The organism is Chelativorans sp. J32 (genome assembly GCF_000518985.1).
Classification (GTDB): Bacteria; Pseudomonadota; Alphaproteobacteria; order Rhizobiales; family Rhizobiaceae; genus Chelativorans.
Map to the genome: position 1 here is coordinate 1 of NZ_JAEQ01000011.1, position 53,223 is coordinate 53,223.

62 protein-coding genes and 1 pseudogene (1 of these 63 only partly in view) are annotated in these 53,223 nt (G+C 60.3%); 31 read left to right on the forward strand and 32 right to left on the reverse strand.

What is annotated here, in order from left to right; genetic code table 11:
- The first annotated feature begins 41 nt into the window (after window positions 1-41).
- Window positions 42-959 (forward strand): annotated as a pseudogene (locus CHEJ32_RS26795) (IS630 family transposase).
- Window positions 960-994: 35 nt separating this feature from the next.
- On the opposite strand, the gene CHEJ32_RS0114545 reads toward CHEJ32_RS26795, so the two are convergent.
- The 5 genes from CHEJ32_RS0114545 to mnmE all read right to left on the reverse strand — a co-directional run bounded on the left by CHEJ32_RS0114545 (window position 995) and on the right by mnmE (window position 6,680).
- Window positions 995-1,861, reverse strand: coding sequence for a ParB/RepB/Spo0J family partition protein (locus CHEJ32_RS0114545; protein WP_028034438.1), 867 nt, complete (start codon window positions 1,859-1,861; stop codon window positions 995-997).
- Between the two features lie 28 nt (window positions 1,862-1,889).
- Window positions 1,890-2,684 (reverse strand): ParA family protein, encoded by a 795-nt coding sequence (locus tag CHEJ32_RS0114550; RefSeq protein WP_028034439.1) that lies wholly within the window; start codon window positions 2,682-2,684, stop codon window positions 1,890-1,892.
- A gap of 40 nt (window positions 2,685-2,724) precedes the next feature.
- Window positions 2,725-3,357 carry a 16S rRNA (guanine(527)-N(7))-methyltransferase RsmG gene (gene rsmG / locus CHEJ32_RS0114555; protein ID WP_028034440.1) on the reverse strand — a complete coding sequence of 211 codons (633 nt, stop codon included), beginning with the start codon at window positions 3,355-3,357 and terminating at the stop codon, window positions 2,725-2,727.
- Entirely contained in the window at window positions 3,354-5,222 is a 1,869-nt protein-coding gene (mnmG, locus tag CHEJ32_RS0114560) for a tRNA uridine-5-carboxymethylaminomethyl(34) synthesis enzyme MnmG (RefSeq protein WP_028034441.1), read from the reverse strand. The genes rsmG and mnmG overlap by 4 nt, the downstream gene beginning before the upstream one ends.
- Before the next feature lie 141 nt (window positions 5,223-5,363).
- Window positions 5,364-6,680 carry a tRNA uridine-5-carboxymethylaminomethyl(34) synthesis GTPase MnmE gene (mnmE, locus tag CHEJ32_RS0114565; protein WP_028034442.1) on the reverse strand — a complete coding sequence of 439 codons (1,317 nt, stop codon included), beginning with the start codon at window positions 6,678-6,680 and terminating at the stop codon, window positions 5,364-5,366.
- Between the two features lie 55 nt (window positions 6,681-6,735).
- Between mnmE and CHEJ32_RS0114570 the strand changes: the two genes are divergently transcribed.
- Window positions 6,736-8,775: a thioredoxin domain-containing protein gene (locus tag CHEJ32_RS0114570; RefSeq protein WP_028034443.1), complete on the forward strand. Its 2,040-nt coding sequence runs from the start codon at window positions 6,736-6,738 to the stop codon at window positions 8,773-8,775.
- Window positions 8,776-8,793: 18 nt separating this feature from the next.
- On the opposite strand, the gene rho is transcribed toward CHEJ32_RS0114570, so the two are convergent.
- The 3 genes from rho to hemE form a co-directional block, all read right to left on the reverse strand.
- Window positions 8,794-10,059: a transcription termination factor Rho gene (gene rho / locus CHEJ32_RS0114575; protein ID WP_028034444.1), complete on the reverse strand. Its 1,266-nt coding sequence runs from the start codon at window positions 10,057-10,059 to the stop codon at window positions 8,794-8,796.
- Window positions 10,060-10,283: 224 nt separating this feature from the next.
- Window positions 10,284-10,820 carry a protoporphyrinogen oxidase HemJ gene (gene hemJ, locus CHEJ32_RS0114580; protein ID WP_028034445.1) on the reverse strand — a complete coding sequence of 179 codons (537 nt, stop codon included), beginning with the start codon at window positions 10,818-10,820 and terminating at the stop codon, window positions 10,284-10,286.
- Window positions 10,817-11,842 (reverse strand): uroporphyrinogen decarboxylase, encoded by a 1,026-nt coding sequence (hemE, locus tag CHEJ32_RS0114585; RefSeq protein ID WP_028034446.1) that lies wholly within the window; start codon window positions 11,840-11,842, stop codon window positions 10,817-10,819. The genes hemJ and hemE overlap by 4 nt, the downstream gene beginning before the upstream one ends.
- A 390-nt stretch (window positions 11,843-12,232) precedes the next feature.
- Here hemE and CHEJ32_RS0114590 point away from each other — a divergent pair, with 390 nt between their 5' ends.
- The 5 genes from CHEJ32_RS0114590 to dnaQ all read left to right on the forward strand — a co-directional run bounded on the left by CHEJ32_RS0114590 (window position 12,233) and on the right by dnaQ (window position 15,890).
- Complete coding sequence (locus CHEJ32_RS0114590) at window positions 12,233-13,051, forward strand: pyruvate, water dikinase regulatory protein (protein WP_028034447.1); 819 nt, start codon at window positions 12,233-12,235, stop codon at window positions 13,049-13,051.
- 23 nt (window positions 13,052-13,074) lie between these two features.
- A complete protein-coding gene (locus CHEJ32_RS0114595; protein WP_034658583.1) occupies window positions 13,075-13,677 on the forward strand; it encodes a Maf-like protein in 603 nt (200 codons plus the stop codon).
- Window positions 13,670-14,509 (forward strand): shikimate dehydrogenase, encoded by an 840-nt coding sequence (locus CHEJ32_RS0114600; RefSeq protein ID WP_028034449.1) that lies wholly within the window; start codon window positions 13,670-13,672, stop codon window positions 14,507-14,509. The genes CHEJ32_RS0114595 and CHEJ32_RS0114600 overlap by 8 nt, the downstream gene beginning before the upstream one ends.
- Window positions 14,506-15,090, forward strand: coding sequence for a dephospho-CoA kinase (coaE, locus tag CHEJ32_RS0114605; protein WP_028034450.1), 585 nt, complete (start codon window positions 14,506-14,508; stop codon window positions 15,088-15,090). Before CHEJ32_RS0114600 ends, coaE begins: the two co-directional genes overlap by 4 nt.
- 71 nt (window positions 15,091-15,161) lie before the next feature.
- Entirely contained in the window at window positions 15,162-15,890 is a 729-nt protein-coding gene (dnaQ, locus tag CHEJ32_RS0114610) for a DNA polymerase III subunit epsilon (protein WP_028034451.1), read from the forward strand.
- Window positions 15,891-15,947: 57 nt separating this feature from the next.
- Here dnaQ and secB read toward each other — a convergent pair whose 3' ends face one another.
- Both secB and CHEJ32_RS0114620 read right to left on the reverse strand, forming a co-directional pair.
- Window positions 15,948-16,454, reverse strand: a complete 507-nt coding sequence (gene secB / locus CHEJ32_RS0114615; protein ID WP_028034452.1) for a protein-export chaperone SecB — start codon at window positions 16,452-16,454, stop codon at window positions 15,948-15,950.
- 117 nt (window positions 16,455-16,571) lie between these two features.
- Window positions 16,572-17,051: an FxsA family protein gene (locus CHEJ32_RS0114620; RefSeq protein WP_028034453.1), complete on the reverse strand. Its 480-nt coding sequence runs from the start codon at window positions 17,049-17,051 to the stop codon at window positions 16,572-16,574.
- A gap of 190 nt (window positions 17,052-17,241) precedes the next feature.
- Between CHEJ32_RS0114620 and CHEJ32_RS0114625 the strand changes: the two genes are divergently transcribed.
- From CHEJ32_RS0114625 to CHEJ32_RS0114645, 4 genes are read left to right on the forward strand one after another with little or no spacing between them, the layout of a single operon-like run.
- Window positions 17,242-17,955, forward strand: coding sequence for a Tim44/TimA family putative adaptor protein (locus tag CHEJ32_RS0114625; protein WP_028034454.1), 714 nt, complete (start codon window positions 17,242-17,244; stop codon window positions 17,953-17,955).
- Window positions 17,956-17,990: 35 nt separating this feature from the next.
- The gene (locus tag CHEJ32_RS0114630) at window positions 17,991-19,097 is read left to right on the forward strand and encodes a murein transglycosylase A (protein ID WP_028034455.1); all 1,107 of its coding nucleotides are present in this window, start codon (window positions 17,991-17,993) and stop codon (window positions 19,095-19,097) included.
- Complete coding sequence (locus tag CHEJ32_RS24915; protein ID WP_034658565.1) at window positions 19,094-19,636, forward strand: Smr/MutS family protein; 543 nt, start codon at window positions 19,094-19,096, stop codon at window positions 19,634-19,636. Before CHEJ32_RS0114630 ends, CHEJ32_RS24915 begins: the two co-directional genes overlap by 4 nt.
- Complete coding sequence (locus tag CHEJ32_RS0114645) at window positions 19,633-20,013, forward strand: helix-turn-helix domain-containing protein (protein WP_028034457.1); 381 nt, start codon at window positions 19,633-19,635, stop codon at window positions 20,011-20,013. Before CHEJ32_RS24915 ends, CHEJ32_RS0114645 begins: the two co-directional genes overlap by 4 nt.
- Window positions 20,014-20,037: 24 nt before the next feature.
- Here CHEJ32_RS0114645 and CHEJ32_RS0114650 read toward each other — a convergent pair whose 3' ends face one another.
- The 4 genes from CHEJ32_RS0114650 to hslV all read right to left on the reverse strand — a co-directional run bounded on the left by CHEJ32_RS0114650 (window position 20,038) and on the right by hslV (window position 23,499).
- Window positions 20,038-21,006 carry a DUF1402 family protein gene (locus tag CHEJ32_RS0114650; protein WP_028034458.1) on the reverse strand — a complete coding sequence of 323 codons (969 nt, stop codon included), beginning with the start codon at window positions 21,004-21,006 and terminating at the stop codon, window positions 20,038-20,040.
- Window positions 21,007-21,114: 108 nt separating this feature from the next.
- Complete coding sequence (gene hslU, locus CHEJ32_RS0114655; RefSeq protein ID WP_028034459.1) at window positions 21,115-22,425, reverse strand: ATP-dependent protease ATPase subunit HslU; 1,311 nt, start codon at window positions 22,423-22,425, stop codon at window positions 21,115-21,117.
- Window positions 22,422-22,961, reverse strand: coding sequence for a GNAT family N-acetyltransferase (locus tag CHEJ32_RS0114660; RefSeq protein WP_028034460.1), 540 nt, complete (start codon window positions 22,959-22,961; stop codon window positions 22,422-22,424). The genes hslU and CHEJ32_RS0114660 overlap by 4 nt, the downstream gene beginning before the upstream one ends.
- The gene (hslV, locus tag CHEJ32_RS0114665; RefSeq protein ID WP_028034461.1) at window positions 22,951-23,499 is read right to left on the reverse strand and encodes an ATP-dependent protease subunit HslV; all 549 of its coding nucleotides are present in this window, start codon (window positions 23,497-23,499) and stop codon (window positions 22,951-22,953) included. The genes CHEJ32_RS0114660 and hslV overlap by 11 nt, the downstream gene beginning before the upstream one ends.
- A gap of 167 nt (window positions 23,500-23,666) precedes the next feature.
- Here hslV and hisB point away from each other — a divergent pair, with 167 nt between their 5' ends.
- From hisB to coaA, 7 genes are read left to right on the forward strand one after another with little or no spacing between them, the layout of a single operon-like run.
- Complete coding sequence (gene hisB, locus CHEJ32_RS0114670) at window positions 23,667-24,275, forward strand: imidazoleglycerol-phosphate dehydratase HisB (protein ID WP_028034462.1); 609 nt, start codon at window positions 23,667-23,669, stop codon at window positions 24,273-24,275.
- A 6-nt stretch (window positions 24,276-24,281) separates the two neighbouring features.
- On the forward strand, window positions 24,282-24,764 hold the full coding sequence (locus CHEJ32_RS0114675; protein WP_028034463.1) for a DUF2628 domain-containing protein: 483 nt from the start codon (window positions 24,282-24,284) through the stop codon (window positions 24,762-24,764).
- Between the two features lie 2 nt (window positions 24,765-24,766).
- Window positions 24,767-25,417, forward strand: coding sequence for an imidazole glycerol phosphate synthase subunit HisH (hisH, locus tag CHEJ32_RS0114680; RefSeq protein WP_028034464.1), 651 nt, complete (start codon window positions 24,767-24,769; stop codon window positions 25,415-25,417).
- Window positions 25,414-26,148 carry a 1-(5-phosphoribosyl)-5-[(5-phosphoribosylamino)methylideneamino]imidazole-4-carboxamide isomerase gene (gene hisA / locus CHEJ32_RS0114685; protein ID WP_028034465.1) on the forward strand — a complete coding sequence of 245 codons (735 nt, stop codon included), beginning with the start codon at window positions 25,414-25,416 and terminating at the stop codon, window positions 26,146-26,148. The genes hisH and hisA overlap by 4 nt, the downstream gene beginning before the upstream one ends.
- Entirely contained in the window at window positions 26,145-26,972 is an 828-nt protein-coding gene (hisF, locus tag CHEJ32_RS0114690) for an imidazole glycerol phosphate synthase subunit HisF (RefSeq protein ID WP_028034466.1), read from the forward strand. Before hisA ends, hisF begins: the two co-directional genes overlap by 4 nt.
- The gene (locus CHEJ32_RS0114695) at window positions 26,944-27,282 is read left to right on the forward strand and encodes a phosphoribosyl-ATP diphosphatase (RefSeq protein WP_028034467.1); all 339 of its coding nucleotides are present in this window, start codon (window positions 26,944-26,946) and stop codon (window positions 27,280-27,282) included. Before hisF ends, CHEJ32_RS0114695 begins: the two co-directional genes overlap by 29 nt.
- Before the next feature lie 37 nt (window positions 27,283-27,319).
- On the forward strand, window positions 27,320-28,279 hold the full coding sequence (coaA, locus tag CHEJ32_RS0114700) for a type I pantothenate kinase (RefSeq protein WP_028034468.1): 960 nt from the start codon (window positions 27,320-27,322) through the stop codon (window positions 28,277-28,279).
- Here coaA and CHEJ32_RS0114705 read toward each other — a convergent pair.
- The 5 genes from CHEJ32_RS0114705 to CHEJ32_RS0114725 all read right to left on the reverse strand — a co-directional run bounded on the left by CHEJ32_RS0114705 (window position 28,266) and on the right by CHEJ32_RS0114725 (window position 32,846).
- Complete coding sequence (locus tag CHEJ32_RS0114705; RefSeq protein WP_028034469.1) at window positions 28,266-28,895, reverse strand: alpha-ketoglutarate-dependent dioxygenase AlkB; 630 nt, start codon at window positions 28,893-28,895, stop codon at window positions 28,266-28,268. The two genes, coaA and CHEJ32_RS0114705, sit on opposite strands and share 14 nt — an antisense overlap.
- 61 nt (window positions 28,896-28,956) lie before the next feature.
- Window positions 28,957-29,409, reverse strand: a complete 453-nt coding sequence (gene lysM / locus CHEJ32_RS0114710) for a peptidoglycan-binding protein LysM (protein ID WP_028034470.1) — start codon at window positions 29,407-29,409, stop codon at window positions 28,957-28,959.
- Between the two features lie 94 nt (window positions 29,410-29,503).
- Window positions 29,504-29,935 carry an alternative ribosome rescue aminoacyl-tRNA hydrolase ArfB gene (gene arfB, locus CHEJ32_RS0114715; protein ID WP_028034471.1) on the reverse strand — a complete coding sequence of 144 codons (432 nt, stop codon included), beginning with the start codon at window positions 29,933-29,935 and terminating at the stop codon, window positions 29,504-29,506.
- 105 nt (window positions 29,936-30,040) lie between these two features.
- On the reverse strand, window positions 30,041-31,651 hold the full coding sequence (locus CHEJ32_RS0114720) for a phosphoenolpyruvate carboxykinase (protein ID WP_028034472.1): 1,611 nt from the start codon (window positions 31,649-31,651) through the stop codon (window positions 30,041-30,043).
- 205 nt (window positions 31,652-31,856) lie between these two features.
- Complete coding sequence (locus tag CHEJ32_RS0114725) at window positions 31,857-32,846, reverse strand: LLM class flavin-dependent oxidoreductase (RefSeq protein ID WP_028034473.1); 990 nt, start codon at window positions 32,844-32,846, stop codon at window positions 31,857-31,859.
- 136 nt (window positions 32,847-32,982) lie between these two features.
- Here CHEJ32_RS0114725 and CHEJ32_RS0114730 point away from each other — a divergent pair, with 136 nt between their 5' ends.
- Window positions 32,983-33,333, forward strand: a complete 351-nt coding sequence (locus CHEJ32_RS0114730) for a hypothetical protein (RefSeq protein WP_028034474.1) — start codon at window positions 32,983-32,985, stop codon at window positions 33,331-33,333.
- A gap of 4 nt (window positions 33,334-33,337) precedes the next feature.
- On the opposite strand, the gene CHEJ32_RS0114735 is transcribed toward CHEJ32_RS0114730, so the two are convergent.
- The 8 genes from CHEJ32_RS0114735 to CHEJ32_RS0114770 all read right to left on the reverse strand — a co-directional run bounded on the left by CHEJ32_RS0114735 (window position 33,338) and on the right by CHEJ32_RS0114770 (window position 38,942).
- Window positions 33,338-33,523, reverse strand: coding sequence for a DUF2905 domain-containing protein (locus CHEJ32_RS0114735; RefSeq protein ID WP_028034475.1), 186 nt, complete (start codon window positions 33,521-33,523; stop codon window positions 33,338-33,340).
- A 53-nt stretch (window positions 33,524-33,576) separates the two neighbouring features.
- Complete coding sequence (locus CHEJ32_RS0114740) at window positions 33,577-34,050, reverse strand: DUF2269 domain-containing protein (RefSeq protein ID WP_028034476.1); 474 nt, start codon at window positions 34,048-34,050, stop codon at window positions 33,577-33,579.
- 6 nt (window positions 34,051-34,056) lie between these two features.
- On the reverse strand, window positions 34,057-35,346 hold the full coding sequence (locus CHEJ32_RS0114745) for an SDR family oxidoreductase (protein ID WP_028034477.1): 1,290 nt from the start codon (window positions 35,344-35,346) through the stop codon (window positions 34,057-34,059).
- Window positions 35,343-36,869 carry an FAD-dependent oxidoreductase gene (locus tag CHEJ32_RS24920; protein ID WP_051469694.1) on the reverse strand — a complete coding sequence of 509 codons (1,527 nt, stop codon included), beginning with the start codon at window positions 36,867-36,869 and terminating at the stop codon, window positions 35,343-35,345. The genes CHEJ32_RS0114745 and CHEJ32_RS24920 overlap by 4 nt, the downstream gene beginning before the upstream one ends.
- On the reverse strand, window positions 36,866-37,360 hold the full coding sequence (locus tag CHEJ32_RS0114755; protein WP_028034478.1) for a hypothetical protein: 495 nt from the start codon (window positions 37,358-37,360) through the stop codon (window positions 36,866-36,868). The genes CHEJ32_RS24920 and CHEJ32_RS0114755 overlap by 4 nt, the downstream gene beginning before the upstream one ends.
- 87 nt (window positions 37,361-37,447) lie before the next feature.
- Entirely contained in the window at window positions 37,448-37,888 is a 441-nt protein-coding gene (locus CHEJ32_RS0114760) for a DUF421 domain-containing protein (RefSeq protein WP_028034479.1), read from the reverse strand.
- Between the two features lie 10 nt (window positions 37,889-37,898).
- Window positions 37,899-38,396 (reverse strand): hypothetical protein, encoded by a 498-nt coding sequence (locus tag CHEJ32_RS24925; protein WP_051469695.1) that lies wholly within the window; start codon window positions 38,394-38,396, stop codon window positions 37,899-37,901.
- 90 nt (window positions 38,397-38,486) lie between these two features.
- The gene (locus CHEJ32_RS0114770) at window positions 38,487-38,942 is read right to left on the reverse strand and encodes a hypothetical protein (RefSeq protein ID WP_028034480.1); all 456 of its coding nucleotides are present in this window, start codon (window positions 38,940-38,942) and stop codon (window positions 38,487-38,489) included.
- Window positions 38,943-39,123: 181 nt separating this feature from the next.
- Here CHEJ32_RS0114770 and CHEJ32_RS0114775 point away from each other — a divergent pair, with 181 nt between their 5' ends.
- The 5 genes from CHEJ32_RS0114775 (at window position 39,124) to CHEJ32_RS24930 (ending at window position 43,386) form a co-directional block, all read left to right on the forward strand.
- Entirely contained in the window at window positions 39,124-40,530 is a 1,407-nt protein-coding gene (locus CHEJ32_RS0114775; protein ID WP_245261113.1) for an NAD(P)/FAD-dependent oxidoreductase, read from the forward strand.
- 17 nt (window positions 40,531-40,547) lie between these two features.
- Window positions 40,548-41,792: a cytochrome P450 gene (locus CHEJ32_RS0114780; protein ID WP_028034482.1), complete on the forward strand. Its 1,245-nt coding sequence runs from the start codon at window positions 40,548-40,550 to the stop codon at window positions 41,790-41,792.
- 79 nt (window positions 41,793-41,871) lie between these two features.
- Window positions 41,872-42,441, forward strand: a complete 570-nt coding sequence (locus tag CHEJ32_RS0114785; RefSeq protein ID WP_028034483.1) for a DUF4142 domain-containing protein — start codon at window positions 41,872-41,874, stop codon at window positions 42,439-42,441.
- A 26-nt stretch (window positions 42,442-42,467) separates the two neighbouring features.
- Window positions 42,468-42,968, forward strand: a complete 501-nt coding sequence (locus CHEJ32_RS0114790) for a ferritin-like domain-containing protein (protein ID WP_371179807.1) — start codon at window positions 42,468-42,470, stop codon at window positions 42,966-42,968.
- Window positions 42,969-43,020: 52 nt separating this feature from the next.
- Entirely contained in the window at window positions 43,021-43,386 is a 366-nt protein-coding gene (locus tag CHEJ32_RS24930) for a nuclear transport factor 2 family protein (RefSeq protein WP_034658572.1), read from the forward strand.
- 5 nt (window positions 43,387-43,391) lie between these two features.
- Here CHEJ32_RS24930 and CHEJ32_RS24935 read toward each other — a convergent pair whose 3' ends face one another.
- From CHEJ32_RS24935 to CHEJ32_RS0114815, 4 genes are all read right to left on the reverse strand, one after another.
- The gene (locus tag CHEJ32_RS24935) at window positions 43,392-43,805 is read right to left on the reverse strand and encodes a CAP domain-containing protein (RefSeq protein WP_034658586.1); all 414 of its coding nucleotides are present in this window, start codon (window positions 43,803-43,805) and stop codon (window positions 43,392-43,394) included.
- A gap of 154 nt (window positions 43,806-43,959) precedes the next feature.
- Window positions 43,960-44,295, reverse strand: a complete 336-nt coding sequence (locus CHEJ32_RS0114805; RefSeq protein WP_156936706.1) for a hypothetical protein — start codon at window positions 44,293-44,295, stop codon at window positions 43,960-43,962.
- Between the two features lie 62 nt (window positions 44,296-44,357).
- Complete coding sequence (locus CHEJ32_RS0114810; RefSeq protein ID WP_028034486.1) at window positions 44,358-46,943, reverse strand: PQQ-binding-like beta-propeller repeat protein; 2,586 nt, start codon at window positions 46,941-46,943, stop codon at window positions 44,358-44,360.
- Between the two features lie 164 nt (window positions 46,944-47,107).
- Window positions 47,108-47,602 carry a ferritin-like domain-containing protein gene (locus tag CHEJ32_RS0114815; protein WP_028034487.1) on the reverse strand — a complete coding sequence of 165 codons (495 nt, stop codon included), beginning with the start codon at window positions 47,600-47,602 and terminating at the stop codon, window positions 47,108-47,110.
- A gap of 190 nt (window positions 47,603-47,792) precedes the next feature.
- Between CHEJ32_RS0114815 and CHEJ32_RS0114820 the strand changes: the two genes are divergently transcribed.
- Genes CHEJ32_RS0114820 through CHEJ32_RS0114845 form a run of 6 tightly spaced genes read left to right on the forward strand, consistent with a single transcriptional unit; the run spans window position 47,793 to window position 51,866 of the window.
- Window positions 47,793-48,230 (forward strand): DUF2267 domain-containing protein, encoded by a 438-nt coding sequence (locus CHEJ32_RS0114820; protein WP_028034488.1) that lies wholly within the window; start codon window positions 47,793-47,795, stop codon window positions 48,228-48,230.
- Between the two features lie 11 nt (window positions 48,231-48,241).
- Complete coding sequence (locus CHEJ32_RS0114825; RefSeq protein WP_028034489.1) at window positions 48,242-49,582, forward strand: erythromycin esterase family protein; 1,341 nt, start codon at window positions 48,242-48,244, stop codon at window positions 49,580-49,582.
- Between the two features lie 18 nt (window positions 49,583-49,600).
- Window positions 49,601-50,437 (forward strand): MBL fold metallo-hydrolase, encoded by an 837-nt coding sequence (locus CHEJ32_RS0114830; protein ID WP_028034490.1) that lies wholly within the window; start codon window positions 49,601-49,603, stop codon window positions 50,435-50,437.
- A gap of 16 nt (window positions 50,438-50,453) precedes the next feature.
- Window positions 50,454-51,143, forward strand: a complete 690-nt coding sequence (locus tag CHEJ32_RS0114835) for a phosphoribosyltransferase (protein WP_028034491.1) — start codon at window positions 50,454-50,456, stop codon at window positions 51,141-51,143.
- A gap of 10 nt (window positions 51,144-51,153) precedes the next feature.
- Window positions 51,154-51,621 (forward strand): YbhB/YbcL family Raf kinase inhibitor-like protein, encoded by a 468-nt coding sequence (locus CHEJ32_RS0114840; RefSeq protein ID WP_028034492.1) that lies wholly within the window; start codon window positions 51,154-51,156, stop codon window positions 51,619-51,621.
- Between the two features lie 35 nt (window positions 51,622-51,656).
- On the forward strand, window positions 51,657-51,866 hold the full coding sequence (locus tag CHEJ32_RS0114845; protein WP_028034493.1) for a hypothetical protein: 210 nt from the start codon (window positions 51,657-51,659) through the stop codon (window positions 51,864-51,866).
- A gap of 6 nt (window positions 51,867-51,872) precedes the next feature.
- On the opposite strand, the gene CHEJ32_RS0114850 is transcribed toward CHEJ32_RS0114845, so the two are convergent.
- Complete coding sequence (locus CHEJ32_RS0114850; RefSeq protein ID WP_028034494.1) at window positions 51,873-52,550, reverse strand: glutathione S-transferase family protein; 678 nt, start codon at window positions 52,548-52,550, stop codon at window positions 51,873-51,875.
- A gap of 214 nt (window positions 52,551-52,764) precedes the next feature.
- Between CHEJ32_RS0114850 and CHEJ32_RS0114855 the strand changes: the two genes are divergently transcribed.
- Window positions 52,765-53,223: the beginning of a glycosyltransferase family 4 protein gene (locus tag CHEJ32_RS0114855; protein ID WP_028034495.1), read on the forward strand. Its footprint extends 627 nt past the window's final position; only the first 459 of its 1,086 coding nucleotides appear in the window; its start codon is at window positions 52,765-52,767; the stop codon falls past the right edge of the window.

Sequence of the window (53,223 nt, forward strand, 5' to 3'; positions counted from 1 at the left end):
TTGTGATTCAAGATGCTGGCTGGAGTGGAGGCCAGCATCTGATGACAGCACCTCTATCCAATGATCTTCGAGCACGTGTGGTCGGTGCGATCGAGGCCGGCGAGAGCTGCCGGTCGGCTGCCAGCCGCTTCGGGGTTGCCGTTTCCTCGGCAGTGAAGTGGCACCAGCGCTACCGGGACAACCGGCTCGGTGGCGCCGGCCAAGATGGGTGGCCATCGCAAGCGCGTTCTGGAGCTGCACCGGGCGTTCATCGTCGAACGCATCAACCAGACATCGCATCTGACATTGCATGGCCTGAAGGATGAACAGGCGGCGCGCGGCGTGAAGGTGTCGTACGACACGGAAGTTCCTGCGCCGCGAGGGGCTTCGGTTCAAAAAAACGCTGTTCGCCCTTGAGCAGGCCCGCCGTTATCGCCCACAGGCGGCGGCGCTGGCGGTCCTTTCAGGTGGATCTCGATCCACGGCGGCTGGTGTTCATCGACGAGACGTGGATCAAGACCAACATGGCGCCGCTGCGGGGCTGGGGGCCAAAGGGCAAACGCCTGCGCGGCTACGCACGGCCACTGGCGCACGTTGACCTTCCTCGGCGCGCTGCGCTGCGACCGGCTGACGGCACCTTGCGTGTTCGACGGGCCGATCAATGGCCAGTGCTTCCGCGCCTATGTCGAGGCAGCAGCTCGTACCGGTACTCGAACCCGGCGACATCGTCGTCATGGACAAATCTCGCCTCCCACAAGGCCGCTGCCATTCGCCAGATGATCCGCGCCGCCAATGCCAGGCTCTGGTATCCGCCGCCTTACTCGCCCGACCTCAATCCCATCGAGCAGGCCTTGGCCAAGATCAAGCACTGGATGCGCCAGGCCCAGAGGCGAACCATCGAGGACACCTGGCGACACATCGGCCATCTCGTCTCCTCGATCCAGCCAACCGAATGCAGAAACTACTTCAATGCCGGATAGGCTTCCGTCAAAACCTGAAAGGCTCGAGACAGATATCAGCGCTGCAGAAGACGGCAGAGCTCGTCCAGTTGCTCAAGCGAGCGATAGGAAATGCGCATCTCACCGCCCTTTTCCTTGTGATTGATCGACACCTTCAATCCCGTGTGATCGCTGAGGAGTTTCTCGAGAGAAAGCGTATCGGCGTCCTTCTCCCTCCGCTCCTTTGCCCTCGCCACCTCTGCTTCCGGTGCACTTGCCAGCGCTTCCGCCTGACGGACGGAGAGCCCCTCTTCAATGATGAGTTTGGCAAGGCCCGCGGGGTCCGCTGCCGTCACCAAGGTGCGTGCATGGCCCGCCGTTAACGAGCCGTCGACGATCAGATCCAAAACCGCATCCGGCAGCTTGAGGAGCCGCAAGGTATTCGCGACATGACTGCGGCTCTTGCCGATCACCTGTGCGAGATCCGCCTGGGTGTAATTGTGCTCATCCATGAGCTGTTGATAGCCGCGCGCTTCTTCCACCGGATTCAGATCCGCACGCTGCACGTTTTCAATAATTGCAAGTTCGAGTGCTGCCTTATCATCCACCTCGCGGATGATAACAGGGATGTCGGTGAGCCCCGCCTTTTGTGCCGCGCGCCAGCGGCGTTCCCCCGCTATGATTTCATAGCGCCCCTGGGCCGCAGCCGGTCTGACCACCACCGGCTGCACGATCCCATGTTCCCGGATCGAATGGGCCAATTCGGCCAGATCCCCTTCCGCAAAATTGCGTCGGGGATTGCGTGGATTGGGCGAAACGAATTCGATCGGAATCATACGATCCGCACGAACAGCCTCCTGCTCGCGAACCACAGGCTTATCGATTTCCCCAATGAGAGCTGCGAGGCCACGGCCGAGGCGCTTGCGCGAGAGATCTTCAGTCATGACGGAGACCAATCCAAGAGGTTCAGGGTTAAGCAGCGCGCAAGCGCCGCTCTCTGCGAATCACTTCCGACGCAAGTTGCAAATATGCCTGGCTACCGGAGCATTTCAGATCGTAAAGGATCGCGGGCTTTCCATAAGACGGCGCTTCTGACACCCGAACATTCCGCGGTATTACCGTCTCGTAAACCGTCTCGCCCATATGTGCGCGCACGTCCTCAACCACCTGGTTTGCGAGATTGTTGCGGCGGTCGAACATAGTAAGAACGATTCCCTGTATGGTTAAGGCAGGGTTAATCGTGCCGCGGATCTGCTCTACCGTCTCAAGGAGCTGGCTCAACCCTTCCAGCGCAAAGAACTCGCATTGCAGGGGTACCAGGACCGAATCCGCAGCGGCCATCGCATTGAGCGTAAGAAGGTTCAACGAGGGAGGACAATCGATCAGAACATAGGAGAAGCCTTTGGCCGAGGGCGCCTCGCGCAACGCCCGGCGCAGCTTCAGCACGCGGTCAGAGGCATTGGAGATCTCCATCTCAATTCCGAGAAGATCCAGCGTAGAAGGCACAATAGCCAAGCCCGGGACAGCCGTGTCCATGGCTGCGCTGTCGATATCCGTAGCGCCCGTCAGCACATCGTAGGAAGAAAGATGCCTTATCCGGCGCTCAACACCTAAGCCCGTACTCGCATTGCCCTGCGGGTCCAGATCCACGATCAGCACACGCTCGCCGATTGCAGCCAGCGCCGTCGCGAGATTAATAGCCGTAGTCGTCTTTCCGACACCGCCCTTTTGGTTTGCGACGGTGATGATACGTGAAGGCTTGCTCATTAGGCCCCTGCCAACCAAAGACACCAAGAACCAGCAGTCGTTAGAGGCGGCGCAAATTGCTTATTTCCAGAATCACGCCGTCGCCCCCGACCTTGTCTCGGTGTTCTAACAGATCGAATCGCCAGACGTCACCGCTTTCTTCCACTTCCCGCCGGTAATCCCGACCTTTATGCAACAGTGCGCGCGCACCGCTTTGCATCCACGGCTCTATCAGGCGAAGAAGGGTGGAAAGAGACGCCAAAGCGCGTGCTGTTATTACTTCCGGAGGCCGGATTTCGGCATAGCAGTCTTCGATTCGTCGCGAATAAACCGCCGCCGGCGCCTGCAAGCTTGCGAGGGTGGTCTTCAGAAAAGCTGCCTTCTTATGGCTGCTTTCGACAAGATCCACGTGAGCGCCATTCCGCTCCTTCATCAAGATGGCAATGATGGCACCCGGAAAGCCGCCGCCTGAGCCGAGGTCGAGCCATTGCCTGGCCTCGGGAGCCAGCCCTACGAGCTGTGCACTATCGAGAATATGCCGCTGCCAAAGATAAGGAAGAGTGGACGGCGCGGCCAGATTTATACGTGCAGACCACTTCCTGAATGCAGCCTCAAACCGCTCGATATCCTCGAATGTTTCACGTGAAACGGCTCCTGCCACTGCTTGGATCGCGGAGTACCGATCCGCCGTCATGCGGCACCCCGCATTTGCTCATCCCGACGTAGAGCGACCAGGATAAGGGCCAATGCTGCCGGCGTCATTCCGTCAATGCGCTTCGCCTCAGCCAAAGTCCGAGGCTGGCGCCGACGAAGCTTGTCCTTCAACTCATTCGAGATGCCGGCGATCGAGGCGTAATCTATATCCTCGGGAATGGCCTTACTTTCATCGCGGCGAATCCGCTCCGCATCACTCGCCTGGCGATCGAGATAGACAGCATAACGCGCTTCAGTTTCTAATCGCTCAGCCACCTTCGCGCTGATTGCATTCAGCTCGGGCCAAATAGAAGCCAGTCGCTCCACGGTCACATCCCGGTAGGCGAGAAGATTATAAGCAGAGCGCCGAATACCGTCGCGATTGAGCTGAATTCCATGCCGATCGGCTTCGTTCGGTGTTATGGCGCGCGTAAGCGCAAGTGCGCGGGCATCAGCAAGCTCTTGCTCAGACCGCAGAAAACAGTCTCGCCGTTCTCTTGACGCCACCCCCCACTTCATAGCTAGCGGCGTCAATCTCTCGTCAGCATTGTCTGCACGAAGGGAAAGCCGGAATTCCGCTCGAGACGTGAACATGCGATAGGGTTCGGTGACGCCCCTCGAAACGAGATCATCGATCATGACGCCAATATAGGCCTCGGTGCGACTCAGAGTGACCACACTCGTGCCCGACGCGGCACGGGCGGCGTTAATTCCAGCGATAACGCCTTGCGCTGCCGCTTCCTCGTAGCCCGTTGTGCCATTGATTTGGCCGGCAAGAAAAAGGCCTCGCACCCGGCGAGTCTCAAGCGAAGGTTCCAGTTCGCGGGGGTCAACATGGTCATACTCAATTGCGTAACCAGGCTGCAGAACCCGCGCGTTGGCCAGCCCCGGAATCGTCTTCAGGAAAGCATACTGCACTTCTTCCGGGAGCGAGGTAGAAACGCCATTGGGATAGACCGTGTCGTCATCCAAACCCTCTGGTTCCAAGAAAATCTGATGGCCGTCCCTTTCACCGAACTTGACGATCTTGTCTTCAATCGAGGGGCAATAACGCGGACCTATCCCCTCGATCTGCCCTGAGTATAGGGCGGACTTGCCGAGATTCTCCTGGATCACCCGATGGGTCTCAGGAGTGGTTCGCGTGATTCCGCATGCGATCTGTGGATTCCCAATCTTATCGGTCAGAAGAGAAAACGGCACGGGATCTGGATCCGCCTCCTGGACCGCTAGGCCTTGCCAATCGATCGTGCGCCCGTCAAGCCGTGGAGGGGTGCCTGTCTTCAGTCGTCCCAACTTGAAACCAGCCACTTCCATGGACGCCGACAGCCTGCGCGCAGCCGGCTCATTCACGCGACCCGCGGGAATCTTCCGGTCGCCGATATGTATTAGGCCCCGAAGAAAAGTCCCGGTGGTGAGCACGACAGCGCCGCAATCGAGACGCCGCTCTCCGGAGAGGATGACATGGGTAATCCTACCGTCTTGGATACCAAGTTCATGCGCTTCAGCCTCGATGACCTCAAGATTCTCCTGTTCAGCGATAGCTTTTTGCATTGCCTGTCGATAGAGCTTGCGATCGGCCTGTGTGCGAGGTCCACGAACCGCGGGTCCCTTGCGCCTGTTAAGAAGCCGAAACTGAATCCCTGCCGCGTCAGCAATCCGCCCCATGAGGCCATCAAGGGCATCCACTTCTCGAACCAGCTGCCCCTTGCCGATCCCCCCGATAGCGGGATTGCAGGACATGACTCCGATCGTGTCACGGCGCAGCGTTACGAGAGCTGTTCGCGCTCCCGCGCGCGCCGAGGCAGCGGCCGCCTCGCAACCCGCGTGGCCTCCTCCTATGACAACAACGTCGTAGATTTCGCTCATCTGTATTCCCGTTGGTGATAACTCCAGATGCGCGCACCAGCACCGGCAGTCAAGTCACTGTTTCACGTGAAACCGACTCGCCCGGAGTGTTTCACGTGAATCATGTTTCACGTGGGTCTTCCTGCGGGTGTTTCACGTGAATCATTTGCCGATGCAGAACGTGGAGAAAATCGTATCGAGCAGGTCTTCGACATCGATCTCACCTGTAATACGTCCTAAAGCATCTGACGCAGCCCGCAGGCTTTCCGCGCTCAACTCCAGCCCTTGCTCCTCCGCTTGGACTGCTGCTTGCAGCTGGTAAACAGCCTCGTTAAGGAGAGCAACGTGCCGGGCGCGGAAAGGCAGGACGTCGCTTGCGCGATCTAGGTATCCTGCTGATGCGCGCTGAATGAGCTCAAGAAGCTCGTCCAAACCTTGCCCTGTCTTGGCAGAGATGAGGCAATCATAATTTAGAGTCTTCGTCCCCGAAGCGAGGTCCGCTTTGTTCCCCAGCCGGAGGATCGGCCTTTCCGGAAGTCCTTGAACCGGCGAGGGATTGGTTACGTCTTCCAGGAGAAGAATAAGATCTGCTTCCCGGGCTCGTGCGATCGAACGCTCAATTCCCAATGCCTCCACTCTCCCGCCTGCTTCCCGAATGCCGGCGGTGTCCGCAAGAACGATCTTCATTCCAGCGATATCGAGGCTCACCTCAAGAATATCCCGGGTCGTTCCGGGCTCATCCGTGACGATCGCGACGTCGCGCTTGGCGAGAGCATTGAGCAGGCTCGATTTCCCTGCATTGGGTGCTCCCAGGATGACGACCTGGAAACCGTCCCGGATGATCTCCGCGCTCTTATAGCTCGAAGCGTGATCGCTGATCTCCCTGCTTAAGTTGCTGATGTCTTGCCACACGGCCTCTGCAACTGAACCGGGCACGTCTGATTCATCGGCAAAATCGAGTTCAGCTTCGATCATCGCTCGGGCATGGATTAGTCGCCGTCTCCAGCTCCCATACAAACGCCTATGCGTCTCGCTGCTATTTACCAGCGCAAAGCGCCTCTGCGCTTCCGTTTCGGCAGTGATGAGATCCGAGAGTGCCTCCGCGCCGGTAAGATCCATCTTCCCGTTAAGGAAGGCCCGTTTGGTGAACTCGCCAGCGTCAGCCATGCGCAGCCTGGGAAAACCAGCGAGCTGATCCAGGACAGCCGCTACGACCGCGCGTCCGCCATGGAGGTGAAGCTCCGCGCAATCCTCGCCCGTAAAACTCGCTGGGCCAGGAAAGAAAAGGCAGAGGCCGCGATCCAGAACCGCGCCATCCTGACCCTTGATATTGGACAGGACCGCATGCCGCGCCTTGGGCACACCACTCGTCATTTGCTGCAGGACTTCGTGCGTAGCGGAACCAGAGATGCGAATGATGGCCACTCCAGATGGCAAGGCGCCACTCGAAAGCGCAAAGATTGTATCGCGAACTTGCATTTGATCAGGCACGGCAGGCGCTCTAACTTTCAATTGACGGCTGTCATATAGGGAGATGGAAGTGGTCTTATCCGAAAAGAACCTGCTGGGCGAGCAGACAAGTCCCTATCTCGTACAGCATAAGGACAATCCCGTTCACTGGCGCCCCTGGTCTCGCGCAGCGTTGGAGGAGGCCCAGTCGCTCAACCGGCCCATTCTCCTTTCCGTCGGTTATGCAGCGTGCCACTGGTGCCATGTTATGGCCCATGAGTGCTTTGAAGATCCCGAAGTGGCGGAGGTGATGAACAGGTTGTTCGTCAACATCAAGGTCGATCGGGAAGAGCGGCCGGACATCGATCAGATCTATATGGCGGCGCTCTCAGCCATGGGTGAGCAGGGCGGATGGCCCTTGACCATGTTCCTAACGCCCGACGCCAAGCCATTTTGGGGCGGTACATATTTTCCGAAGACGCCGAGATTTGGCCGGCCGGGCTTTATCCAGGTGCTGAATGCGATCCATTCCGCCTGGGAGGACAAGCAAGAGGAACTCCAGAACAGCGCCAATGCGGTGTCCACCCATATTCATTCAAACCTCGCCCCGTCAATTACGGACAGGGGTGTAGGCGACCCGCCGCTAGGCGAGCTCGCCGCCAAAATCGCCTCCCTGATGGATCGACAGCTCGGCGGTTTGCGAGGTGCTCCGAAGTTCCCAAATGCGCCTTTTCTCGATCTGCTTTGGCTCGACTGGCTCGAAAACGGAACGGAACACCACCGCGACTCGGTACTCTTGTCTCTCCGCTACATGCTCTCCGGCGGAATCTACGACCATGTCGGCGGCGGGCTCTCACGCTATTCGACCGACGCGCAATGGTTGGTCCCTCATTTTGAAAAGATGCTCTACGATAATGCCCAACTCATTCGCCTGTGCTGTTACGCCTATGCTGAGACGGGAGACTATCTATTTCAGAGGCGAATCGAAGAGACGGTTGGTTGGCTTCTGCGAGAGATGCGCGTCGAGGGAGGCGGTTTCGCATCCAGCCTCGATGCAGACTCAGAAGGCGAAGAAGGGAAATTTTATCTTTGGTCCGACGAGAAGATCAAAGAGGTTCTGGGTGAGGATGCAGCCCGCGAATTGTTGGCCACATACTCGCTGACAAGTCCAGAAGCATGGGAGGGCAATCCGATCCTGCATCGCCTGCTTCACCCGGATTTTCAGCCCCCTGAACAGGAACAACGGCTGCGTGAACTTCTCGATCATCTCCTGGAAGCCCGCGGAAAGCGGGTCCGCCCCGGACTTGATGATAAGGTACTGGTTGACTGGAATGGACTTACGATCGCAGCGCTTGCGATCGCTGGCCGCCAGTTCGGCCGCCCGGAATGGTTGGATGCAGCACGGGGCGCGTTTCGTTTCGTGTGCGAATCAATGGAGCGAGGGCGGCTTCCCCACAGCATCAGGGAGGGGCGACGCCTGTTCCCAGCAATCGCCAGTGATTACGCGGCCATGATCTCCGCGGCCGTCTCACTGCATGGTGCACTACAAGAGGAAAACCTTATCTCGCAGGCCATGCAATGGGTAGAAATGCTGGAACGGTACCACGCTGGCGATGCTCGCGAGGGGTACTATCTTACGGCATCGGACAACAACGATGTGCCCATCCGCATACGCGGAGATGTTGATGATGCTGTACCTTCGGCCACCGCCCAAATCATAACCGCGCTGACGCAACTCGCGACAGTTTCCGGTGACCACAAGATCTACGAGAAAGCTGTACGCGTGGCGGAAACGGCGCTCGCCCGCACGCGCAACCAGCCCTATGGTCAGCTAGGCATTGTCACGGCCTCTGCTCTCGCGCAACGCCCCATCAAGCTTCTTCTAAACGATCCCACCCGCACTGAGTTTGTTCCGGTAGCGAATCGAATACCTGACCCCAGACGAAGCGACATCATCCTGGGGCCGGAAAAGGCTGCCGCAGAACTTGCTTCTGAAATAGAAGTCGATCGTTCTTTTCCCGGCGCGTGGCTTTGCATCGGTCAGATCTGTCTGCCCCCAATCCGCACCGGAACAGACTTGGAGGCAGACCTAAAAGCCGCACGGAGAAGATCGGCCGGCTGGTGAAGGCGCAGCAGAGACCTTTCAGGTGTTCATCGAGTCGAAGAACTCGGCATTGCCCTTGGTCTGCTTGAGCTTGTCGATGAGGAACTCGATGGCATCGGTCGTGCCCATCGGCGCCAAAATTCGGCGAAGAACGAAGATCTTCTGCAGATCCTGCCGCGGCACAAGAAGGTCCTCCTTGCGGGTACCCGACTTCAAAATGTCCATAGCCGGGTAGATGCGCTTGTCAGCCACCTTACGGTCAAGCACAATCTCGGAATTGCCCGTGCCCTTGAACTCTTCGAAAATCACCTCGTCCATACGGCTGCCGGTATCGATCAGCGCTGTTGCGATGATTGTGAGCGAACCGCCCTCCTCGATGTTTCGCGCAGCACCGAAGAAGCGCTTCGGCCGCTGCAGGGCATTCGCATCCACGCCGCCGGTCAGCACTTTGCCCGAGGAAGGCACAACCGTGTTGTAGGCGCGGCCGAGACGGGTGATCGAATCGAGCAGAATGACGACGTCTCGCCCGTGCTCGACCAATCGCTTTGCCTTCTCGATCACCATCTCCGCTACCTGGACGTGGCGGGAGGCCGGCTCGTCGAAGGTGGAGGATATGACCTCGCCCTTTACCGAACGCTGCATGTCCGTCACTTCCTCCGGCCGCTCGTCGATGAGCAGCACGATGAGATAGCACTCGGGATGATTGGTGGTGATCGAATGGGCGATGTTCTGAAGAAGAACGGTCTTACCCGTCCGCGGCGGCGCCACGATGAGCCCGCGCTGGCCTTTTCCGAGCGGCGCCACAAGATCGATAACCCGCGGCGAGAGATCCTTCGTCGTCGGATTCTCGATCTCCATCCTCAACCGCTCGTCTGGATAGAGGGGCGTCAGGTTGTCGAAATGGATCTTGTGACGGATCTTCTCGGGATCTTCGAAATTGATGGTATTGACCTTGAGAAGAGCGAAATAGCGCTCTCCCTCTTTAGGGCTGCGAATCGGACCCTCGACGGTATCGCCCGTCTTGAGCGAAAAGCGACGAATTTGAGAGGGAGAAATATAGATATCGTCCGGGCCGGGCAGATAATTTGCCGTTGCCGAGCGCAAGAAGCCGAAACCATCCTGCAGAACTTCAACGACACCATCGCCGATGATCTCGATATCCTGCATCGAGAGCTTCTTGAGGATCGCAAACATCAGCTCCTGCTTTCGCATGATGCTGGCGTTCTCGACCTCGAGCGATTCCGCAAACGCGATCAGGTCAGTCGGCGATTTGCTCTTCAGCTCCTGAAGCTTCATTTCCTGCATAGGGGCGGACTCTGTTTGTAGCATTTGGATACCAGGAAAGATTGCTGGGCGCTCTTGCGGGCCTGCAGCGTCCGAGACTTCGGTAAGAACGGTACCGGACTTAAGGGAGGGAGAACTCTTTTATCGCTCCAGGACGGAAAGAGCAAGGTGGCTTTTTACGTCTTGCTCAGTCCGGCAGAAAACCCGCAGACAGCTTCACCTTTAGATAGGAACGCTGAACGAGCCTAAAAAGGCTTCACGACCACCAAAATCACGATCACGATCATGAGAAGGGTGGGTATTTCGTTCATCAGGCGCCAGTGACGAGACGATTTCGTATTTCGATCGGCCTGAAACTGCCTTTGAGAACGGGAGAGATAACCGTGGAAAGCTGAGAGCAGGATCACAAGCGCGATTTTGGCATGCAACCAGCCCCCAGTAAAGTCGAACCCCTTCCATGCAAGCCACAGGCCGAAAACCCATGTCGCGATCATCGCGGGGTTGATGATGAGCCGCAACAGACGCGATTCCATCATTTTGAAGGTTTCGCTTTGCGCCGATCCAATCTCGACTTCCGAGTGATAAACGAACAGTCGCGGCAGGTAGAGCATCCCCGCCATCCAAGAGATCACCGCGACGACGTGGAAGGCCTTTATCCACAGATAAAGCCCATCAGGCGCGGCGACGAAAAGAAGGATTGCCAGGAGGGCGAAGATGGCGAGCGAGATCATCGCTCGTCGCGCTGCCGTGCTGCCCGCGGTTCTGCTGTCGACCGTTGTCATTTTCCCTCGCGCACCTGCCGAATCATAGCCTCCACATGCTCAATGGGAGTCTCGGGCGTAATACCATGGCCGAGATTGAAAATAAGAGGGCCGCTGCCCAGGCCGCCAAGGATATTCTCGATGCCTTCCGAAAGCGCCCTTCCTCCTGCGATCAGGCGTGTCGGATCGAGATTCCCTTGGACCGCGCCTCCCGCCTGGAGTTCGCGTGCCGCATCCAAGGGAACGGTCCAGTCGAGGCCGAGGCCCGTCACACCGGTTTTCTGCCGATATTCGCGATAAAACCACCCCGCACCCTTCGGAAAGCCGATGATAGGGACATCAGGATATTTCTGCCGCACGCGGCGGACGATCTCCGCAACGGGCCTGACGCACCAGTTCTCGAAAGTTGCCTGATCAAGCACACCGGACCATGAGTCGAATATCTGCACGACATCGGCACCCTCTTCGATCTGCCGGATGAGATAATCGGCAGATGCGGCCGCGAGAATTTCGAGGAGGCTGGCAAACGCTTCTGGATGCCTGTGCCCGAACAACCGCGCGGGAGCCTGGTCGGGCGTGCCCCGGCCGGCAATCATATAGGTGGCGACGGTCCAGGGTGCGCCGCAAAATCCGATCAGTGCCGTTTCCGCCGGCAAGTCTCTCCTTAGCCGGTGAACGGTTTCATAGACCGGCTGCAGGTGGCTGTGCACCGTGCCGATGTCGAGATTTCCTATCTCGTCTGCCCGAAGGGGGGTCATCAGCGGACCAGCACCCTCTTCAAAGCGCAGGTCACGTCCGAGCGCATGCGGAATGACAAGGATATCGGAAAAGAGAATAGCTGCGTCAAATCCGAACCTGCGGATCGGCTGCAGCGTCACCTCAACGGCGAAATCGGGGTTGTAGCAGAGATCGAGGAAACTTCCCGCTCTCTTCCGCATTTCCCGATATTCCGGAAGGTATCTCCCCGCCTGGCGCATCATCCAGATCGGAGGGGGGGAAATGGTCTTCCCGTCCAGCACGTCCAGGAGTTTCCGTTCCGCCACGTCTCAGGTCTCCTAACCAAATAATTAAAGAACTCTAAAAGGATTCTGATTCTATGACTCTGTTTGGAGTGTGGATTAAATCCTGTCCACTGACTCCTGTTCCGTCGCCAGGAGCATATTGCCGCGTGACAAGTTTGCTCGCTGTGGGGAACTCTGGTGACCAAACGAGAAATTGAAGCATAATCAAATACTTAAGAAACATGACAAGGAAGAGCCTCCACGCGAGGTAATGGGGATATAATCCGTCATCAACATTGTTCTGCACAGCCGAAAACCAATATCCCATCGGGCCTGGGGTGTGGATGAAGCTCCGGTTTTTCCAACGTTGGAATCTCGCCAAGCGATGTTTGGCAGGCTATCAACATTTCTCCACAGACCGGATGTGTATTTGTGCATAAGCCGCAGAGCTTCTTTCATCTCCACCTGATTTCCGACGCTACCGGCGAAACGCTTCTGGCGGCGGGACGGGCCGCTGCCGCCCAATACAAGAATGCTCGCGCCATCGAGCACATTTACCCGCTGGTACGTACGGAGAAGCAACTGGAGAAGGTTTTCACTGCGATCGACGAGGAACCCGGTATCGTGCTCTACACGATCGTGGACCAAAAGCTCGCGCGCCAGGTGGACGAGCGGTGCCAGGCAATGGGCTTGCCATGCGTATCTGTTCTCGAGCCTGTCCTCACCGTGTTCCAGTCCTATCTCGGAACGCCTGCAGGCCGGCGCGTGGGTGCGCAGCACGTGCTAGACGCCGAATATTTTCGCCGCATCGATGCGCTGAACTTCACGATGGAGCACGATGATGGCCAACTTCCCTACGATGTAGAGGAAGCCGACATTATCCTGGTGGGCGTTTCCCGTACCTCAAAGACGCCGACCAGCATCTATCTCGCAAACCGCGGCATCAAGACGGCGAATGTGCCCATCGTCCTGGATGTTCCCTTGCCGGAGCCGCTGCTGAATGCGAAGCGGCCTTTGGTGGTAGGGCTCGTAGCCTCGGCGGAGCGCATTTCCCAAGTGCGGCAGAATCGCCTTCTTGGTGCCACAGCGGTGGATTTCGATACCTATGTCGATCGGGCGGAGATCGCCCGCGAGTTGGCCTATGCTCGGCAGCTCTGCAATCGGCATAACTGGCCGGTGATAGACGTAACGCGTCGTTCGATCGAAGAAACCGCGGCCGCCATTCTGGCTCTGCGGGGAAAGCCCTGGTAACCGGATTGGAGAAGACAATGCTTATGGAATTTCCCCCGATTGTCCTTGCCTCCACGAGTCCTTTTCGCAAACATCTCCTGGAGAATGCCGGCCTCTCTATCAGGTCCGAAGCGCCGCAAGTCGACGAGCGCTCGATGGAGGCCCCGCTGGAGGGAACGGGCGTAACCCCGGACGAGGTCGCTCTCATCCTCGCCGAGGCGAAAGCAGTTGACGTTTCCACACGCGATCCTGGAGCTTGGGTCATCGGTGGGGATCAGACGCTCTCTCTTGAGGACAGGATCTTCCACAAGCCGAATGACATGGAAGAGGCGCGTCGTGCTCTTCTGGCGCTTTCCGGGAAGACACATCTCTTGAACAGCGGGATTGTGTTGGCCCACGAAGGAAAAACCGTGTGGCGTCATGTATCGATCGCGCGGATGACCATGCGGCCACTCGCACCCGCCTTTATCGGTCGATATCTGGCGCGTGTTGGCGACAAGGCGCTCAAGAGCGTTGGAGCCTATCAGATCGAGGGCGAAGGAATTCAACTCTTCGAGCAAATCGAAGGCGACTATTTCACCATTGTCGGCGTGCCGCTTCTCCCACTCTTGGCGAAGCTCCGCGAACTGAAGGTCATCGATGGCTGAGTTTCCCCCGCGTGCTTTCGTCTGCGGTCACCCGATCGCGCATTCCCGTTCGCCGATCATCCACAACTACTGGCTGGGCGAGCTTGGGATCGAAGGGCACTACGAGCGGCGTGATATCGCGCCGGATGTCTTCGAGGCCTTCGTCCAGGAATTCCCGCGCCTTTATGTAGGCGGCAACGTCACCATTCCCCATAAGGAAAGCGCTTGGCGCCTTGTAGAGGCGCGCGACGAAGCGGCGGAAATCATTGGTGCGGTGAATACGCTTTGGCTCGACGACGGCCGGGTGATGGGCGGCAATACGGATGCTTACGGCTTCGCCGCCAATCTCGATGCTGCAGCGCCTGGTTGGGAAAAGAGCGCCGTCGCGACCGTTCTCGGCGCCGGTGGTGCAGCACTTGCCATCGTCCACGCGTTGCAAAGCCGCGGCGTGAGCGACATTCGCATCGTCAACCGCACCTTTGCGCGCGCGCAGGCTCTCGCGGACCGGTTCAGAGGGGGCTCCAGTGCCCATGACTGGCCAGCCTTGCCCGAACTCCTGTCGGACACGACACTTCTCATCAACACGACTTCCCTTGGAATGCATGGCGGTCCTGAAGCGGCAATCGATCTTTCTCCCCTTCCGGCCTCGGCGACCGTCACGGACATCGTCTATGTCCCTATCCAGACTCCACTTCTCGCATCGGCTGCGGCGCGAGGATTGCGCACGGTGGATGGGCTCGGGATGCTCCTGCACCAGGCGGTACCCGGTTTTGAACGATGGTTCGGAGTGCGGCCGGAGGTTACGCCGCGTCTTCGCGAGATCGTTATGGCGGACCTGGAGACCGAGAAATGATCGTCCTCGGCCTTACCGGCTCGATCGGCATGGGCAAGTCGACAACGGCCGGGATGTTCGAGGCGGAAGGGGTTCCCGTTCATGATTCCGATGCGGCTGTGCATAAGCTTTATGAAGGCGAGGCCGTACCCATCGTGGAAGAGCATTTTCCCGGAACCGCGATAGCGGGCAAGGTGGATCGCGCCCGGCTCGCCGAGGCGGTGGTTGGAAACCGGGAAGCACTTTCGAAGCTCGAAAGACTTATCCATCCGCTCGTACGCAGGGATGCAGACCGATTCGTCGAGGATCACCGCAGAAGAGGAACACCGCTGGTCGTGCTCGACATCCCCTTGTTGTTCGAGACAGATGGCACGAGCCGTGTCGACAAGATCGCCGTTGTTACCGCTCCGGCTCATGTCCAGCGGGAGCGCGTGCTTTCGCGCCCAGGCATGACTGAGGAAAAATACGAAAAAATCCTTGCTCGTCAGGTCCCGGACGAGGAAAAGCGGAAGCGGGCCGACTTCGTTATCGATACCAGCCGAGGTCTCGAGCCAGCACGCGAGGCCGTGCGAGATATCATAAGTCAGCTGACAAAGGGCTGACAGCTTATTCTTGGGCTGGACTTGCAACGGTGACGAAGCATGGCCCATGCTGGGTGCGGGGAGTGATTCGGATGCGCGAGATCATCTTCGATACGGAAACGACCGGCCTTGATCCGCGCGAGGATAGGGTTATCGAGCTCGGCTGCGTGGAACTGGTGAATCGCTTCCCCACAGGGCGGACGATGCATTATTTCATCAATCCACAGGGGCGTTCCGTTCATCCCGACGCGCAGGCCGTGCACGGCATTTCCGACGCGGATCTGGTCGGAAAACCTGTTTTCGCGGCCATTTTGGATGAGTTTCTCGAATTCATCGATGGCGCAAAGCTTGTTGCCCACAACGCCAATTTCGATATCGGCTTCATCAATGCCGAGTTTCAGCGGCTGAGCCAGCCCTTTGTCGATCCATCGCGCGTGGTGGACACATTGGCGATCGCCCGCCGGAAGCATCCGATGGGGCCGAATTCCTTGGATGCGCTGTGCCGGCGCTATGGCATCGACAATTCCCACCGCACAAAGCACGGCGCGCTTCTCGACGCGGAGCTCCTTGCGGAAGTTTATATTGAACTCGTCGGCGGTAAGCAGGCGAGCTTCGGACTTGAGATCGCCACGCAAGGGCTCGCCGAGGAAACCAGCAGCAGCGTTGTCGTCGCGCTTCCTCCTCGCCCCCGGCCCCTTGCTTCCCGGCTTACCGCGGAGGAGCGCCAGGCCCATGAAGCTCTTGTCGCAGGGCTTGGCGAGAATGCGTTGTGGCGCAAGCTGGCGCCAGCCGAGCCATTGGAGCAGGCTGAAATCGCCTGAGCCCAATAAAAAAGCCGGGCATTTTGCCCGGCTCCCGTCTGGTCTCGAGGTCTCGTATCAGGAGACCTGCACTTTCCGGCGTGCTTCTTCCTCAGCCAGTCGCTGCTGGAACATGCGAGCGAAGTCGATCGGGTCGATCATGAGTGGCGGGAAGCCGCCGTTACGCGTAGCGTCGGCGATGATCTGCCTTGCGAACGGGAAGAGCAGGCGCGGGCACTCGATGAAGAGGAGCGGGAGCATATGCTCCTGCGGGAAGCCCTGGATGCGGAAGACACCGCCATAGACGAGTTCCACATTGAAGAGAACTGAGCTCTCCGCTTCCGCCTTCGCCGAAAGGGTGAGGAGCACGTCGTAGTCGGTACCGCCCAAGGGATTGGCGTTGACGTTCACATTGATGTTGATCGACGGCGCCTTGTCACGCGCCCGTAGGGACTGAGGAGCGCCCGGGCTCTCGAACGAGAGGTCCTTGATATACTGCGTCAGCACACTCAAGCTGGCCGGAACGGCATTGTTGGTCGCTTCCGTCTGCTTTGCGTCGTCTTTTTCGCTGGGCTGGTCAGCCATTCGCCTGGATCCTCTGGAATGTAGCGCCGCCCGCTTGGGCTGCAAAAATCGAGGCGTTCGCTAGCACGCTGACCAGGGCAATACAAGTTTGGATTGCCTGCGGAGCTTTCTTCTCGGCTATTTGCCCCGCCAGGGAGAATCTTTCCCTTCAGAACTCGAATAATCTTCCAGGTCCAGATCGATCGTCTTGCCTGGCCGCCGGTCATGGCGGCTCGTGCCGCTCATATCCGTAGGCGACATGACGACAACGCGGCTGCGGAGGAAACGCCAGGCCAGATCGCGTATGGGAGGAATAAAAAGGAGCAGGCCCAATATGTCGGTGACAAAGCCTGGCACCACGAGAAGCAGGCCGGCCAGCAGGATCATTACGCCATGCACGAGCTCCCGGCCTGGCAGGCGACGCTCGGCCAACTCCCGCTGCATGCGCGAGAGAACGCCAAAGCCCTGCACGCGCAGGAGAATGGATCCTAGAACAGCTGTTCCGATCACGAGCCCCAAGGTGGGAAATAACCCGATTTGTTGCCCGACGATCACAAAAACGGCGATTTCAGCAAGCGGAATGCCGAGGAGGAGGAACGGGATGATGGAGAAACGCACGTTTTGCTCTGACCTCTCTGTACCGGGCTTGCCAGAATCCTTAGCTTTAAACATAGGAATGCGCGCCGACGATTTGAACCATTGCATCTGGAGTTCTATATGGATGTAATCGCGGCAGCGCCGTGCCCTTGCATTCGGGCTCATCCCTTATAGGCTGGCGCAACACGACAGAGCGGCTTTGGCGGACAATATGGAATTCTTCGATTTTGGCACGATCTTCTTCTTGGTCGCGGCAGTTGTGATCTTCTTCCAGTTGCGCAACGTGCTCGGCCGGCGGACGGGCAACGAGAGGCCGCCCTTCGACCCTTATACGGCCGGCCGCACCCGCCCAGCGGAAGGGGAAAAGCCAGCCAAGAACGACACCGTGGTCGCCCTGCCGCGACGCAAGGGATCCGCAGAACCTGCCGAAGAGCGCTATTCTGTTATCGACAAAGTCGCCCAGCCCGGCACCGAACTGAACCGAGGCCTGCGTGCGATCAAGGACGCGGACGCTTCTTTCGATCCCAATACATTCGTCGATGGCGCCAAGCTGGCCTATGAAATGATCGTCATGGCTTTTGCCGACGGCGATAGGCGCACGCTCAAGAACCTCCTGTCGCGCGACGTCTACGAAGGTTTTGTCTCCGCCATCGATGAACGGGAGAGACGGTCTGAGAAGATCGAGTCCTCTTTCGTCGGGATCGACAAGGCCGCCATAATCGGCGCGGAGATGAAGGGCAGCGAGGCCCACATAACGCTGCGGATCGTGAGCGAGTTGATCTCGGCTACGCGCGACAGCGCCGGCAGCATTATCGACGGCGACCCGGAAACCGTGGCAGAGGTCAAGGATGTCTGGACCTTCGCGCGCGATACACGCTCGCGCGATCCCAACTGGAAATTGGTGGCCACCGAAGCGGAAGAATAGACTTTGGGCCCCCGTAGCCGGTGTGGAGAGGCGCCATGAGCCTTTCCGGGAGGTTTCGCGCGGTCTCTTACCGCGATTTGCCCGGCTGGTCGGAGGATGGTGGGCTTTCAGAAGCCCTTGCCGCCTTCGCCCGATCCGGGCTTGTTGCGGAAGTGCGACCTTACAGAACAGGGAGCCTCGGTGTTGCCGCGGAAGTGTTTTCCGCGGCCTATGCTCAGGCTCGGACCTTGAGGCAGCCGCTTGGCAGCGCCGAGGCCCGCGACTTCTTTGAAGATCATTTTCTCCCTTTTCACGTCGAGCCGGAGTCCGCTGCGCAGGGTTTGGTCACCGGTTACTACGAGCCTGAGGTCGAAGCGTCCCTCTGTCGCTCGGACCGCTTCAAAGTGCCCCTTTATCGCCGGCCGGATGATCTTGTCGACGTAGACGATGGAAACCGGCCGCAGGGGTTTGACCCCTATTTGGCATTTGCCCGCCACACTGCCGACGGGCTTGCTCCCTATTGGGATCGCGAGGCGATCGACAAAGGCGTGCTTGATGACCGCAACCTGGAACTTTGCTGGTTGGAAGATCGCGTGGATGCTTTTTTCATTCACGTTCAGGGTGCGGCCCGCCTTCGACTGACCGACGGCCGGCAAATGCGGGTTAGTTATGCCGCAAAGGCGGGCCACCGCTTTACCGGGATCGGTCGCCTCCTGGCGGATTTGGGCGAAATCCCGCTTGAAGAAGTATCGATGCAGTCTATCCGCGCATGGCTCGCCCGGAATCCGCAAAGGCAGGACGAAATTCTCTGGCACAACCGGTCCTACATCTTTTTTCGCGAGACTCCCCTCGGCGAAGCGGATCTTGGGCCGGTCGCGGCAGCCAAGGTGCAGCTCCAGCCGGGGCGATCCATTGCAGTCGACCGGCAGCTCCATACGTTCGGGACTCCGTTTTTCATTCACGCACCGGAGTTAAGGCACGTCGATGGTCGGCCCTTCCGTCGGTTGATGATCGCGCAGGATACGGGCTCCGCCATCGTCGGTGCTGCTCGGGGCGATCTCTTCGTGGGCACAGGCAAGGAGGCCGGTGAAATCGCCGGCACGATCCGCCATCCCGCGGATTTCTATGCTTTTCTGCCACGGTCCCTGGTGTCCTCCACATGAAGCGGGCTAGGCCAAAGGAACTGTCGGCGGAAGACAGGATTCTGTGGAGCCGTGTCGCCCGCACGGCAAGACCGCTACCCGGGAAAGCGTATCCCGAGGAAGAGATCTCTTCCCGCGAGCAGGGTTTCCAGGAAGCGCCCGCTCCACCCCTGCAAGAAGCTTCTCCACAAACCGCGCCTCCGGTGCCGCCCTCCCGGCAGAATCCCCGCCGTCTCGACGCGCCCACGCGAGAGAAATTGGCGCGCGGCCGCATTGATATTGCGGGGCGTGTGGATCTGCACGGTCTTACCCAGGCCGAGGCCCACTCTCTTCTCCTGTCCTTTCTGCGACAGGCCTTCGCCGGAGAGCGTCGCTATGTGCTGGTGATAACAGGCAAAGGTAAGGGCAGCGGCGAAGGTGTCTTGCGCCGCGCCGTGCCCCAATGGTTCTCCACGCCGCCATTTTCAGACATTGTCGGCGGCTTCGAGGAAGCGGCGCGGAACCATGGCGGCGGGGGCGCGCTTTATGTGCGTCTGCGCCGGCCGGAGGCTCGGCGGTGACACCCTTTGCTGCCAAGATACGGTCGCTCCGACGCGCTCGGGGCCTGAGCCAAAAGGAAATGGCCGCGGCCTTGGGTGTAAGCCCAGCCTATCTTTCCGCGTTGGAGCACGGCCGTCGCAGCCCGCCCAATTGGGCGATGGTGCAGAAGATCATCGGCTATTTCAACGTCATCTGGGATGAAGCAGACGAATTGCAGCGTCTCGCTGAATTATCCCACCCACGGATCGTGGTGGACACGGGGGGCCTTCCCGAAAAGGCCACGGCGATCGCCAACCTCCTGGCACAGAACATCGCGGATTTCGACGAGGACGAACTCGCTCAGCTCTATCGTGCGCTGCGCGACATTCTGGAGCGGAAGCAAGCTCGCGTCAAATAGCTGCCGGTGCCGGTCTCCGGAATGTCAGGATTCGGCCGCGAGGGCCTCCAGATCCTTAAGCTTTTCATTGATTAGCCAGCCGTAATAATTCTCTTCGGGGAACCGCGGCTGAAGGCCTTGCTGGCGCCGCAGCCTGTTTTCGGCGTCAAGCTTCGCTGCGCGCGTTTCAGGATTTCCCAGATTGTACAATGTCGCCGTCAGGCCCGGATTTTTGCTGATATCGAAGCCGGCGATCTCGGCATAGGCCTCGATCGATTTGTCGATCATGGCGGCTACATAGTCGAGCGAAATGTCGGGATCCATGATTGCACGATAGACCCCTTGGGGGTCGCGGTGATCGAGTTTCTCATGGCCCGATATGCGATGGACCATATCCGTCAGCTGCAACGCGGTCAGCGGATTGAGCTGCCCGATCCCAAAAGTCTGCCCAGCGAAGAAGGGTTGCAGGAAGACGGCACTGAAGCGATCGTTCGGAAACGATTTTCCCTCGACCGCTTTGCCGCGGAAGCTGTGGTCCCAAACTGCCTCCCGGCAGCTCCACAGGCTGTAGCTCTCCGAAAATTTCTTGCAGGAATCGAATTCGGGGCGACTGATGAAGTCGTCCAGTGACTCGCCCTTGTAGGAAAAGTTGAAGCTGCTCCGCAGATAGGAGACCGCTTTTACATAATATGTCTGGAGCTGGTCGTAGGCATCGACGTTGTAGGTATGCTCGCCAACGATTGCGCCGACGATGTGAATGGGATCGATTCGGTACTGTGCGGCCGATTCCCGGATCTTGGACCTGAGCGCGTCATCCCTTTTCAGGAGCTGGTAGACCTTCTGGTATTTCGCTTCGAAGGTTGTCTTGGCGGCACCGGTTCTTCTTGCAGAGGCGCCGGGGATAGGTGGCTGCTCTTCATTGCGATTGCCCGCGGGCACAAGCGTGGCCGCCTGCACGGTGGTCGCCGTCAGAGCTAAAAAGAGGACAAAAAGGGTGCCGCGCTGAAAAGCCATCGCCCCACTCGACCATTTCAGATATGGCCGGACCCTACGGAAAGCGGGCGCTCAAGTCGAGCGAATTTAAATCGCCCGGGAGCGCCCGCGTCGTTCGTGTCATCCATGTCACAGGATGAAACGGGAGAGATCCGTATTCTTGGCGAGATCGCCGACATTCTGGTCTACATAGGCAGCGTCGATTACCATCTTGCTGCCCGAACGATCCGGCGCATTGTAGGAAATCTCATCGAGCACCCGCTCCATGACGGTCTGCAGCCGGCGCGCCCCGATGTTCTCGACATTCGCGTTGAGATCGACTGCGATCTCCGCCAAACGGTCGATGGCATCCTCGGTGAATTCCAGCTCCACGCCCTCGGTCTGCATCAGGGCGATGTATTGCTTGATGAGGCTGGCCTCGGTCTCAGTCAGGATCCTGCGGAAATCCTCCTTCTCCAAAGCCCGTAATTCGACACGGATCGGAAGGCGTCCCTGAAGCTCTGGAAGCAGATCCGAGGGCTTCGAAACGTGAAAGGCGCCGGAGGCGATAAACAGGATGTGGTCCGTCTTCACCGGCCCGTATTTGGTGGCGACCGTCGTCCCTTCGACGAGCGGCAGGAGATCGCGCTGCACGCCCTCGCGGGAGACGCCTGCGCCGAGGCCGCCTTCACGGGAGGCGATCTTGTCGATCTCGTCGATGAAGACGATTCCGTCATTCTCGGCGGAGGAAAGCGCCCGCCGCACCACCTCGTCCTGGTCGAGCAGCTTGTCCGACTCGTCATTGATCAAGAATTTGTAGGATTCCTTGACGGTTGTCTTCACTGTCTTGGTTCGGCCGCCGCCCATGGCCTTCTGCAGCATGTCATTGATGTTGAGCACGCCGATATTCGCACCGGGCATGCCGGGAATCTCGAAACTGCCCATGCCGCCGCCGGTGTCGGCGACCTGGATTTCGATCTCCTTGTCGTCGAGTTCGCCGTTCCTGAGCTTTTGCCTGAAGCTGTCGCGCGTGGCAGGGCTCGCTGTGCGCCCGACCAGCGCCTCCAGAACGCGTTCCTCGGCATTGAGATGGGCGCGCGCCTTCACGCTCTCGCGCATCTTTTCGCGCGTAAGGGCGATCGCCACCTCCACGAGGTCGCGCACGATCTGCTCCACGTCGCGGCCGACATAGCCGACCTCGGTGAACTTGGTAGCCTCGACCTTAACGAAGGGAGCGCCAGCCAGCTTGGCCAGCCGGCGCGAAATCTCTGTCTTGCCGACGCCTGTCGGGCCGATCATCAGGATGTTCTTCGGCATCACCTCTTCGCGCAGCCCGGGCTCGAGCTGCTGGCGCCGCCAGCGATTGCGTAGCGCGATCGCGACCGCCCGCTTCGCATCCTTCTGCCCGATGATGAAGCGGTCGAGCTCGGACACGATCTCTCTGGGTGAAAAATTGCTCATATCGTCTTCTCGTCTGTGTTCGGGTCGTATTGCATGATCAGGACGTCGCCGGTGCGTCCTTCGAGCTCGGGAATGGGGCGGAAGCCTGCCTTTCTATAGGCTCGGACCGCCCGCGCGTTATCGGGGGACGGATCGATGATGATGGTCTCGATACCGTCGTCCCGCAGTTTGCGAACGAAGGCCGAAAGGGCTCGCGAGCCGATACCTTGCGAGAGCTTCTCGGGATCCCCGATCGACAGGTCGATACCCACCGCATCCGACGGCAGCTCGGCGAGCCAAGGATTGTCTTTGATCCAATCGGCATTCTGGTGATGGCCGATGAACCAGTATTGGATGTAACCAACCGGAGCTCCTTCGAGCATGATGAGGAAGGGTCGCGTCGAATCCTTCCCTTCCACCATGTCCCGGATGAAGCCCAGCTCCTCCTCGGTCTCGCCCCACCATTCCCGCATATGCGGCTTTTCGAGCCAGCGGCGAAGCATCGGCAGATGTTCCGCTCTCACCGGCTCGAAGCGAATGGCGGGATCATCCGGCATCCAGCGTTTCCACGACGACGTTGCTGTTTGTGTAGACGCAGATGCTTGCTGCTATCTCCATCGCCTTGCGCGCGATTTCCTCGGCGCTTTTGTCGGTGTCGATGAGTGCGCGCGCCGCAGCGAGCGCATAATTTCCGCCCGAACCGATTGCCATTACGCCTTCTTCCGGCTCGAGCACGTCACCATTGCCGGTAAGCGCCAGCGTCACATTCTTGTCCGCTACAAGCATCATGGCTTCCAGCCGGCGCAGATATCGGTCCGTCCGCCAGTCCTTCGCCAGCTCCACGCTGGCGCGCATAAGCTGGTCGGGATATTGCTCGAGCTTCTTCTCCAGCCTTTCGAGCAGGGTGAAGGCATCGGCGGTCGCCCCAGCGAAGCCCGCTATCACATTGCCCTTGCCGATCCGGCGCACCTTCCTGGCATTCCCCTTCATCACGGTCTGCCCGAGGCTCACCTGCCCATCGCCGGCGATCACCACCTTTCCGTCCTTGCGGACGGTGACGATGGTGGTTCCATGCATTGTCAGATTATCGCTCATGAAATTATTGCTCCTGGGCGCCTCTCGCGGACGCCAATTCGAGCGTTTATGTAAGAGGCTCGTAAGGGAATGCAAATACTGCGAAGGGGCAGTCCGTCCTGCTTCTGGTATTCGCGACAGACTTGCTCTAAAAGGCGGGCCTCTTCTTGGAAAGCAAAGGGAAAGCCATGGCTGCCAGCAACCCGCGCCAGGCCGAAGTCAGCCGCAAGACGAACGAGACCGAGATCTCTGTCACCGTGGATCTCGACGGTGGAGGTCGCTCCGAAATCTCCACCGGCGTGGGCTTTTTCGACCATATGCTGGACCAGCTCTCGCGGCACTCCCTGATCGACATGAAGGTGTCCGCTATAGGTGATCTCCATATCGATGATCACCACACGGTGGAGGATTGCGGCATTGCGATCGGCCAGGCCATCGCCAGGGCATTGGGTGACCGCCGCGGCATCACCCGCTATGCATCGCTCGACCTTGCCATGGACGAGGCGCTCACCCGCGCCGCGGTGGATGTCTCCGGGCGGCCCTTCCTGGTTTGGCAGGTGACGTTCCCCTCGGCCAAGATCGGTACTTTCGACACCGAGCTGGTTCGCGAGTTTTTCCAGGCGCTGGCGCAGAATGCCGGCATTACCCTGCACGTGACCAATCTTTATGGCGGCAACTCACATCATATCGCCGAGACCTGTTTCAAGGCGGTGGCGCGCGTCCTTCGCGCGGCCCTGTCGCCCGACCCGCGACAGTTCAACGTGATCCCCTCCAGCAAGGGCACGCTTAACGGTTGAGGCAAAATGGCCAGCTATCTCGTCCTTGAGCCGCCCGGCGATCGGACCGACAAGGCGGAAAAAGCACTCGTGATCCGCGACGGCTTTTCGCTCCTCGCGCTGATCATGCCACTGCTCTGGTTTCTCTGGCACCGCATGTGGCTCGAGGCTCTTGCCTTCGTTGCGGTGGCACTTCTGCTGGCCGGCCTCGGCACCTTGCCCGGTTTCACCATGCTCGCGCCGCTCCTTTCCTTTTTCCTATATATCTTCATCGGCCTCGAAGCGCAGGCACTCCGCGTGGCCGCTCTCGGCCGAAGGGGTTGGCAGGTCTGGGGTGTTGTGGAAGGCGCCAACAGCGATGAAGCGGAGCTTCGCTATGCCGCCGAGGTCGGTCAGGAGTCGTCGCGGCGCGCGCCAGCCGCCCCTGCCGTCGCCGGATCCCGCGGCGGGACCGGCCAGAGGCCGTCGCCCGCGACCTTCGGGCTCATCGACTATCCGCGAAAGGGCTGAGCATGCGCGTCGCCATCATCGATTACGGCTCCGGCAATCTGCGATCCGCCACGAAGGCCTTCGAGCGTGCCGCTCAGGAAGCCGGCATAGCCGCAGAGATCGATCTCACCAATGATGCCGAGCGCGTGCGTTCGGCCGACCGCATCGTGCTCCCCGGCGTAGGCGCTTATGCTGATTGCCGCGCAGGACTTGATGCCGTACCCGGTATGGCGGAGGCGATCGAAGAGGTTGCCATAAAGCAGGCGCGCCCCTTTCTCGGCATCTGCGTCGGCATGCAGTTGATGTCGGAGCGGGGGCTGGAAAAGACGACAACCAATGGCTTCGGATGGATTGCCGGTGATGTGAAGGAGATCACACCGGATGATCCGTCGCTGAAGATCCCGCAGATCGGGTGGAACACGATTCACGTGAAACATTCGCATCCGCTTTTCGACGGCATCCCGACGGGACCGGACGGGCTGCACGCCTATTTCGTGCACTCCTACCATCTGGATGCAACACGTAAGGAGGATGTCCTCGCCGTTACCGATTATGGCGGCGAGATCACCGCGGCCGTGGCGCGTGGCAATCTTGCCGGGACGCAGTTCCATCCGGAAAAGAGCCAGACGCTCGGCCTGGCTCTGATCGCAAACTTCCTGAGGTGGTTGCCGTGATCCTTTTTCCTGCCATTGATCTGAAGGACGGCGAATGCGTCAGGCTGAAGCTCGGCGAGATGAGCGAAGCCACCGTCTATAACCAAGACCCGGCCGCCCAGGCGAAGGCGTTCGAGGAGCAGGGCTTCGAGTGGCTCCACGTGGTCGACCTCAATGGCGCCTTTGCCGGCACGAGCGTCAACGGGGCTGCGGTCGAGGCCATTTTGAAGGCTACGCAAAACCCGGTGCAACTTGGCGGCGGCATCCGCTCGCTGCAACAGATCGAGGCATGGCTCGAAAAGGGCCTTGCGCGCGTGATCCTCGGCACGGTCGCAGTAAGCGACCCCGCCTTGGTGCGGGATGCCTGCAAGAAATTTCCCGGTAAGATCGCTGTCGGCATCGACGCAAGGGGCGGCAAGGTTGCAGTTGAAGGCTGGGCGGAGACGTCCGACCTCACTGCCGTCGAGTTGGCAAAGCGTTTCGAAGGTGCGGGCGTGGCGGCGATCATTTATACGGATATCGATCGCGATGGCGTTTTGACCGGCATCAACTGGGAAGCGACGATCGCTCTGGCCGACGCCGTGTCGATACCGGTCATCGCTTCGGGTGGCCTCGCCTCGATGGCGGATATCGAGCGGATGACACAGCCGGACGCAGCCAAGCTCGAAGGCGCAATTTCCGGCCGGGCACTTTATGACGGCCGCATCGATCCTAAGGAGGCGCTCGCAATGCTCCGAAAGGCGCGTATATGACCCTGAAAGCCCGCGTCATCCCCTGCCTTGACGTTAAGGACGGTCGCGTCGTCAAGGGCGTCCAGTTCGTCGACCTGATCGATGCCGGAGACCCCGTCGAATCTGCGAAGGCATATGATGCTGCCGGGGCGGACGAGCTTTGCTTCCTCGATATCACGGCCAGCCACGAAAATCGGGAGACCATCTTCGACGTGGTCGCCCGCACGGCGGAACAGTGCTTCATGCCGCTTACGGTTGGCGGCGGGGTGCGTGAGATCTCCGATATCCGCAGGCTGTTGCTTGCCGGGGCGGACAAGGTCTCGATCAACACGGCGGCCGTGAAGAACCCCGAATTCGTGGCCCGCGCTGCAGAAAAATTCGGCGACCAATGCATCGTCGTGGCGATCGACGCCAAGAAGGTGTCGCAAGCCGGCGAGGTCGACCGGTGGGAGATTTTCACCCATGGCGGCCGTAATCCGACCGGCATCGATGCGGTGGAGTTCGCTCGCCGCGTGGTCGATCTCGGCGCCGGCGAAATCCTGCTCACCTCCATGGATCGGGATGGCACCAAGGCCGGCTATGACATCGCGCTCACGCGCGCGGTGGCCGATGCCGTCCGCGCACCCGTCATTGCGTCCGGCGGAGTCGGCACGCTTGACCATTTCGTGGAAGGCATCCGCGATGGTCACGCGGCCGCGGTGCTCGCCGCCTCGATCTTCCATTTCGGGACCTATACGGTCGCCGAAGCGAAGCGGTATATGGCGGAAGCTGGCATTCCCATGCGGCTGGACACACGGGATGGCGAAGGGAGAGCGCATGAGCCGATTCGATCTGTCGAGGCTTGAAGGCATTATCGCCGAACGCGCCCGTTCCGGGGACACGCAGTCCTGGACCGCGCGGCTTTTCTCGGCAGGCATGGAAAAAGCCGCCAAGAAACTGGGCGAAGAGGCGGTGGAGACTGTTATCGCCGCGGTCGGGCAGGACAGGAAGGCCCTGGTGGCCGAAAGCGCCGATCTTATCTACCACTGGCTTGTGGTGCTGGCGATAGCAGGGGTGCCCCTTGAAGAGGTATTGTCGGAGCTTGAATCCCGCACCGGCCAGTCCGGGGTGGCGGAAAAGGCGTCGCGCGGTAAGCCGCCGGAGAGCGCTGCTTGATAAGATGAGCCGGAAGGCAGGCACGGAAAAGACGCTTATGGACCAACTGGTACCCGCCGAACGCTATTCGCCCTATCGCTTCTTTTCGGCGGAGGAATGGGCCAAGTTCCGCGCCGACACCCCGCTGACACTCACCGAGGACGAGGTTCGACGGCTCCGATCCCTCAACGACCCGATCGATCTTGAAGAGGTGCGACGCATTTATCTTTCGCTGTCGCGCCTGCTTTCCGCCCACGTGGAGGCAAGTCAGCTTCTTTACCGGCAGCGCCAGATCTTCTTCGATTCGGATCATGCGGTGAAGACGCCGTTCATTATCGGCATCGCTGGCTCGGTTGCGGTGGGGAAATCCACCACTGCCCGCGTGCTGAAGGAACTGCTGGCCAGATGGCCATCCAGTCCCAAAGTCGATCTCGTGACGACCGACGGCTTCCTCTATCCCAACGCCGTGTTGCTCCAGGAAGGTTTGATGGAGCGCAAGGGCTTCCCGGAAAGCTACGATGTGGGTGCGATCCTGCGCTTCCTGTCCGGCATCAAGGCGGGATTGCCCAATATGCGTGCACCGCTTTATTCGCACCTGACTTATGACGTGCGCCCGGGCGAATTCGTCACAATCGATAGGCCGGATATCCTGATCTTCGAAGGCATCAACGTGCTGCAGTCGCGGGATCTCCCGAAGGATGGCAAGGCGGTACCGTTCGTATCGGATTTCTTCGATTTCTCTATCTATATCGACGCTCCTGAAGAACTGATCCACCACTGGTACGTGGATCGCTTCATGCGCCTGCGCGAAACGGCGTTCCGCGATCCGAATTCCTTCTTCCATCGCTATTCGCAGTTTTCCGAAGATGAGGCGAAGGCGATTGCGGAGGAACTCTGGTCCAACATCAACCTGAAGAATTTGCGCGAGAACATTCTCCCCACGCGCCCCCGAGCAGACCTTATCCTGCGCAAAGGCGCGAACCACCTCGTGCAGGAAGTCGCGCTCAGGAAGATCTGATCGAAGGCGAATTTACCCGGCGCAGCGTGAGATTGATACGCCCGCCGTTCTTCAAGAGAGTGGATGTGTTCGGATAGATCCGGTCCACGCCGTGAAAGGCAAGCCGGCCCTCCCCGCCGAGTACCACGACGTCGCCGCTTGAAAGCCGGAACGAAACAGTGCCGCCCTTGCGGCTCGTACCGCCCACCCTGAACAGACAATCATCGCCCAGCGAGACGGAAACCACCGGGGCGTCGAAGTCCTTTTCGTCGCGATCCTGATGCAGGCCCATCTTGGCGTCGGGGGAATAGAAGTTGACGAGGCAGGCTTCCGGCGGGTGGGGGTAGCCGGCGACTTCATTCCAAAGATCGAGCAGGCGCTGCGGAATGGGAGGCCAGGGTTTCCCCGTGACGGGATCGATCGCTTGGTAACGGTATCCCCTCTCCTTGTCGGTCACCCAGCCGAGCAAACCGCAATTCGTCATGCGCACGCTCATGGGCGTGCCCGTCTTCGGCATGGCCGGGACGTAAAGAGGCGCTTCGACGACGACCGCGCGTATGTCGGCCAGCAAGATCTCCTGCTCGCTGGGCGGCAGGAGACCTGGCATGTGCCTTATTCCAGGTGGAAGAGAGAGCATGTGCTACCGCTTGAACCGGTGCGGATACCCAGACCCGGGTAATGAAGCGCCGGGTCTTGGCTCAGTCGACGAGCTCGGGGATGCGCAGCACCTGGCCCGGATAGATCTTGTCGGGGTGCTTGAGCATCGGCTTGTTTGCCTCGAAGATCACCGTGTGCTTCGCACCCTTCCCTTTCCCGTAATGGGCTTCGGCGATCTTCCAGAGATTGTCGCCCTTCTTCACCGTATAGAAGACGGGCTCCTTGGCGGGTGCGCTGGTGACTTTCAATTCCGAAGCTTCGACCTTGGAGATCCCCAAAGTATTGCCGACTGCGATGACGGCTTTCTCGAAGACCGTCTGGTCCTCCACTTCGCCCTTGAGCACCACTTTATCGCCCTGAACTTCGACATCCACGTTGTCGGTGCCGAGCTTGTGCGAGTCCAACTCCTTTTTCAATTGGTCCGCTGCCGGCGGCTCGTCGTTTCCAATGCCTAGTTTCTGGCCAACGGATTTGACGAAGTCGAAAATGCTCATGGGATATGCCTCCAAAATGAAATGTGCGCCTGAGATCGTAGCGCACGAAAATATCAAACAGAAAACGCCGGAAGGCAAACGCCCGAGGATCGCCTCAGTCGAACGAGACTTTCCCTCGCATCTTTTTCACGCTGGAGCGACCCGCCTTCTCCTTCAGCCGGCGCTCCACCGCACCTTTGGAAGGCTTCGTCTTCTTGCGCGGCTTGGGCGGCGGCTCGGAAGCCTTGAGCAGGAGTTCCGTCAATCGGGCACGTGCGTCGGCGCGGTTCTGCTCCTGGGTGCGGAAGCGCCCTGCTTCGATGACGATCTCGCCTTCCTTGGTGGCGCGGCTTCCCGCAAGCTTCAGCGCCTGGGTCCGCACGCGCTCCGGCAAGTGCCGCGCGTTGGCAACGTGAAAGCGCAGCTGCACCGCCGTCGCCACCTTGTTCACATTCTGCCCGCCCGGACCGGATGCGCGAATGAACTGCTCCTCCAGCTCGTCTTCCTCGACGAAAATGCCAGGCCGGATGTGGAGCCCGTCGTTCATAATCGTTCCGCTCTGCAGTGCCGCTTAGCCCGCAAGAAGGCGGCCGGACGGATGCCGGCGCGACTCACGTCGGAAAGATGGTTCGGGAACGCTGCGGGAGCAAGTCTATTCGGCGGCTTGCCGGATCTGCGGCGAGGCGTTCATCACCTCCGCCTCCACGTGATCCTCGAATTTCTCGAAATTGGTGACGAACATGGAGACGAGCCGCTCTGCCTGCGCATCATAGGCCGCCTTGTCCGTCCACGTAGCGCGCGGATCGAGGATCGCGCTGTCGACGCCCGGAACGGCCACCGGCACGGCGAAGCCGAAATTGGCGTCGGTCCGGAACTCGGCTGTCCGAAGCGAGCCATCCAGAGCCGCAGAAAGCAGGGCGCGGGTCACCTTGATCGGCATACGGTGGCCGGTGCCATAGGCGCCGCCTGTCCATCCCGTATTGACGAGCCAGCAGTCCACCTTGTGCTCCGCAATCAGATCCCTGAGGAGATTGCCGTAAACGGAGGGATGCCTGGGCATGAACGGCGCACCGAAGCAAGTCGAGAAGGTCGCCTCTGGCTCGGTGACGCCTTTTTCCGTCCCCGCCACTTTCGCGGTGTAGCCGGAAAGGAAATGATACATGGCCTGCGCGGGGGTGAGCTTGGCGATTGGCGGCATCACGCCGAAAGCGTCGGCCGTCAGCATGATGATGTTTCTGGGCTGCCCTGCCCTGCCTGTCTCGCTGGCATTGGAGATGAAGTGCAACGGATAGGCGCAGCGCGTATTCTCCGTGAGGCTGCCATCGTCGAAATCGGGCATCCCATGCTCGTCTATGACGACATTCTCCAGCACCGTGCCGAATCGCTCTGTGGTGGCAAAAATCTCCGGTTCCGCTTCGCGGCTGAGCTTGATGGTTTTTGCGTAGCACCCGCCCTCGAAATTGAAGATGCCATGGGGACCCCATCCATGCTCGTCGTCGCCGATCAGGGTTCGCGAGGCATCCGCCGAAAGCGTCGTCTTGCCCGTTCCCGACAGGCCGAAGAAAACGGCGACGTCGTCTTGGGGCCCTACATTGGCCGAGCAGTGCATGGGCATGACGCCCTTTGCGGGCAGCAGGTAATTGAGCGCGGTGAAGACCGATTTCTTCATCTCCCCCGCATAGGACGTCCCGCCGATGAGGACGATCATGCGCTTCAGATCCATCGCGATGACGGTTTCGCTGCGGCAGCCGTGCCGTTTCGGATCGGCGCGGAAGGATGGCAGGTCGATCACCGTCATCTGCGGCACGAAGCTTTCAAGCTCTGCGCGCTTCGGGCGGATCAGAAGGTTGCGGATGAAGAGCGAGTGCCAGGCAAATTCCGTCACCACCCGTACCGGCAGCGCATTATCAGGGTCCGCGCCACCGACGAGATCCTGCACGAACAGGTCGAGCCCTTCGGCGTGACGCTTGAAATCTTCATAGAGTGCTTCGAAATGCTCGCGCGAGATCGGCTTGTTGTTGTCCCACCAGATCTCGTTTTCGGTATCCGCATCGCGCAGGATGAACTTGTCCTTCGGCGACCGACCCGTGTGCTGCCCCGTCACGGCCACCAACGCGCCATGGGCCGTAAGGCGGGCCTCCGCTCTCTGGATAGCCTCCTGGTAGAGCTGGGGCTCGGTGAGATTGAAGAAAACGGTCCCGCTGGTCTTAAGCCCGCTGGTCTCGATGCCCCTGGTGGGGTTGCGGAGGCCGGTCTCTTGCATAAGTCACTCCAGAACAAGTGTTGATCGGAAAAGGCCGGCCAGAGTGACCGACGGACAGCCTATATAGGCGGGCTTCTTTTCAGGACCAGAAAAAGCAAACAATTTCAAATCATTAATCGATTTAAAAAATTTCAAAAAAGACTAAATCGTTTAAAACCGGCAGTTTTTGTCAGAGAGGCGTAAGACTCTGCCGATATGGGGCAAGTCAACCCGATCCCTTCAGCACATCGGCAGCGATCTCGAACGATTTCAATCGGGCGGCATGATCGTGAATTTGGCCCGTGATGATGAGCTCATCCGGCCTGAAACGTTCGATGAAGCCTTGCAGTTGCCGGCGTACCGTCTCGGGGGAACCGGCCGCGGTACAAGCGAGCGCATGATCGATATGCGGCATCATCGCCGGATCGACATGCTCGGAGATGTCCTTTACGGGCCTCGGCAAGGGCCCGGGCTGGCCGGTGCGCAATCTGGCGAAGGCAAGCTGCATCGAAGTCTTGAGGAAGAGGCCTTCTTCATCCGTGTCTGCTGCGAACACGTTAAGCGCCAGCATGAAACGTGGCTGCTCCAGGTGTTTCGAGGGGCGGAAGGTCTCTCGATAAACGGCAAGCGCCTGTTCGAGGGCAGCGGGCGCGAAGTGCGAGGCGAAGGCATAAGGCAACCCGAGATGGGCGGCGAGTTGTGCTCCATAGAGGCTCGAGCCGAGAATCCAGACGGGCACGTGGGTTCCGGCGCCTGGAATGGCCAGAACCCGTTGTCCGGGCTCGGGATCGTCTAGATAAGCGATCAGCTCCAGAACGTCCTGCGGAAAACCTTCACCATTGTCGAGGCCTCGCCTCAGTGCCCTCGCGGTCATCATATCGGTCCCCGGAGCACGGCCAAGCCCCAGGTCAATCCTGTCCGAAAAGAGCGTCGCAAGCGTGCCGAACTGTTCGGCCACCACCAAGGGCGCGTGATTGGGCAGCATGATCCCGCCCGCGCCGACCCGGATGGTGGAGGTTCGGGATGCCACATGCCCGATCAGCACCGCTGTGGCGGCGCTCGCGATACCCGGCATATTGTGGTGCTCGGCGAGCCAGAAGCGATGATATCCCCATTGTTCGGCATGCTGGGCAAGATCCACCGTATTTCGCAGAGCCTCCGCAGGCGAAGCGCCTTCCGGAATAGGGGCGAGATCGAGTACGGAAAAAGGCTTCATATCAAAATGCTCCCGGTAGCAGGTCCTGCTCATATGGTGTGGCGCCGCCCGCGGCCCAAGGGCGAAATTCTGATGAGGAACCTCCTCTCCGCCGAACGATTGGGAACCGGTGCGCCAGGGCGAAAAGGAGGCAGGCATGCCCGACAAAGCAAGGGAAAAGCTGGTCGACTTTCTGGAACGGAAAGCTTTCCGCCCGGTGCTCGATGCCGATGCGGATTCCTATCCCCAAAGCAAGCGCGATAGGTTGAAGGACGTTCAGGAGGCCACGCGGGCTGAGCAGGAACGCTTTCGCAAATACGGCTCGGCCCAGGAGGTCTATCGCATGTTCAAGGACGATCTTTCCTCCGAGCCGGCGCGGAAGATTCACCGCGAACTCCGCGATTTGGGCTTGCCCACCTTGAACGATTGCAAGGGCGAGTTCGAGAGGCTGGCCGAGGAAGTCGGCCTTCGCCACGGACCACAATCTCGGAGCAGCCTCAGCGATTAAGAAGTCAGAGGACCAGGCTCAGGACGATGCTGATGAGAATGGATGTGGTGATCGGAATGTAGACCCGGAAGTGCTCGCTGCCGAAGGCAAGATCTCCAGGCAACCGCCCCAACCCGACCTTCTGAATGAGCGGCCAGAGGAGGCCGGCAGCAACCAGAATGATCCCGAATGTGATAAGAAGGCGGCTCATTTCCCTCGATATCCTCTCTACCGAACATAAGAGCCGATGACCCGGCCTCCAAGCTACCAGATCTCGGAGGGGCGGGCGATCATCAGCCAGAAGATGCCGAGCACCGCCGCAAATGCGGGAAAGCCGAACGCGAACCAGAGCCGGAAGAGTTGATGGTAACGTTTGGGCAAGGGCGCCCCTTCGCTTGCCGCTTTCGTTGCAAGCCGGCGCATCTCCATCTGCATCCATACGACCGGAAGCCAGAAAGCGCCGGTGACGAGGTAGAGCAGGATCGAAAGAATGATCCAATGCTCGCCGAACGGGTAGCCGACGATCCATATGAGCGCGACCCCGGTTACCGGCTGTGCCACCACGGCCGTGGCGGTAAACAGAAAATCGGCAATGACCACGATCCGTGCCGTCCCGGCAATTACCGTTGCGTTCCCCGTCCGATGCGCCAAGAGCATGAAGAAGGCGATGCCGGCACCTGTTCCCAGAAGCACGGAGGCACCGATCACATGCAGGAACTTGAGCAGGAAGTAGAGCATCGGTCTCTACCGCTCCTTTCGGATTGCGAGCGCCACGAAGTGGAGCACGAGGATCGGCCAGATCTTTGCCAATGGTCCGAGGGGTTCTGCCCAGAGCGAGGGCAGCAGCACCGAGCCGGCCACGATATAGAAGATCGATAGGGCAATGGCTGCATAGAGGCCATGACGTGCGGTCCGCCGGTAAGCGATTGCGATGCCCACGAGGAAATCCGCGATCGCGCCTGCTATGACGCTGGGTCCTGCCAGGGATCCTGCCCCCGTCCGCAGCATGAGCTCCACTCCTTCGCGATAGCCGATTGAGAGGGAGACGATCCCCGTGCCGATCCAGAACAGCGGCAGCACGATGAAGATCACCGGCTTCAGGAAGTAGAGCTGTGCGAACCAGCGGTCCTGCACCGTGACAGGTTCGCGCATCAGGGCACTCGAAAGCGAGGTGGGTACGATCCCGGTCATCGACCTCCAGGGCCGTGGATTGCCCACGGCGCCGCGTTCTATCTCCTTCCGCGCGGTGCTGCGCACCGGTGGCCGCCAGCCAAGGGCACTCACGAGGTCGCCGGCGCGATAGAGCAGGTTCGTCGCCCAGCCGGGCAGCGGTTGCCGGCGCGCCGGTGGCCATCCCTGCCATTGGCGATAACGGGCTACTACCTCGTCCATTGGCAGCTGCTCCGGTCCGGCGAGTTCCAATGCGACCTGCGCTGGTGCGGTGGGCTGGATGAAGAAGGAGACGGTCGCCGCCACGTCGTCGAGCTGGACCACCTGCAACGGTGCGGTCCGGTCCACTATCAGGGCGATTGGCAGCGCGGAAAGTCCGCGGATCAGCGCGCTGGCCCCGAACACGTTCCTGCCCAGAACCACCGAAGGGCGGAGGATCACCCAGTCGAGGTCGCGTTCCATCAGCAAGCGATCCCCTTCCAGCTTGGTGGTGGAGAAGGCCGATGGTTGAGCGCGATCCACGCCGATCGCCGAAAAGTGGATGACACGCCTTATGCCCAGCTTCTCGCATGCCCGGAACAGGGCTGCCGCGCCGGTCACATGCACGCCCTCCACATCCTCTCGGGCACTGTCCTGCAGCGCGCCGACGCAATTGACGACCGCGTTCACGCCGAGAAGATGCTCCGCCCACACCTGCGCGCCGGTGGCCAGAGCCATGTCGATCTCCACGATCTGGGCGGCGCCGGCCGGCAGCGCGCTGCTGCCGGGCCGCACGACTGCGATTACATGGTGGCCCTCGGCTGCGAGTTGGGCACAAAGCGTGCTGCCGATGAGCCCCGTCGCGCCTGTAACGAGAACTCTCATGAACCTCCTTCTTCGAGCTCCCGGACATCCCGCGGCTCGAGCGCGGAAACGGCGGGGCCAGCTATAACCTCTCCCCTCTCATCGAAACGTGAACCATGGCATGGGCAATCCCATGTGCGGTCGATCCCGTTCCAGCCGACGATGCAGCCCATATGCGTGCAGGTGGCTGATAGGCCAATCAGCGATCCGTCGTCGTGACGGCGCACGGCAAGCTGCTCTCCCTTGTGGGAGATGATGCCGCCCTCTCCCGGCGCGATGCTGTCCAGGGGAACGGCCGCACGCTTCATCACCCGATCGCCGATCAAATGCCCAGCCGCCTTGATATTCCCCTTCGTGAACTCCGCCGCGCTTGCCATCGGTTTGACCCGCGTCGAGTCGAAAAGATCTGCGGCGGGATGCGAGCGCCCCAATATGCGCTCCGCCAGAATCCCTCCGGCGACGACTCCCTGGGTAATCCCCCAGGCATCGAAGCCCGTCGCGACGAGGAGGTTTTGATGGCTGTTTGTGGCGGGCCCGATGAAGGCTGCACCGTCCATGGGACGGAAGTCCTCGTTCGTCCAAAGATGCGTGAATTCATCGATGCCGAAATTGGCTGAAAGGAAGGAGCGCAGGTCCTCCACCATCTCGCGCTCCTTTTCCGGTTCTCCCGTCTTGAATTCGCCTCCGGCGGCGATGAGATAGGTTTGCCCGTCCTTCACTGCCGTTCGCAGCGAATGGGAAGGCGTTCCCGAGCTAATGAACATCCCTTCCACCCGTTTTCCGTCCGGCAGCCTTGCGGCTACAACGGCGTGGGCGAAAGGATAGGCTTTCGCGAAGAACTTTCCCTCGTTCACGACGGGCATCTGCGTTGCCACGACCGCATGTGCTGCGGTGACCGTTCGGCCATTGACGCTGAGACGGATGGGCTCTCCTGCGGATATTTCCGTTACGCGGCTCTGCTCGTAGATGGGTATTTCCGACGATATCCGTTCGGCAAGCCCCACCAGATAGAGATATGGATTGAACTGATACTGTCCGTCATATCGAAGCAGCGCTGTCGTGTGGAACGGCAGCCCGGCGCCGGAAACGATTTCCGCGGGGAGGCCCAAGGTTTTGGCGGCCTCGTATTCCTTTTTCAGCTGTGCGGCCTGTTCATCATCGACCGCGTAGATATAGGCGGGTCTCGGCTCCAGTCCGGCCTGCGCCTCCATCGCCTGCGCCAGAGCCGCGATCTCGGCAACCGCGTCCTGGTTCGCCCGTGCATAGATGCGCGCTTGCTCGTCGCCGAATTTTTTCGTCAAGCTTGCATATCTCTGGCCATGCTGAGACGTAACCTTCGCAGTCGACCTTCCGGTGGCCTGCCGACCGATCCGCCTCGCTTCGAGAAGCACGACTTTGAGCCCTGTGCCCGAGAGCCGATGAGCGCAGTGGAGGCCGACGATTCCGCCGCCCACGATCGCGACATCGACCGTGAGGTCCTCGGCAAGCGCGGGATAATCCTTGCTCGCCACGCCGTCGAACCAGAAGGGATTGCCCTTGTTCATACCAGTCTCCTCCGGGTGAAGCCATGATCCGCATCCGCTGGTTGTCCGCCGGCGAAAACGTCTCTCGAAGCGCCTTCGATCTCGCGGAGGCTCATGGCGAGCGCGGCGCCCCAGACGACGTGGACCGCCAGCATGAGCAAATTTCGCTCTGCAGGGTGCCTTGTCGCGGGCTTCAGAATGGAAAGCGCTGGAATCCAACCGAGATAGCTGCCGGCCCAGACGCCCAATCCATAGATCACCCCGTTGGGCCGGCGTTCGGGCCACACCGCATACATCGCGCCGGCCAGAGCGCCGAAGCCGAAATGTGCAAGGATCGTTTGGAGTCGGCTCGCGCCTTCTCCTCCGGTCGGTTTTACCTGCTCGATGATCTCACGCGGCGGTAGGGGGTATCGTTTCTCCGCGCCGAGCCCTGACCATAAATGCCTCATGGCCGCCGTCATGACCGTCGTTGCTGACAATCCAGCCAGCGCGCCGTAAACCAGCCTTTCCATCCTGCCTCCTGCCACGATGGTGCACAAACATGACGCAGGAGCGAAAGTTCCGGCTGAGATTTATCTTTCGCGATGGGAACTTAGCCGCTAGCGCGGGATGATGCTGATATTCCCGCCGATCTCCAGCACCGCAAATTTGATCTGGTCGAGGCGCTCAAGTCCGTGCTGCTGCCGCGCAGCTTCCATGACCTCGTCCAGGCTCACACGAGTGCGCCTGAGCGCTTCCTTGTCGGCCTTGCCGAGGCTGATCAGGACGGTGGGAGTGCCGTCGACGAGAACGGCCGTTTTCGGCGACCACTGCTTGACATAAGAAAGCGCGATATCCGTCACAAAGAGGGTCAGGATAAGAAGGAAGGCGTTGATCAGCGAAAAATCGTCGCCGAGCATCGCCTGCTGCGTTGTTTCTGAAATGATCAGCAGGAGAACGAAGTCGAAGGCGGTAATTTCGGCGAGGGACCTCCGCCCGGAAAGCCTGATGACAATCAAAAGAAAGAAGTAGACCGCGATTCCGCGAACGACGGAGTCCATCGCCTTTCTCCTATGGCAGGATCAGAATCGAGGCTTCGACACCGGCACCATCCAGGGCGACACGGTAATCGATCAAGCCTGAATGAAGCGAGCGCGTATGGATGATCACATTGACCGGAGCCCCTTCTCCCGCCGCGAATTCCATCACCACACCTTCAGGCAGCGTTAGGGTGCGTTCCGGCTCCGGCTGGATCGCCTCCACCTCGAAATTTTCGAAGAAGCTGTAGCCGAGGCTCAGGCGATGCGTCTCGGCGCCACCATTGAAGCTTGCCCGGAATTCGTCCGTCGATTCCCAGCGCGTAACTCGGGGATACTCCACCTGTCCGGTGGGAAGCGTTTGCGTGATCCGCGACCAATAGCCTCCCGCCCCGGTGAGGCCGAGGAGCGCGAGCCCGAGGATGAGCGCGAACACGATCCACGCCACCCGCTCCGTCGTCCAGAATATGCGGTGAAACTTCCTTTTTTCGCTAAGCTGTAGGCCGTCTTCGCGGATCGGCGGAACCTGCATTGCAACCTGCTTCGCTGTTGAGCGAAATTTCAATCCGCGAGTGCGAGTAAGGTTCCGAGCAGGCGTTGCGGGAAGATGCGCCGTTATTCCCTAGCTTCGTCGCTGGGCGGCCCAGGCGCCGGCTGCAAGTCCGATCGCCATCGCCGCAAAGGCACCGCCCACGGCGCGGTTCGACACGGCGAGCTCCCATCCCGGAGTGATCCTGCGCGGCACGACGCCATAATCGAAGAGAGCCGCGAAGGCTGAAACCGCTGCTGCTCCACAGAGAAGCCGCGGCAGGCTCTGTGGCGCGCGCCGCGATGCCCAATATGCAAAGGGCACTGCCCAGAACATTGCCGATGCTGCGTGGGTCACAAGTCCCACCCCGGTGTGGCTTGCATCGGCGCGCTTATATTTGCCGGCCTTCTGGCCGTGCAGCCAATGGCTTGTGGCGTTGATAGGCTGGAGAGCGCCGCGCCCCTCGGCCGCCGCCGAGCCGATGACTGCAAGGAGCGAGGCAAGACCTGCCATTGCGCCGCTGTAGAATGCATATCGTTTCGTGTTCATGAGATGCTCCGGCCGATGATTGCCTCAGCGAACCGCTCGGATCCGCTGGAGTTCCATTGCAAATCGCCGCCTGAATCATCAGTTTAACAGCGGAACAAGCGCCATGAGGTCGCGTTTCGTCGGGCAAGTGCCTGCGGCGGTCCGCAGCGGAATGAGACCGAAATCAGGGAGCCGTACTGCTTTGAGCGCCAGGGAAGAGCTGCCTCCGGCCGAACCGGTTGTACCGCGCGCATCGCGCATCATCATCCTCGGTGCAGGCTTCGCCGGCCTCGAGGTGGCGAGGGAATTGGGCAAGGCCGGCATTTCCGTCGTGCTCCTCGACCGGCAGAATCATCATCTCTTTCAGCCGCTCCTCTATCAGGTGGCTACGGCGGCGCTTTCGGCGGCGGATATAGCCGAGCCGATCCGGAAAGTGCTCAGGCGATATGAGAGCGTGCAGGTGCTCCTCGGTGAGGTGAAGAGCATCGACATGTCTGCCCGGCAGCTCCATCTGGTGGACGGCTCGTGCCTCGGATTCGACTACCTTATCCTGGCCACGGGTGCCACCCACAGCTATTTCGGCAATCCCGGATGGGCCCGTTTTGCGCCGGGGCTGAAGACGATTGCCGACGCACGGCGAATCCGCGCAAGCGCCCTCCTCGCTTTCGAACGCGCCGAGCGCACGACAGATCCGGAGGAACAGGCGCGCCAGATGACCATTGCCATCGTGGGTGGCGGGCCCACCGGGGTTGAGTTGGCCGGGTCGCTCGCCGAGCTCAGCCGCTTGACGCTCGCGCGGGATTTCCGCAGCGCCCGACCCGAGGCTGCGAGGATCATGCTCATCGAAGCGGGACCGCGCGTCCTCCCCGCCTTCTCCGAGAAAATGTCCAAATATGCCCATGATCGTCTCGAACGGCTGGGCGTGGAGGTCTATACGCGCACACCCGTCGAAAACATCGAAAAGGACAGCATCACCTTTGGCGGCAACACGATACCGGTAGGGCTGGTGCTTTGGGCGGCTGGCGTCGCCGCTTCGCCGCTGGCCGCCCAGCTCGGTGCCCAGACGGACCGGGCGGGTCGCGTGATCGTGGACGATACGATGCGCGTGAAGGGGCTGACCAATGTGTTCGCCATGGGCGATGCCGCCCATTTCACCGGTGAGGACGGACAGCCTCTCCCTGGTCTGGCTCAAGTCGCCAAGCAGCAGGGCAGGCATTTCGGGCGCACCTTCGCCCGCCATCTGCGCCAAGGAACGCCGCTCGAACCCTTCGTCTATCACGGCCGCGGCAATACCGCGATCGTCGGCCGGCATGCGGCTGTCTTCGAGCAGGGCCGCTTCAAGCTTACCGGATGGATCGCCTGGCTCTCCTGGGCGATCATACATGTCTATCTCCTGGTCGGCTTCCAGCACCGCCTCATGGTTTCGTTGCAGTGGCTCTGGCGCTATCTCACCTTTGAACGCGGTGCGCGCCTGATCACCGACGAACATCTGGAGCCGTCAGTGCCGGAACCGGCGCAGGCGGTTGCGCGAGCGAACATGGGCCATCGGACCGAGGCGGCCTCCCGGGAGGGCGCCTCTGTTTCCACCGCCGCGGAACGAGGTTCGTAAGCCGCGCGTTGTGAGGCATGCTTACCTCCGCCTCCGCCATTCCGCGTGTTCCGGCTTTTGACAGCAGCCTTGCATTGTGGCGCGAGGGTTATCTGTTCGTGAGCAATCGCTGCAACACGCTCGCCACGGATGCTTTCCGCACCCGCATCATGATGCGCGAGGTGGTTTGCATGCGCGGGCCGGCTGCTGCAGAGCAATTTTATCGCCCGGGCCGCTTCACCCGAAGGGGCGCGATCCCCCGCACTGCACTCGCGCTTTTGCAGGATTGGGGCAGCGTGCAGACCCTGGACGGCGAAGCACACCGCCACCGCAAGCAGATGTTCATGGACATGATGGACGCCGCCGGCATCGGTAGGGCGATCTCGATTTTCCGGGCAGAATGGCAGGCCGCACTCGCCCGCTCCCCCCGCCGCGTCCGTTTGCACGATCTTGCGCGTGAGGCTCTGGCGCGGATGGCGATTGTCTGGACGGGCCTGCCATTGGAGCGAGCGGATCCGAAGCGCAGGACGGCCGAGCTTTCGGCCATGATCGAGGGCGCGGGCGGGTTCGGACCGGGACATCTTCGCGCCAGATTGATGCGCAGGCGCTCTGAACGGTGGGCGCGGCAGATGATAGAACAGATCCGAAACGGTAAACTTTCCGTGGGCGCGGACAGTCCGGCTGCACGCATCGCAGATCATCGTGATCTTACGGGCGCACAGCTGCCGTCGGAGGTCGCCGCGGTCGAACTCATAAATCTCCTGCGTCCGCTGGTGGCGGTGGCCCGCTTCATCGCCTTCGCCGGCCATGCTCTTCAAGTTCATCGCAATGCGGTGGAGCACCTCGCGCCCGGCCTTCCCGACGCAGATATGGAAGCCTTCGTTCAGGAGGTGCGCCGCTATTATCCCTTTTTTCCGATGATCGGCGGCCGGGTTCTGCAGCCCTTCTCATGGAGCGGCCACAGCTTCGCGGGCGGCGACTGGGTGCTTCTCGATCTCTACGGCACCAATCATCATCCAGAGGCTTGGCAAGAGGCTGATCGCTTCGATCCGCAGCGGTTCCGTGGCTGGCAAGGAGACGCATACAGCCTCATCCCTCAGGGGGGCGGCGGCTTTATCGCCGGTCACCGCTGCCCCGGCGAGTGGCTGACCATCGCACTGATGATCGAGGCCAGCCGCCGGCTCCTTGCCGCGAGTTACACGGTTCCCGAGCAGGATCTGACGATTCCGATGAATCGCTTTCCTGCGCTGCCGGTCAGTGGCTTTGTGATCGAGCTGGCATAAGCGTCCGGACCTTGACGGAACATGCGTGCGCTGTCGCTGTTCGAGACGCAGAACAAGGCGCATTCCAAGGAGGAATTCCATGCACCGCCATCTTCTGCTGGCTACCGCGGCCCTCGCGCTCGCGTTTACCGCGCCGGCCTTCTCGCAGCAGTCCAGCCCCACGACGTCCCCAACCCAGCCTCAGACCTCAGAGCAGAACGATCTCCCGGCGGGCAGCGAGGCCACGGCATCCACCCCGCAGGAATTTGCGACGATGGCCGCTCAATCCAACATGTTCGAGATCGAGTCCAGCCGGCTCGCCCTCGAAAAGACGAAGAGCGACGACGTCCGTGAATTCGCCCAGCAGATGGTGGACGATCACACCAAGGCTGGTGAAGAGATGACGCAAGCCGCCGCGTCGGACGGGGTCAACGATGTGCCCAAGACGCTCGACGCAGCGCATAAACAGATGGTTACCCAGCTCGAAAATGCGTCCGCCGATCAGTTCGATAGCGACTACGTCCAGATGCAGGTCATGGCACATCAGCAGGCCGTGGCGCTCTTCTCGGGTTACTCCAAGCAGCAGGGAGCTCTCGCGGATTTTGCCGAGAAGACACTGCCCACGTTGCAGCAGCATCTCGAGCACGCGCAGCAGCTCGCCAAGAAATAGGGACGGGAGTCGAACGGATGGCGGATATGGATGAAAGACTGAACCAATGGCTGCGCGATGCGCACGCGATGGAGCAGCAGGCCGAACAAATGCTCGACGGGCTTTCGAGGCGCATCGAGAACTACCCGGAACTGGCCGCGCGCATCGAGAGCCATATTGCTGAAACGCGATCTCAGAAACAGCGGCTTGAAGCCTGCATTGAAAGGCGCGGCAGTTCTTGGTCCGGCATGAAGGATCTTGCCGGCCAATTCACCGCACTCATGCAAACGGCAGGCGGTGTTTTCGCAGGCGACGAAGTAGTGAAGGGCGTGCTCGCAGGCTACACCTTCGAGCATATGGAAATCGCATCATACCGCATCCTCGTAGCGGGTGCAGAAGCAGCCGGCGACACGGAGACGGCGCGGGTGTGCGAGGAGATCTGCCGCGAGGAGGAGGCCATGGCGTCCTGGCTCGAGGATCATATGGCTGAGATCACGCAGGCCTACCTGATTCGTCACGCGTCCGAGTCGGATACGGCAAAGCGTTAACTGCGCAATCTGCCGGGGCGGGTCGCTCGCCCCGGCTCTTTTGGAATTAGGGATGCCGGAACTTTCGAAGCGATCGACTGCGGAAGTGCTCGACGACCATCTCCGGTTGAGGGCTGCGGGGAATGTCGAGGACGATATCGAACGAAATTATGCGCCTGACGTGGTGGTCATGACCGCGCGTGGCATGAAAAAAGGCCACGGCGCGGTTCGCGCTTTTGCGGAGATACTCAAAGAGCATGTGCCGCACAGCTATGAATTTCCCATCAAACTGATAGAGGGCCCCTTCGCCTTTATTGAATGGCGGGCTCGCGAACCCGGCCGCAGCGTAGAGGATGGCGCGGATAGCTTCGTCATTCAGGACGGGAAGATCGTCTTCCAGAGCATCCATTATTCGTTGCAGGAAACCATGCCCGAATAGTTGGCTTAATATTCGCGCGGCCGCACGAAGGTCTGAACGGCATAAACCTTGCTGCCGGTCTGTGCGATGCCGAAACCGAAACGATCGAAGCGGGAATCAAGGATGTTCCGCTTGTGACCGGGGCTGCGCATCCATCCCGTCTGGAATTTTCTCACCTGCTCGGCGTCCGCCCCGCAATTCAAGCAGGTCGAGATATTTTCGCCGATGATCTCCCAAAGATTTCCCCCTTTTGCCTTGTAGCGGTCGGCTACGTCCTTTCGCTCCGGTGAACGATGGCCGTAGAACCCCCGCCGCGCCATGTCCTCAGCATGGGCCTGGGCCGCAGCGGTAAGGGTTGGATCAAGCCGCAGCGGCGGTGCGCCGGCTTCCCTGCGCGCCTGGTTGACGAGCGAGAGCGCCTGGCCCCGAAGCTCATCCATGCCTTCAATTCGGTCCAGACGATTGTTTTGTATGTCTGTGCTCGCACATGCCGCGCATAAAAAGACGAGCACGAGCAGAACTGCCGCCCGCATCTTGGCTATCATTGAGTAAACCCCATTGCGGGCGGCCTGTTAGCATTAAAATGAGGCGTTTCTAGCCTCGTCTTGGTTTTTCCGGTTCACGTGGCTCCCCGGTCCTGCTGGTCTGGCGAGCCAGCGCGTCAGCCTGAGCCTCCGTCCCGTATGGGGAGGATCGCCCCTCGCCCACGTCACCCGCGTCGGCTACCCGACGGGCGCTGCCGCTGGTCACAGTTTTCGCCTGGTCGGCGCCCGACGGGGTGCGCTCCGCATCCCGCCAAACCTCCTGCGGATCGGTGAGGTCTTCGGTCTCCGGTTCTGCGTTCATACGCTCATGGGAGCTGTCCGTCCCGTTCGTTTCGGACAGATCGGTCTCGACCTTCACGTGTTTTTTCGCGTCGTTCTCGGCCATGGTCGCCTCCTCTGCTCTTCTAGCGAACCCGGCGTCGATCGCCATTGTTCCGGCGGCAGCGGCTATTGCGGCAATGCATAAGCGATGATCGAATCCCCCGCTTTCGTGCCGGTCGAACCATGACCGCCGGCCACCACGACCAGATATTGCCGGCCATCCTCGCCCATATAGGTGGAAGGTGTAGCCTGGCCGCCCGCCGGAAGTCGGGCGCGCCAGAGCTCCTCTCCCGTGCGCAGGTCATAGCCTCGCACATAATAATCGAGGGTTCCCGAGAGGAACGCCACGCCGCCGGCCGTGACGATCGGGCCGCCGATGCCTGGAACACCCATCTTGAAGGGCAGCGGGATGGGCGAAAGATCGCGCACCGTGCCGTTCACGAGTTTGTAGACGGTCTCACCGGTGGTTAGGTCCACGGCAGCGATATAGCCCCATGGCGGTCTTTGACAGGGAAGCTGGATCGGCGAATAGAAGGGTCCCATCTGGGCTGCGTAAGGCGCCCCGAAATTCTCGTTGAAGATCGGCTCGCCCTCCTGCGTAACCACACGGGAAAGCTCGTCCTGACGCGGAACCTGCTTCACTTCGAAAGCAAGATAGACCGGCATGGCGAACATGATGTCTCGATTGGGATCCACTGCAACCGAACCCCAGTTGAAGGTCCCGAAATTGCCCGGATAAACAATGGTGCCCTCAAGCGATGGCGGTGTGAACAGGCCTTCGTAGCGTAACTGGTGGAAGCGAATCCGGCAGTAGAGCTGGTCGATCGGCGTGGCGCCCCACATATCGGCTTCGGTGAGCGGCTCGGGAGCAAAGGAGATGGCCGAACGCGGCTGAGTGGGGGCCGTGTGATCGCCTTGCACTGCGCCTTGTGGCACTGGCCGCTCCTCGACCGGGAAGATCGGCTCGCCGGTCGCCCTGTTGAGGACGAAAATCTCGCCTTGCTTAGTCGCCTGTACCAGCGCCGGCACAACCTGTCCGTCGACCGTGAGGTCGACCAGACTCGGCTGCGCCGGCACATCATAGTCCCAGATGTCGTGATGTGCCGCCTGGAACACCCATGCTACCTGCCCCGTATCTGCCCGGAGCGCCAGCACGGATGACGAGTAGCGCTCGGTGTTCTCCCCTCGATTGCCGCCGAACTGGTCAGGGGATTCGTTACCCATAGGAAAATAGACGAGACCGAGATTGGCATCGTAACTCGCCACGCTCCAGGAATTCGGGGCGTTCTGGGAATAAACTCCGTCCGGTGCGATCGGCTGCGTGGCTTCCGGGTTCTTGCTGTCGAAATTCCATACAAGCGCCCCGGTATAGGCATCAAACGCCCGGATCACGCCGGACGGCGAGGTCGTCGCCTCGTTGTCGTTGACGGCTCCGCCCACGATAACGAGCCGTCCAGCGATCACGGGTGGAGAAGTGGAATAATAGGATCCAGGCGTCACATTCGGCATGTTCGCCCAGAGGTTGATCGTGCCATCCTCGCCGCCGAAGCCCGGGCAAATCTCCCCCGTGTCGGCGCTGATCGTGATCAGCCTTCCATCAGAGGTGGGCACGAACAGCCGCTTCATGCATTGCTCGGTGAGGGTCACGCTGGATGGCGGCTCTTCGCGTATGACGACAGGAACCGGTGCGCCCGCCTCTGCCTGGCCCGTCACGATGTTCTGCGGCACCGGGGCAGCCTGCGTCGTAATTTCTTCGGCGCTCGCCGCGAGCTCGGCCGCCTCGTTCGGCGTACCGGCTGCTGCATTCGGCGCAGCCGCCTGCCCGGACGGAGCTGCGCCGCCCGGAGCGGCCTGGGCAGTCGGGCTGGTTGCAGGCAGGTCTCCTGGCGCGGCTTCATGATAGGATACACCCCGGCAGGTCATATGCTGCGTCGTCGGCGTTGGCGGCTGCCTGAGCTCCGGGTCGAAACGCCACTTTTCCTGGCCGGTGACGGGATCCAGGGCGATGACGGTGCTGTAGGGTGTGCAGATATAGACGGTGTTGTTCACCATCAGCGGGGTAACCTCATAGGTGGTTTCACCGGGATCGTCTTCGCGGCGCACCTCTCCCGTCCGGTATGTCCATGCGACCTCAAGCTGCGCGACGTTTTCCGGCGTGATCTGATCCAGCGGCGAATAGCGGTCGCCAAAGGAGGTTCGCCCATAGGCTACCCACTCGCCAGGCGGCACATCGTCGGGCTGGGGCGCGGGTGAGACGGCGATCCGGTCCTCGGGGAAAGCGCCGCGAGTGTCATGTGGGTCCTGAAACATGGAATAGACGCCGACGATTGCCGCAACGGCAATCGACCCGGCGAGTACGCCGCTGCCTAAGCCATAGCCGGTCCTTCGGCCTTCGGGGCCACGCATAGCCCGAACCATCGGCGGCAGCAGAAGCAAGACACCCAAGACCAGGATCAGGGCGCCGCGAGGCACGAGTGCCCACCAGTCGAAGCCAACCTCCCAGACGCCCCAGGCGAGGGTGACAAGGATAGTCAGGCCATAGATAAGCAGTCCGCTTGCCCTTCGCACGAGCAGCAGTGCGCCGGAAATCGCCAAGAGAAGGCCGAGCAGGATGTAGAACCACGAGCCGCCGAGAAAGGCGAGCCAGATGCCGCCGGCAACCAGTGCAATTCCGAGAAGAATAATGATGACGGATAATATGATGCGATACACGGAGCACCTCTGAGGATTGGCGGCCGACCGTGCAAAACTGCAGTTGCGGGCTAACGTTCCGTAACAAACACTTTATGAGGACCTGTCGTTACTGAACGGAAGCTTGGCTTGAATGCAAAAGAGGCGGCCAAAGACCGCCTCTTTTGGACCGTCCTATGTGTGGATCAGGCTGCCTTCTTGTTGGCTTGCGACTCGGCGAGCTTGGTCAGGAGTTCGTCGGTCCTCTTCTCTTCTTCGAGCGTCTGTTCGAAAAGCTTCGCAGCTTCTTCCATTCCGAGCTGCCGTGCCCATGTGCGCAGCGTGCCGTAGCGGGAAATCTCGTAATGCTCGATGGACTGGCTTGCGGAAACCAGGCCGGCATCCAGCGCATCCGAGCCGGCAAACTCTTCCATGATCTCCTGGCCTTCGGCAACCAGCCCCTGCATTGCTTCGCAAGGCTTGCCGCGCGGCGCACGGTCCATGCTCTCGAACACCTTCTCCAAACGTTCGACTTGCCCTTCGGTTTCGTCGCGGTGCTTCTCCAGCGCCTTCTTCAGCTCATCGGACTTTGCCGCTTTTGCCATCTTCGGCAGCGCCCGGAGAAGTTGTTTCTCGGCGTGATAGATGTCTTTCAGCGTCTCCAGCATCAGATTTTCAAGGGTGCGATTTTGAGCGGCCATTAAGCTCTCCTGTCAGCTCTCTCGGTAGCAAGCACTTCGAACGGCTTTACCGGCCTCTGGTTCCCGTGCGCGCGAGAAATCCCACCCGGTCTTTTCACTGGCCCGCTCGAACAATCGACATGTCTTGTCGTTAGGTCATGGAGCCGGGCCAAGTGACCCAAAACAGCCAAAAACTAGGAAGGACAGGATCATGAGCTCCACCGGCCTCGACGTTTTGGACAAGACCATTCAGACCACACATATCTGGCTCAATGAGATCATGGAGGAGCATGGAGACGACCGGCAGGCTGCGTGGCATATCCTCGGCGCGGTGCTGCGCGCCCTGCGAGACCGGCTCCCTGCAGAACTCGCCGCTCATCTGGCCGCCGAACTGCCGCTGGTCGTCCGCGGTCTCTATTACGATCAATACGAACCTTCGAAGCAGCCAGATAGGACTCGCTCGCTTGATGAGTTCCTTGAGCGCGTACAAGATGGGCTGAAGATGACCCGGCCCGTGGATCCGACGGAGGCCAGCCGGACCGTCTTCAAGGTTATCGCCCATCATGTCGATCTCGGCCAGTCGGCAAAGGTCCGCGATGCGCTTCCCAAGGACGTCCAGGCGCTCTGGCCTGAGAGCGTAGGCGTCTGACGGGGCGGCAGATGGCGCAGGCCGACGTCACCGAACGCAGCCGTGCACGCGATGCCGAAGAAGCGGCAGCGTGGGTGAGGCAGAAATGCGAATCGCTTCCACCGCCGGAAAAGGCGGACGCCTTCGGAGCACTATTCGACCGCTTCGGCGGTGCGCAAGTCGTGCTTCTAGGAGAGGCTACTCACGGGACATCTGAATTTTACAGATCCCGGGATGCCATCACGAGACGCCTTATTGAGAGACACGGGTTCAACATCGTCGCCATCGAAGCAGATTGGCCCGATGCAGCCCGGGTCGACCGTTATGTGCGTCACCAGCCGGCGGGCCGTTATGACGAGGAGATTTTTGCCCGGTTTCCCACCTGGATGTGGCGGAACGAGGAATTCGCCGGCTTCGTTGAGTGGCTGCGTACCCACAACCAGGATCTTCCGCAGGGCCGCCGTGTGGAGTTCCGCGGCCTCGACGTCTATTCCCTCGGCTCATCCCTTCAAGCGGTCATCGACTATCTCGATCGGGTCGACCCGGAGGGAGCGAAGGACGCGCGGCGCCGTTATGGGTGCCTTTCGCCCTGGCAGGACGAGCCCTCCCTCTATGGCCGCGCGGTGCTGCGCGGCGGACAGGACAGTTGCGAAAAGGAGGTGGTTGACCAGCTGAAGGATCTTCTCACCCGGCGTCTCGATTACCTCGGGCATGATGGGGAAGACTTCTTCGATGCAGCCCAGAACGCGCGGATCGTGCGCTCGGCGGAGCATTATTACCGGATCATGTATCACGGGACGACCGAATCCTGGAACCTGCGCGACCGGCATATGTTTGACACGCTCAAGGCGTTGCTGTCGCGACGTCCCGAGGCAAAGGCTGTCGTTTGGGCTCACAACTCCCACATAGGAAATGCTGCGGCCACGGCGATGGGCTGGCAGGGCGAGTTCAATATCGGCGAACTCTGCCGAACGGCTTTCGGCGACGGAGCCGTGCTGATCGGCTTCGGCACCGACCGGGGGACAGTTGCTGCCGCCGACGATTGGGGTGGCGAGATGCGCATCATGAACATTGTGCCCTCTCGCCCCGACTCCCACGAACGAGTCTTCCGGCAATCGGGCAACGCACGTTGCCTCACCGATCTCCGCGAATCAGTCGGCCGGGAATTGCGCGATGCGCTTTCGTTGCCGCGCCTGGAGCGCGCGATCGGAGTGGTCTATCGGCCGGAGTCCGAGCTTTACAGCCATTATTTCGAGGCCGTCCTGCCGGAGCAGTTCGACGCCTTCGTCTGGTTCGAAGATACCCGCGCCGTAACACCCCTGCCGGTCGAGCGGCCGCATGGTGTGCCGGAAACCTATCCCTTCGGAGTATAGCCTGAGACGGAGCTGCCCATGTCCACCCAGATTCAGCTTGAGCGGAAAGACGAAGCCGGCGTCGAAACGGCCGAGGGCGTGGTCGAGATTCGGCCGGATCTCGCCTACCGCCGGTTGGTGATGGTCAACGTGATCTTCTTCGGGTTCCCTGGCAGCAAAGACTGGGTGCTGGTGGATGCCGGGGTGATGGGTTCGGCGTCTGCCATCCGGGATGCGGCTGCCGTTCGATTCGGAAAGGAAAATCCGCCGTCTGCGATCGTTCTGACGCATGGGCATTTCGATCATATCGGCGCCCTGCAAGCGCTTCTGGAGGATTGGGATGTTCCCGTCTATGCTCATCCCCTGGAGCATCCATATCTCGACGGAAGCCGCTCCTACCCACCGGCTGATCCCTGGGTGGGCGGCGGATTGATGGCGCTTCTCTCGCCACTATATCCAACCGATCCCATCGATGTGACGCCGCATCTTCGGGTACTCCCGGACGACGGTACGCTGCCCGGAATGCCCGGCTGGCGCTGGATCCATACGCCAGGCCATGCACCGGGACATGTCTCCCTCTGGCGCGAGGAGGATTCCACCATCATTGCTGGAGACGCTGTAATCACCACCGGCCAGGAATCGGCTTACGACGTTGCCGTTCAATCGCCGCAGATGCACGGACCGCCACGCTATTTTACGCCTGATTGGCAAGAAGCCTGGGCCTCCGCACGCAAGCTTGCTGCGCTGGAGCCCGAACTGTTGGTGACGGGCCATGGCCATGCGATGGCCGGTGCCAATATGCGTTCGGCACTCCATCAATTGGCTGACAACTTCGACCGTATAGCCTTCCCCGCCGATATGCGGACAACGCGATAGACGAGCCGCTTTGACTATGCCGGGGAGAAAAGCCGAATTCAGCGATCGCCGGGAGGCCGGGCGGCGGCTCGCTGCGGAACTGGGCCATCTGCAGGATGAGCACCCGGTCGTGTTGGCCCTTCCCCGCGGCGGGGTGCCTGTCGCCTTCGAGGTTGCAAAAGCGCTCTCTGCACCTCTTGATCTTCTTATGGTGCGCAAGCTCGGTGCGCCCGGCCACGCCGAGTTGGGCATTGGAGCGGTGGTGGACGGAAGCGATCCTCAGATCGTGCTTAATGACGAGGCTATGGGGATCATCAAGCCTTCATCCGACTATGTTCACAGTGAAATGGAGCGCCAGCTCGCCGAAATCGATCGCCGCCGGGCTGCCTACTTTGCCAATCACGATCCCACTCCGATCGCGGGCCGCACCGTTATTCTGGTGGACGACGGCATAGCGACCGGGGGTACCGTGCGCGTCGCACTGAAGGCTCTGCGCAGGTCGAGCGCGGCGCGCATTGTGCTCGCAGTGCCGGTGGCACCCCGCGACACGCTTGATGCCCTGCATGATGATGCGGACGAGGTCGTGTGCCTGTCGACACCTGTCGATTTCCACGCCGTCGGTCTGCACTACCAAGATTTCGAGCAGACGACCGATGCTGAAGTGATCCGCTATCTTGGGGAAGCCCGCGGCTGGCTTCCCAGGGAAAACCACCATTCCGAAGGATAGGAGAGCCGACATGCCTCTGAGCCTCCTGAGCCCGTCCTTCGCAGACGGGAAGCGAATTCCCGATAAATATACGCGCGACCAGGAAAATCTGTCGCCACCGCTTAGGTGGACCGGCGCACCCGCAGGAGCACAGAGCTTCGTGCTCGTCCTGGACGATCCCGATGCACCAAGCGGCACATTCGGCCATTGGGGGCTCTTTAACATTCCTGCGGATTGGGATCGGCTGCCGGAAAGTGTCGAGACTGGCCCCGACAAGGGTTCGCTTCGCATCTGCCGAAACGATTTCGGCAACAATCACTATGACGGTCCGCAGCCTCCAAGAGGGGGCGGCGTGCATCGCTATCATTTCCGCCTGGCAGCGCTCAGCCTCCCCTCACTGAACCTGCCCCCGATATCCAGCGTCGAGGATCTGTGGCGTGCGGCGGAGAAGCACCGGCTCGAAGAGGCAATTCTCATCGGTACCTATTCGCGCGATTGAACGCGGTATTCACGAGCCCATGGTAGGAGAAAAACATGACTCCCGAAGAACACGATCTGCGGCACCATACCCGCAAGATGAAGGTTCGCCTGCAGGAAACCGTGGAGCATCTGCGCGAGGACATCGAGAAGGTGGATGATCCTCAACTCAAGGCGATGTTCGAAACCTCGGCCGAGGTGCTCATCGGTCTAGCGACGGCTTTCGACCATTACGAGCGGAAGAACGAGAGCGCCTGGCGCACCTGATAGGCCTCACAGCCGAAAGCGATCGGGCAGGTTTTCCTTGAAGGGGAAGAACTGGAAATAGGGACGTGCTTCGCCAAGCGTGCGTTGAACGGAGGGGCGGTTCTCGAGCCTGGTGAAATAAGCCGCCAGATTTGGGTGAGTGGACGTGAAAGGCTGGACGCACTCTGCATAAAAAAGCGCGGGAGCAGCGGCGCAGTCGGCAATGGAAAAACCCGCGCCTGCGGCCCATGTTCTCCCGGTCAGGTGACGTTCGGCCACGTCATAGGCGGTCCCAAGCATTGCCCGCGCTTCGGAAACGCCATGCGGGTCGGTTTTTCCTTCTGGGCGGATACGATCCGTGACGATCTTTTGCATTGGGACGCTCACGTAGAGGTCGAAAAAGCGATCCCATAGCCGTGCCTCGAGCGCTTCAGAGGGATCTGCAGGAATGAGAGGGAACGCACCCGGGTAATGCCGATCCAGATACTCGATGATGATGCTGGTCTCGGGGACCGTCCTGTCACGGCTCTCGTCTCTCAGGATCGGGATTTTTCCAACCGGCCACAGGGCAAAGAAGGCAGCGCTGGCTTCCTCGTCTGCGAGGTCGACGATCTCGCCGGAAAAGGGCGTTTCATTCTCGTAGAGAGCAATCAGCACCTTATGGCAGAAGGAAGCCAAGGGGTGGAAGTAGAGCGTGAGCGACATGAGGACCTCGGGCGATTGGTTCTGGACGCTACGCGCCTTTCCCGGGCCGCTCAACCGGATTTCCGCAAAGTGGTCCCGATCGGCGCGGGAGGAAATTGCCAAGCCGCCCTCTTCCAACCGGCGGAGACATACCTAAATCAGAGGCGACCCCTTCTGGATGGTCGTTTTCCAGCTTCCAAAGTGATGCTTGCTCGCTGTTGAGGAGGTATTGCCTATGAAGATTGCACAGATCGCTCCGTTGGCCGAAAGCGTTCCCCCGCGTCTTTATGGCGGAACGGAGCGGATCGTCTCCTTTCTTACCGAGGAACTCGTTCGCCAGGGCCATGAAGTGACCTTATTCGCTTCAGCCGATTCGCTTACGGCCGCGGAGTTGGTGCCTTGCAGCCAACGCGCGCTGCGCCTCGATACAAACGTGCGGGACCCTATCCCGCATCACCTGATCTTGCTGGAGGAAGTGCGCCGCCGGGCCGATGAATTCGACCTCCTGCACTTTCATATCGATCTTCTTCATTTTCCGCTGATCCGTCCCATCGCGCATCGCACGGTCACAACCGTCCATGGACGGCTGGATTTGCCCGATCTTCTACCCTTTTATCAGAGATTCCCGGAAATCCCGGTTGTTTCCATTTCTGACAGCCAGCGGGCACCGCTCCCCATGGCGAACTGGATAGCG

Excerpts from the sequence above, each read along its gene's own strand:
- CHEJ32_RS0114545 (WP_028034438.1), bottom strand. The coding sequence starts at position 1,861 with ATGACTGAAGATCTCTCGCGCAAGCGCCTCGGCCGTGGCCTCGCAGCT.
- CHEJ32_RS0114550 (WP_028034439.1), bottom strand. The coding sequence starts at position 2,684 with ATGAGCAAGCCTTCACGTATCATCACCGTCGCAAACCAAAAGGGCGGT.
- rsmG (WP_028034440.1), bottom strand. The coding sequence starts at position 3,357 with ATGACGGCGGATCGGTACTCCGCGATCCAAGCAGTGGCAGGAGCCGTT.
- mnmG (WP_028034441.1), bottom strand. The coding sequence starts at position 5,222 with ATGAGCGAAATCTACGACGTTGTTGTCATAGGAGGAGGCCACGCGGGT.
- mnmE (WP_028034442.1), bottom strand. The coding sequence starts at position 6,680 with ATGCAAGTTCGCGATACAATCTTTGCGCTTTCGAGTGGCGCCTTGCCA.
- CHEJ32_RS0114570 (WP_028034443.1), top strand. The coding sequence starts at position 6,736 with ATGGAAGTGGTCTTATCCGAAAAGAACCTGCTGGGCGAGCAGACAAGT.
- rho (WP_028034444.1), bottom strand. The coding sequence starts at position 10,059 with ATGCAGGAAATGAAGCTTCAGGAGCTGAAGAGCAAATCGCCGACTGAC.
- hemJ (WP_028034445.1), bottom strand. The coding sequence starts at position 10,820 with ATGACAACGGTCGACAGCAGAACCGCGGGCAGCACGGCAGCGCGACGA.
- CHEJ32_RS0114595 (WP_034658583.1), top strand. The coding sequence starts at position 13,075 with ATGGAATTTCCCCCGATTGTCCTTGCCTCCACGAGTCCTTTTCGCAAA.
- CHEJ32_RS0114600 (WP_028034449.1), top strand. The coding sequence starts at position 13,670 with ATGGCTGAGTTTCCCCCGCGTGCTTTCGTCTGCGGTCACCCGATCGCG.
- coaE (WP_028034450.1), top strand. The coding sequence starts at position 14,506 with ATGATCGTCCTCGGCCTTACCGGCTCGATCGGCATGGGCAAGTCGACA.
- dnaQ (WP_028034451.1), top strand. The coding sequence starts at position 15,162 with ATGCGCGAGATCATCTTCGATACGGAAACGACCGGCCTTGATCCGCGC.
- secB (WP_028034452.1), bottom strand. The coding sequence starts at position 16,454 with ATGGCTGACCAGCCCAGCGAAAAAGACGACGCAAAGCAGACGGAAGCG.
- CHEJ32_RS0114625 (WP_028034454.1), top strand. The coding sequence starts at position 17,242 with ATGGAATTCTTCGATTTTGGCACGATCTTCTTCTTGGTCGCGGCAGTT.
- CHEJ32_RS0114630 (WP_028034455.1), top strand. The coding sequence starts at position 17,991 with ATGAGCCTTTCCGGGAGGTTTCGCGCGGTCTCTTACCGCGATTTGCCC.
- CHEJ32_RS24915 (WP_034658565.1), top strand. The coding sequence starts at position 19,094 with ATGAAGCGGGCTAGGCCAAAGGAACTGTCGGCGGAAGACAGGATTCTG.
- CHEJ32_RS0114650 (WP_028034458.1), bottom strand. The coding sequence starts at position 21,006 with ATGGCTTTTCAGCGCGGCACCCTTTTTGTCCTCTTTTTAGCTCTGACG.
- hslU (WP_028034459.1), bottom strand. The coding sequence starts at position 22,425 with ATGAGCAATTTTTCACCCAGAGAGATCGTGTCCGAGCTCGACCGCTTC.
- CHEJ32_RS0114660 (WP_028034460.1), bottom strand. The coding sequence starts at position 22,961 with ATGCCGGATGATCCCGCCATTCGCTTCGAGCCGGTGAGAGCGGAACAT.
- hslV (WP_028034461.1), bottom strand. The coding sequence starts at position 23,499 with ATGAGCGATAATCTGACAATGCATGGAACCACCATCGTCACCGTCCGC.
- hisB (WP_028034462.1), top strand. The coding sequence starts at position 23,667 with ATGGCTGCCAGCAACCCGCGCCAGGCCGAAGTCAGCCGCAAGACGAAC.
- CHEJ32_RS0114675 (WP_028034463.1), top strand. The coding sequence starts at position 24,282 with ATGGCCAGCTATCTCGTCCTTGAGCCGCCCGGCGATCGGACCGACAAG.
- hisH (WP_028034464.1), top strand. The coding sequence starts at position 24,767 with ATGCGCGTCGCCATCATCGATTACGGCTCCGGCAATCTGCGATCCGCC.
- hisF (WP_028034466.1), top strand. The coding sequence starts at position 26,145 with ATGACCCTGAAAGCCCGCGTCATCCCCTGCCTTGACGTTAAGGACGGT.
- CHEJ32_RS0114695 (WP_028034467.1), top strand. The coding sequence starts at position 26,944 with ATGAGCCGATTCGATCTGTCGAGGCTTGAAGGCATTATCGCCGAACGC.
- coaA (WP_028034468.1), top strand. The coding sequence starts at position 27,320 with ATGGACCAACTGGTACCCGCCGAACGCTATTCGCCCTATCGCTTCTTT.
- CHEJ32_RS0114705 (WP_028034469.1), bottom strand. The coding sequence starts at position 28,895 with ATGCTCTCTCTTCCACCTGGAATAAGGCACATGCCAGGTCTCCTGCCG.
- lysM (WP_028034470.1), bottom strand. The coding sequence starts at position 29,409 with ATGAGCATTTTCGACTTCGTCAAATCCGTTGGCCAGAAACTAGGCATT.
- arfB (WP_028034471.1), bottom strand. The coding sequence starts at position 29,935 with ATGAACGACGGGCTCCACATCCGGCCTGGCATTTTCGTCGAGGAAGAC.
- CHEJ32_RS0114720 (WP_028034472.1), bottom strand. The coding sequence starts at position 31,651 with ATGCAAGAGACCGGCCTCCGCAACCCCACCAGGGGCATCGAGACCAGC.
- CHEJ32_RS0114725 (WP_028034473.1), bottom strand. The coding sequence starts at position 32,846 with ATGAAGCCTTTTTCCGTACTCGATCTCGCCCCTATTCCGGAAGGCGCT.
- CHEJ32_RS0114730 (WP_028034474.1), top strand. The coding sequence starts at position 32,983 with ATGCCCGACAAAGCAAGGGAAAAGCTGGTCGACTTTCTGGAACGGAAA.
- CHEJ32_RS0114735 (WP_028034475.1), bottom strand. The coding sequence starts at position 33,523 with ATGAGCCGCCTTCTTATCACATTCGGGATCATTCTGGTTGCTGCCGGC.
- CHEJ32_RS0114740 (WP_028034476.1), bottom strand. The coding sequence starts at position 34,050 with ATGCTCTACTTCCTGCTCAAGTTCCTGCATGTGATCGGTGCCTCCGTG.
- CHEJ32_RS0114745 (WP_028034477.1), bottom strand. The coding sequence starts at position 35,346 with ATGAGAGTTCTCGTTACAGGCGCGACGGGGCTCATCGGCAGCACGCTT.
- CHEJ32_RS24920 (WP_051469694.1), bottom strand. The coding sequence starts at position 36,869 with ATGAACAAGGGCAATCCCTTCTGGTTCGACGGCGTGGCGAGCAAGGAT.
- CHEJ32_RS0114755 (WP_028034478.1), bottom strand. The coding sequence starts at position 37,360 with ATGGAAAGGCTGGTTTACGGCGCGCTGGCTGGATTGTCAGCAACGACG.
- CHEJ32_RS0114760 (WP_028034479.1), bottom strand. The coding sequence starts at position 37,888 with ATGGACTCCGTCGTTCGCGGAATCGCGGTCTACTTCTTTCTTTTGATT.
- CHEJ32_RS24925 (WP_051469695.1), bottom strand. The coding sequence starts at position 38,396 with ATGCAGGTTCCGCCGATCCGCGAAGACGGCCTACAGCTTAGCGAAAAA.
- CHEJ32_RS0114770 (WP_028034480.1), bottom strand. The coding sequence starts at position 38,942 with ATGAACACGAAACGATATGCATTCTACAGCGGCGCAATGGCAGGTCTT.
- CHEJ32_RS0114780 (WP_028034482.1), top strand. The coding sequence starts at position 40,548 with ATGCTTACCTCCGCCTCCGCCATTCCGCGTGTTCCGGCTTTTGACAGC.
- CHEJ32_RS0114785 (WP_028034483.1), top strand. The coding sequence starts at position 41,872 with ATGCACCGCCATCTTCTGCTGGCTACCGCGGCCCTCGCGCTCGCGTTT.
- CHEJ32_RS0114790 (WP_371179807.1), top strand. The coding sequence starts at position 42,468 with ATGGATGAAAGACTGAACCAATGGCTGCGCGATGCGCACGCGATGGAG.
- CHEJ32_RS24930 (WP_034658572.1), top strand. The coding sequence starts at position 43,021 with ATGCCGGAACTTTCGAAGCGATCGACTGCGGAAGTGCTCGACGACCAT.
- CHEJ32_RS24935 (WP_034658586.1), bottom strand. The coding sequence starts at position 43,805 with ATGGATGAGCTTCGGGGCCAGGCGCTCTCGCTCGTCAACCAGGCGCGC.
- CHEJ32_RS0114805 (WP_156936706.1), bottom strand. The coding sequence starts at position 44,295 with ATGGCCGAGAACGACGCGAAAAAACACGTGAAGGTCGAGACCGATCTG.
- CHEJ32_RS0114815 (WP_028034487.1), bottom strand. The coding sequence starts at position 47,602 with ATGGCCGCTCAAAATCGCACCCTTGAAAATCTGATGCTGGAGACGCTG.
- CHEJ32_RS0114820 (WP_028034488.1), top strand. The coding sequence starts at position 47,793 with ATGAGCTCCACCGGCCTCGACGTTTTGGACAAGACCATTCAGACCACA.
- CHEJ32_RS0114825 (WP_028034489.1), top strand. The coding sequence starts at position 48,242 with ATGGCGCAGGCCGACGTCACCGAACGCAGCCGTGCACGCGATGCCGAA.
- CHEJ32_RS0114830 (WP_028034490.1), top strand. The coding sequence starts at position 49,601 with ATGTCCACCCAGATTCAGCTTGAGCGGAAAGACGAAGCCGGCGTCGAA.
- CHEJ32_RS0114835 (WP_028034491.1), top strand. The coding sequence starts at position 50,454 with ATGCCGGGGAGAAAAGCCGAATTCAGCGATCGCCGGGAGGCCGGGCGG.
- CHEJ32_RS0114840 (WP_028034492.1), top strand. The coding sequence starts at position 51,154 with ATGCCTCTGAGCCTCCTGAGCCCGTCCTTCGCAGACGGGAAGCGAATT.
- CHEJ32_RS0114845 (WP_028034493.1), top strand. The coding sequence starts at position 51,657 with ATGACTCCCGAAGAACACGATCTGCGGCACCATACCCGCAAGATGAAG.
- CHEJ32_RS0114850 (WP_028034494.1), bottom strand. The coding sequence starts at position 52,550 with ATGTCGCTCACGCTCTACTTCCACCCCTTGGCTTCCTTCTGCCATAAG.